A 57,671-nucleotide genomic window follows, 5' to 3' on the forward strand; every position below is an offset into this window, starting at 1 on the left:
ATGTAACAATACGCCAGCTGATGACACATACTTCAGGCTTTACTGCATGGATTCCGTTATATTCACAAGGGAGCAGCAGAGAGGAACGCATGCAAATCGTTTTTAATTATCCATTGGCCAATAAACCTGGCGAAGCGTATACATACAGCGATTTGAATATGATTACGCTCGGTGCACTCATCGAACGCCTTTCAGGACAAAGCCTGGATGAGTTTGTTGAAAAACGCATAACCAACCCCCTCGGTATGAAGGATACGATGTATAATCCGCCTGAATCCTTGAAGCATCGGATTGCAGCCACTGAATATCAGCCTGCGATTGGCAGGGGGCTTGTCTGGGGAGAAGTTCATGATGAGAATGCCTGGTCCCTTGATGGAGTTGCCGGACATGCAGGTGTCTTTTCCACTGCCTCCGACCTCGCCAGGCTTGCCCATATGTATGTGAATGACGGGCGCTATGGCGGCAAGCGGATATTAAAAGAAAAAACGGTGAAAATGCTGATTCAAAATCAGATTCCCCAATTTCCTGGTGATGATCATGGCCTGGGCTGGGAGCTTGGCCAGGGATGGTTCATGGATGCTTTATCAGAGGGAACTTCCCTTGGGCATACAGGGTACACCGGAACATCAATTGTCATAAACCGAAATAACGGCGCGATTGCGATTCTTTTAACAAATCGTGTACATCCTTCAAGAAATACGGTTACAACGAATATTGCAAGGCGTGCATTTGCAAGACAGGTGGCAGATTCAATTCCTGTAGCCATTCCAGGAAAAGGGCCGGCGTGGTTCTCAGGATATGGAGATAAAGTTCAGCATGAGTTAAACGCTAAAGTGGATCTCAAAGAAGAGGCGGTCCTGTCGTTCGATACCTGGTATAGAACTGAAACAAATGCAGATATGGGCGTGGTTGAGGTCTCAAAAGATGGCGTCAATTGGACACAGGCTCAACAGCCATATACAGGAAGCAGCATCGACTGGAAAAAGGATAAGCTGACCATTCCAGCAGGAACAATGCACATTCGATTCCGGTACGTAACGGACAGTACAGTAAATGGCAGAGGCTGGTATGTTGATAATGTAAAACTCCAGCTTTCAGATGGACAAAAAGTGACGCCTGCCCTCTCAGGAAACGGCTGGGAAAAACGAAACTACTAGTATTCGTTTTTTTAGTAAAAAGTAAGCTCATATGAAAAAGCAGTAAGGACGGTGGAAGAAATGGGTAAAGTCAGCAAAGTAATGTGTATTTTCCTTCTCACAATTACACTTGCCGTTTCGCAATTATGGATGGGAGGAACCTTGAAAAACGCATCAGCAGAAAGTACAGCTAAAGATTTAATACTCCTGGAGAATGTACCCCAGGTCAGCACGGAAATCAGTGGAGATGCATTTCAATTTAAAGCGCTTCATGTATTTAAAGAAGGACATTTCATGGGAGTTTCTGAGGGGTTGAAATGGAAGTCCAGCAATAAAACGGTTGCAGCAGTTGATCAGTCAGGGAATATCACTTTAAGAGGGAAGCCCGGAAAAACCTTCATCAGTGTAACAGATGGAGTATATAAGGACCGTATCGCACTTCAAATAAAACCTGACCATAAAAAGGGCAGCAAAGGCAAGCCTGCTTTTATAGTGAAAATCATGAAAGAGCATGGGAAACGGTATGACCTCATCAGCCGGGCAGTGAAAAATATGTCCATTGAAGAGAAGGTAGGCCAGATGCTGATGCCGGATTTCCGCAACTGGAAGGGACAAAATGTCACTAAAATGCTGCCGGAAATAGAAAAGCTGGTTAAAGATTATCATCTTGGCGGGGTCATATTATTCCGTGAAAATGTGGTGACAACTGAACAGACTGCCACATTGGTTTCGGATTATCAGAAAGCTGCCGATAAATTCGGCTTATTGATGACGATTGACCAGGAAGGCGGAATTGTTACACGTCTTCAATCAGGAACTGACATGCCTGGCAATATGGCGTTAGGGGCCGCCCGTTCTGAAGAAATTTCCCGCAAGGTCGGCAAGGCGATCGGGGAGGAGCTTTCATCACTCGGTATTAATATGAACTTTGCACCTGTCATGGATGTAAATAATAATCCCGACAATCCGGTAATTGGCGTTCGTTCATTTGGGGAGGACCCGCAGCTTGTTGCTGACTTGGGTGTTGCTTATACTGAAGGACTGCAATCAGCAGGTGTTGCTGCTACTGCAAAGCATTTTCCCGGACATGGAGATACAGCAGTAGACTCACATCTTGGATTGCCTGAAGTGCCTCATGATAAAGAACGTCTAAAGGAAGTTGAATTGTATCCTTTCCAAAAGGGAATGGAAGCAGGAGTGGATGCCATCATGACTGCGCATGTTACCTTCCCTAAGATTGATGACACGAAAGCAATCTCGAAAAAAACAGGTGAAGAAATCGCCGTACCGGCCACTCTTTCCCATAAAGTGCTGACAGAACTTATGCGTAAAGAAATGGGATATGAAGGTGTCATTACAACAGATGCAATGAATATGAACGCTATCGCTGAACACTTTGGACCAGTTGACGCCGCTATTCGGGCAGTTAAAGCTGGAACAGATATTGTGCTGATGCCTGTTGGACTCGAAGAAGTTGCAGAAGGGCTACTGAATGCAGTGGAGAATGGAGAAATCTCGGAAAAACGCATTGAATCATCAGTTGAGCGGATTTTAACACTGAAAATAAAGCGGGGAATTGTGAAAGAAGAGACACCGCAGCCGATTGATGAAAAAATTGCAAAGGCTCTTGACGTAGTTGGATCAGAAGAACATAAACAAATAGAAAAAGAAGCAGCAGAACGTTCCATTACAATGGTAAAAAATGAAGGAGATGCACTGCCATTACAAGTATCTCCTGAAGATCATATTGTTGTCGTTGGAAATACGTATATTACAGACTTAAAGAACGCAGTGGGCAAGTTTCATGCAAACACAACGGTCATCCAGACCTCAAGCTATGTATTAACGGAAGAGCAGAAGGAACAAATCAGGAATGCCAGTGCAGTTATTGTGGGCTCCTATACGTATAATGTATCAGGACGCTCACCAGACAGCGCACAGATGAAAATGGTTAATTCCATCATTGCTGAATCAGAAGCTCCAGTTATTTCGGTTGGCATCCGTAACCCATATGACATCATGGCCTACCCGGAAGTTGATGCTTACATTGCACAATATGGCTTCAGAACGGCGAGCTTTGATGCAGCAGCAGGTGTTATCTTTGGCCAGATTAATCCTTCAGGCAAACTGCCAGTAACAATTCCGGGTACAGATGGCAACGTACTATATGAATTTGGGTATGGATTGAGCTATTAGGATGAGGCATAAAAAATAGAATGGGTACATGCAGGTTTAGTTCTTGCATGTACCTATCCTTAACCTGGGAGGGGAAAAATAATGAAGAAATGGTTTATGGGTTTTTTGACAATGATTCTCGTACTCTCTTCTTTAACTGTTGTGCTCGCAGATAACGGCAATGGCAAAGGAAAAGGCAAGAAAAAGAAATTCGAGCTTGGTGTTGAAGTTCTTTTAGATGAAAACAAGGACCTCATAGAAGGAAAAAAAGTTGGTTTAATTACAAACCCGACTGGGGTCGACCAGAATTTAAACAGCATTGTGGATATTCTGCACAATGATCCGGACGTGGAGTTAACTGCATTATATGGTCCGGAGCATGGAGTCCGTGGGAGTGCGCAGGCGGGAGAGTATGTTGAGTATTATATCGATGATAAGACAGGGCTTCCTGTTTACAGCTTATACGGAAAAACCAAAAAGCCTACACCTGAAATGCTCGAAAATATTGATGTGCTTCTATTTGATATCCAGGATGTCGGAACACGTTTTTACACGTATATTTACACTATGGCTTACGCGATGGAAGCAGCAAAAGAAAACAATATCCCATTCATCGTGCTGGACAGGCCTAATCCTCAAGGCGGAACAAAGGTTGAAGGTCCGGTCCTTGATATGGAGTATTCCTCTTTTGTGGGGAATTACCCGATTCCGCTTCGCCATGGGATGACTGTAGGTGAACTGGCCGAATTGTTTAATGAAGAATTTGAAATTGGTGCAGATTTAACTGTTATCAAAATGAATGGCTGGAAGCGCAATATGTACTACGATGACACCAGACTTCCGTTTGTTATGCCGTCTCCTAACATGCCAACCCTGGAAACAGCTTTAGTATATCCAGGAGCGGCATTAATTGAAGGGACGAACGTTTCTGAAGGACGCGGGACAACAAAGCCATTTGAATTGATTGGAGCTCCATTTATCAATTCTGATGATTTGGCAGGACATTTGAACAGTCTTGAACTTCCCGGGGTAGCCTTCAGAGCTGCATCATTTACACCAAGCTTCTCCAAGCATGCAGGAAAGCTTTCTCATGGGATCCAGATTCATGTTACACATCGCGATGCATTCAAGCCTGTCGAGACTGGACTTCATATCGTGAAGGCAATCCATGATATGTATCCGGAGGACTTCGAATTCCGTGCAGAGAACAGTGCAGGCATTTCATTCTTTGACAACCTGATGGGCAATGGCTGGGTCCGTGAAGCGATTGAGGAAGGAAAGTCAGTTGAAGAAATTTCCTCCAAATGGCAGAAAGACTTAAAACAATTCAAAAAGACACGTGAAGAATATTTACTCTATTAAACTCGGAGAAAAGAACCTGGCGGCATAATGGGCCAGGTTCTTTTTTTATGATATGGAGGGTCGGCCGAATACCGGTGCCTTGTACTGAATTAAAATGCCTGTTCATATTATGTAATAATCCATGGAGAAAGAGGTGTGTGAAAATGCTGGGGTTTTTACAGAAGATTGGCAAGTCTTTAATGCTGCCGATTGCAGTTATGCCTGCTGCTGCACTTTTGCTGAGGCTGGGACAGGATGACCTTTTAGGGATTCCATTTATATCTGCAGCCGGGAATGCTGTTTTCGGACATTTGGCTCTCTTGTTTGCCATTGGAATTGCCATCGGTTTTTCAAAGGATGGAAGCGGGGCAGCTGCCCTTGCTGGAGCGGTGGGTTATTTTGTACTGACTGAAGGTGCAGCTGCCATAAACGAAACGGTCAATATGGGTGTTTTTGGCGGGATCATTTCCGGTATTATTGCAGGGCTATTATACAATAAATATCATGATATTAAGCTGCCGGAATGGCTTGGTTTCTTTGGGGGAAAACGGTTTGTGCCGATCATCACTTCACTCGTTATGATCGTTATTGCCTTTTTGTTCGGGTATGTGTGGCCGCCGGTACAGGCAGGCATTAACAGTGTCGGCGATTGGATAATCGGTGCAGGTGCAGCGGGTGTCGGGGTCTTCGGATTCCTGAACCGTCTATTAATTCCGGTTGGTCTCCATCATATACTGAACACACTTGTCTGGTTTGAATTTGGCGAGTTTACCAATGCAGCAGGGGATGTTATCAAAGGAGATTTATGGCGCTTTCTTGCTAAGGATTCATCTGCAGGTATCTTTATGACAGGCTTCTTTCCTATCATGATGTTTGGGCTGCCTGGTGCAGCTTTGGCCATGGTTGCCGCTGCAAAGAAGGAAAGAAGGAAAGCAGTGGCAGGGGCGATGGCCGGACTCGCATTTACTTCCTTCCTGACCGGTATTACAGAGCCGATTGAATTTCTGTTTATGTTCTTATCACCGGTTCTATATTTAATTCATGCTGCTTTGACAGGTCTGGCTATGTCCCTTACCTATGTCCTGGATATTCATCATGGTTTCGGGTTCTCGGCAGGCGCCCTCGATTATATACTAAACTTTGGAATAGCTCAGAAGCCGGTTCTGCTGGCCGGGATAGGTCTCCTTTATGCCCTTCTGTATTTTGCAATTTTCTATTTCCTGATCAAGAAACTGGATTTGAAAACACCTGGAAGGGAAGATGAAATTGAAGGAGAATTTGAAGGGAATAATGCCCTAAAGGGAAAATATGCTGAAGCAGCAGTTGCTTACTTGGAAGTATTGGGCGGTAAAGAAAACATTGAAGAAATCGATAATTGTGTTACCCGCCTTCGTTTAAGGGTAAAAGATATGTCTCTTGTTGATGAAGGGCAATTAAAAAAGCTGGGAGCAAAAGGAGTCATCAAACTCAGCAAAACCAGTCTGCAGGTCATTGTGGGGACGGATGTAGAATTTCTTTCAAATGAAATGAAGAAGAAACTATAAAATCAGTAATCTGGCTCTGATGAAGAGTCAGATTTTTTTCTCAAGTTGAGATGGACAAGTGCCAATTTTTGCAATACCGGGATATGTGTGTATGCATGTCCAAGTTTGGAACATACGATGAAAACGTAAGGGTACCCATATTATTTGAATAAAAGGGGGGACGTCGTATGAATGGAACATTAACACCGTTAATTGTGCTAGGATTAGTCATTTTATGGGTTTTGGCAAGACTTATTTCACCGTGTTTAGCTGACAGACTTAGGGATAAAATTTGTTACCTTTTAGGTTGTCAAGCTCCTCAAAATAGTTAAAAAGTTGAGTCCTTTGAAACCCTGGTAATTGTCCAGGGTTTTTCAATGTGTTTTCCATCGTTCTGCATTTTTTTGTATGTTTGTCCATTCCATTTATTGAGCTTCTGCATAATATAGGATAGAAACTATGAAAGGCGGGCTAATTATGGACGAACCTGCTAAAGGTAAAGATGCATTTGAGGATTCGGATCATCTGGAAAAGCTGGCAGCTGGACTTCTGAAAGACGGACAGACTATAGATTTTAATTCATTATTGAGTTTGGCCGGTAAAATTATTAATGATGATTCTTTACTGAATCTGTCAGAAGGTTTAAAAGTGGATGAGGAAGAAGCTGCTGGTGATGAAATCAGCGAAAATGGAGACATCGAATACGTAAATAAACAAATGGCATCTTTAAGAGCTGAGCTGATAACTCTCAAAAAAGAGGTCAGTGAATTAAAAAAACAAAACGAATCCCTGATTGGCATTTATATGAGACTGGTTAAAGCGGCAAATCAAGATTTTCAAAAAGGTGTCGGGCTCATTACAGGATTAAGCAAGCTAATAAAATAAGAGCATTAAAGCATTGCTTTAACCAAGTGATGCTTTTTTGTTTAACATCTTACTTTATTAGTTGAATAAACTCCTAATGGAAAAAAGGTTAGTTAAATAAAATACTGTGAAATAAAAAATTTCGAAATCCGCTAAAAAAGTATTGTGCAAGGCAGGAAAATCATTGATAATCTTTTAAAGATAGAGTGATACTCATCTATACATTTTTCTGATGAGGGGGAGTACATTGAAAATTCGTGTATCCGCTGTGCAGTATCATCTGCATACCATTCGTTCATTTGAAGAGTTTGCAAACCAATGTGAGCATTATATTAAAACTGCCCAGGAGTTTGGGTCTGAGTTTGTTTTATTTCCTGAATTTTTCACGACACAGCTTTTATCCATTGGAAGCGAGCAGGGAACAAGTCTGACCATTAACGAACTGCCTGGTTTTACTGAACAATATAAAAACCTATTTTCCAATTTTGCTAAACAAACAAACATGCATATAATCGGCGGTACACACGTTATTAACAGAGATGGACGCCTTTATAATGTGGCACATTTATTTTATCCGGATGGGCGGATTGAAGAACAGGCAAAACTGCATATCACGCCTACTGAAGTCCATGAGTGGAATATGTCACCTGGAGAAGGCCTTCGTGTATTCGATACAGTTAAAGGCAGAATAGCCATTCTGACGTGCTATGACATTGAGTTTCCGGAAATTGTCCGTATGGCAAAAGCCAAGGGAGCAGATGTTATTTTCTGCCCTTCCTGTACAGACGACCGTCATGGGTTCCACCGTGTCCGCTATACAAGTCATGCCAGAGCAATTGAGAATCAGGTATATGTTGTGGTTACAGGAACAATTGGCTCCCTGCCTACTGTCGATTTTATGCGTGCCAATTTCGGGCAGGCAGCCGTCATTACACCGAATGATATTCCATTTCCGCCTAAGGGGATTATGGTGGAAGGCGAGCTGAATGACGATATGATTGTGACTGCCGATCTTGACCTTAGCCTTTTATATGAAGTCCGTGAGCGCGGTTCGGTTACGACATGGCGGGACCGAAGAACAGATCTGTATGTAGACTGGGAAAAAGAAAATATCGAAGGATAGCATATGGCATATCGAAGCGAATTTTTTGTGTTTGACGGGGATAAGCCGGTGCCGGCTGTAATCAGAAATTATACGAAAGAGGATTTTGATCAGTTAATAGACATTCAGGCGGAATGCTTTCCGCCGCCTTTTCCTTCAGATTTATGGTGGAATCGTGAACAGCTCGCTAACCATGTAGAACTTTTTCCGGAGGGTGCACTTTGTATTGAGGCTGATGGAGTATTGGCAGGGTCCTTAACCGGGCTGATTGTTGATTTTGATCCTTCACATCCAAAGCATACATGGGAAGAAATAACCGACGGCGGTTATATACGCAATCATAAACCTCAAGGCAATACATTATATATTGTCGATATCAGTGTCCGGCCTCGTTACCGTAAACTAGGTCTTGGCAAACTTTTGATGCAGTCTATGTATCAGACTGTCATAAACCTGGGACTTGATCGATTGCTAGGTGGAGGACGGATGCCCGGCTACCATAAATACGCCCATGAAATGTCAGCCGAGGGCTATATCCAGCAACTGATCGACGGAAAAAAGAAGGATCCGGTCATTACATTTTTGCTGAGATGCGGAAGGACACCGCTTTGTGTTGCAGAAAATTATTTAGAAGATGAAGAATCACTTAATTATGGAGCCTTGATGGAATGGAAGAATCCTTTTAAGAATATGCGTTTATAATTCGGCAAGAAGCCCTTTTTTGAAGGGCTTTTTAATTTGAAGTTTAGCGGGCACACTGAAAAGGTAAAGAATATTATAATGATGTTCAAACCGAAATGAGGGATCCGTTAATGGTTGTAAAAAGAATAATTAAAGCTTTTATAGTAAAACAAGGTGCAACTATAGTAAAGAAGTATGTTGTTCCGGCAGTAAAAAGAAAGCTGAAAAGCAGGAGATAAATTGCTGCAGGCATCTTCCATTGGGAGGTGTTTTTTTTGGGACAAAAAAAATATATTACTCCTTGTAAACTAGTGATATAGAAGGGAACAGAATTTGTCTTATTATGTAGAAATAATAGGAAAAATTGCAGATATTAAAAATTCTGAATTTTCTTTAATATAGAAACTGCAGTATTTCGGGACGCTTAAATTCTAAAGTTTTCCGATTACATAGGCAACACAAATAAGGAGGAATAAATTTGACAAAGAAAATCCTGATTAAAACAGCATTAGCAGGGGCGCTTGTACTCTCTGCCGGAGGGACAACTGCATTTGCACATGATGAGTTCAGTGGAGGTATTGAAAAAGGCGATAGTCTGGCCGGTATCGAATTAGCGGTTCCATTGCTTGAAGGAAGCAAGAATACAGGTAATCTTCAAGAAGTGGCTGCTGTTCCCCTGAAAGAAGTTAAAGAGGGGGTACAAAATTCATCGGGTGATGTTTATGCGCATAAAGGCTTTGCTTATGTAGGCACACATACAAAAAATGGCGGAGAAGGCGGTGTCCGCGTATTTGATATGAAAGATCCTTCAAATCCTGTGGAAGTGTCGTCATTTGCTCACCTTCCAGGCACTTGGCAGGAAAAAGTGATTGTGAAAACGGTGAATACAAAGCATTTCAAAGGGGACTTAGCCGCAGTCAGCGTTCAAAAGGTCGACCGCACCAACCCTGATGCAAAGGGAGGATTTGTATTATATGATGTAACAAATCCAAGGGAACCGAAAGAGCTGGGGTTCTGGGAGGATACTTCCGGTGCGAGAGGAACACATGAACTTTACCTGACAGTACAGGGGAATAACGTTTATGTGCTGACAGCAAACTGCTATGCAGATCTTTACTCTCATGGTGAGAAAATGGATGTTAATATTGTTGACGTTTCAAAACCATCGGCACCTGAAACCATCTATGAATTTAATCCGCGCAATTATATTCCTGAAGTAAGTGATGAGAATTATGACGGGTATAATTGGACTGATGAAGAAGGAGTTAAAAGGGCAGCATTTGCACATAGCGTCAAAACAGATGGAACCGGGAAAACAGCTTTCCTCTCCTACTGGGATTTAGGAACAATCATGCTTGATATCAGTGATGCCAAAAATCCGGTATACCTTGGCAGAACTGATTTTGCCAATGATGTTCAAGGAGCTGCCCATTCAATGGATTTAGCAAAAGGCGGGAATGTCCTTATTGAAACAAGGGAGGTATTCGGACCTACTAGAGAGGGCTTTGAGAGTGCCTATGGGTACACCATGATTTATGATATTAAAGATAAAACAAATCCAAAGCTGCTAAGTACGTTTAGAACGGATTTCACTGAGAAGATTCCTGGCGGTGCGACGGTCCACGATCCTAAGGTGCAGGGGAACACATTGTACCTCTCCCATTATGCTGGCGGAGTAAGGACAGTAGACATTACTGATCCATCTAATCCCGAGGAAATTGGTGTCTATATTCCAAGCAAATCTAATATTTGGGGTGTATTCGTAGATCGCAATTATGTACTTGCATCTGATATGGGTTCCGGCCTTAAAGTTCTGCAGAAGAACGGAAGCCATTAATGCCAAAAACAGGAGTTCTCTAAAGAAGGCTCCTGTTTTTTTATTTTGTTAAATAAAGGTTTTGTTAGATGTGAACCTAAGTTTAAACATAAGTTATCAATTCAATTCTAAATTACAGAGTTATTTTCAGCTTTCCCTTTTCGCGGCCAAACTGTATAGCTGAAGCTGATGGCAAAATCGATTGCAAGAACCAATGTCCACATTTTTATTAATCCCCGCAGGTTTTCTGTTTGCTCTGGATTTCCTATGAAGAGGATCATGGCAAATAATAATGCCAGACCAATGATCCATGCGAGGAGATGTCTGTACCACCCATTTCTTTCTCTCCTGGCATGTTCACTGCCGTACTTTGAAGGCTTTACCGGTTTAGTGCCATTTCCAAACTTATAGGCAAATCTTTCATCAGCCCATTGAACCATCTGTTTACCGTATGCGACGGTGATACCGATATAAATTGCCGCGATGCCATGGAAAATGCTGGCTTCGGCCCCTCTGTGCAAATCAATTGCAGTTGCTGCGATTAGAATCAAATCAATCAAAGGTGTGCAAAGCAAAAGCAGACTGCCTAATGTTTTTTTTCTCAAAATATATCTTGCCGTTAAACCTGCAGCAACGAAAACCCAAAACCCAATCTCACAGGCGATTATCAGCCAGCCGATCATAAAATCCACATCCCTTTTTAATACACTTGTGTTATAAAAAGTAATATAACACAAGTGTATTAAAAAAGCAATTGGTGCTATACTATATTTATGCCTAAAAAAGTTGATCATGAAAAACAAAAACATATTTTAGCAAAAGCAGCATGGCGGGTGATTAAAAAGGAGGGTATTGAAGGAGCTTCCGTCCGGAAGATAGCAGAGGAAGCAGGTTTATCACCAGGTTCACTGCGTCACTACTTTTCAAATCAAAGTGAGTTATTGGCTTATTCTATGAACTTAGTTTCAGAAAGGGTGAAAATAAGAATTCAGAATGCACCATTTACAGAAGATCATTTTGAAAATATGATACTGGTGCTTGGCGAGCTGCTTCCTTTAGATGAAGAACGGAGATTGGAAATGGAAGTCTGGATAGCATTTAATATTAAAGCTCTTGTTGACCCGAATCTTGCAGAACTCAGCAGCCGTGTATACGATGAAATGAAGGAAGGCATCCGAAAAGTCATTGAGGGGCTGAAGTTATTGGGTATATCCAGGTCTGATTTGAAAGCTGCAGAAGAGGTGGAACGACTTTATGCCCTGATTGATGGCCTCGCTCTCCATGCTGTGATGAAGCCTGATCTATTTACTGAAAGTAAAATGAAAGGGATTATTAGAACTCATTTGTTATCATTATGTTAAAAATGAATCCTATAAAAACAGCTGAAAATTCAGCTGTTTTTTCTTTTGTCTTTTTTTAAGAATGCAAGGGCATAGCATCCAATATCATTAACTAAACGTTTAACTTTTTCCTGCAAGGGTACTGAAAACCAAAGAAACTGATTCATTGAAAGGATGATAGATTTGCCGCCATCACTCAATATAAAGATAAATGGTATAGAAATGAAGGCAGAACAGGATCAAACCGTTTTGCAGTTATTAAATGACAGCTCGATCGAAATTCCTCAGGTCTGCTTCCATCCCAGCCTGGGAGCAATAGAAACCTGTGATGCCTGCATTGTTTCCGTGAATGGAGAACTTGTGCGGTCATGCTCCACGAAAATTAAAGATGGAGACGTAATCGATACGGTGGAACCTGATGTAAAATTGGCGCAGACCATTGCCATGGATAAAATTCTCTTTAATCATGAGCTGTATTGTACGGTTTGTGATTATAACAATGGGGGATGTGAAGTACATAATACGGTTAAGGCGATGAAAATCAATCATCAAAGCATCCCGTTTGATCATAAGCCATATGAAAAGGATGAATCTCATCCATTTTACAGATATGACCCGGATCAGTGCATTCTTTGCGGCAGATGTGTGGAAGCCTGTCAGGATGTCCAGGTTACTGAAACCCTAACAATTGATTGGGAGAGACAGAGACCAAGAGTTATCTGGGATAATGATGTGCCTATTAACGAGTCCTCCTGTGTTTCCTGTGGACACTGCTCCACTGTTTGTCCGTGCAATGCCATGATGGAAAAGGGGATGGAAGGCGAAGCAGGGTTTCTGACTGGCATAGCCAAAAACACCCTTCGTCCAATGATTGAAATCACTAAAAATGTTGAAACAGGATATGGCTCCATCCTGGCGATTTCCGATATGGAAGCTGCTATGCGGGAAGAGAAAATAAAAAAGACCAAAACCGTCTGCACATATTGCGGGGTCGGCTGCAGCTTTGACGTATGGACAAAAGGCCGCGAAATCTTGAAGGTTGAGCCTCAGGCAGAAGCGCCCGCCAATGGCATTTCTACCTGTGTAAAAGGGAAATTTGGCTGGGATTTTGTAAATAGTGAGGAACGTTTAACCAAACCGCTAATCAGGGAAGGCGATTCATTCCGTGAAGCAGAATGGGACGAAGCTCTGGACCTGATTGCCCGGAAATTTACAGAAATCAAAGAACAGCATGGCCCTGATGCGCTAAGCTTTATTACCTCCTCTAAATGCACCAATGAAGAATCGTATCTCATGCAGAAGCTTGGCAGGGCGGTTATAGGAACGAACAATATTGATAATTGTTCAAGATATTGCCAGACTCCTGCAACGGTAGGCTTATTCCGGACTGTTGGATATGGCGGCGATGCAGGTTCTATAGAAGATATTAAAAACTCCGAATTAGTGCTGATAATCGGCTCCAATACATCGGAATCCCACCCGGTTCTTTCCACCAGGGTGAAACGATCCCAGAAGCTTAACGGCCAGAAAGTTATCGTGGCTGACTTGAGGGAACACGAAATGGCAGAGCGTTCTGATCTGTTTGTGCGCCCTAGAGCCGGTACTGATATGGTATGGCTTTCTGCCATTACGAAATACATCATAGATCAGGGATGGGCAGATGAGAAGTTTCTGCAGGAAAAAGTAAACGGTCTGGAAGAATTTACAGCAAATCTGGAGAAATATACACTTGAATTTGCTGAAGAAACAACCGGTATATCCAGAGATAATCTTATCAAAATGGCAGAAATGATTCATGAAGCCGATAGTGTTTCTGCATTATGGGCTATGGGTGTCACACAGCATCTGGGAGGCAGTGATACAAGTACAGCCATTTCAAATCTCTTGCTTGTAACCGGCAATTACGCCAAGCCTGGTGCAGGTGCATATCCTTTGAGAGGCCATAACAATGTGCAGGGGGCAGGAGATTTTGGAAGCAGTCCTGATAATTTGCCTGGTTACCAAAAGGTATCAGATCCTGATGTGAGGAAGAAGTTCGCAAATGCCTGGGGTGTAAACCTTCCTGAAAAAGCCGGAATGAATAATCACGAGATGGTAGAAGGAGTTCATGAGGGGCAGCTGAAAGCGATGTATCTGAAGGGCGAAGATATGGGGCTTGTGGATTCAAACATCAATTATGTGCAGGCTGCATTTGAGAAGCTTGATTTCTTTGTTGTCCAGGATATCTTCCTATCCCGTACAGCTGAGTTTGCAGATGTTGTTCTCCCGGCAAGCCCAAGCCTGGAAAAGGAAGGAACATTCACGAACACAGAAAGAAGAATCCAGCGTCTATATCAGGCGTTTGAGCCCCTTGGAGATTCAAAGCCGGATTGGCAAATCATCATTGAAATTGCCAACCGCCTTGGCGCAGGCTGGACGTATAAACATCCAAGCGAAGTAATGGCCGAAGCAGCTAAGCTTATGCCTCTATACGCTGGCGTTACCTATGATAGATTGGAAGGATATAATAGTCTGCAATGGCCTGTCGCTGAGGACGGAACTGACACTCCACTCCTCTATACGGATGGCTTCCCATTCCCGGATGGCAAGGCAAGACTCTATCCGGTGGATTGGACTCCTGCTCTTGAATTCCCGGCGGAATATGATATCCATGTCAATAATGGCCGTCTTCTGGAGCATTTCCATGAAGGGAATATGACATATAAGTCAAAAGGAATCAGCTCTAAAACACCGGAAGTGTTCCTAGAGGTATCACCTGAGCTGGCAAAGGAGCGGGGCTTGAAAGACGGCACGCTTGTTCGCCTGACTTCACCCTATGGCAATGTTAAAGTTAAATGCCATATAACGGACAGGGTTAAAGGAAAGGAAGTTTACCTTCCTATGAATGATAGAGGAGAAGCGGCCATAAATTTATTAACAAGCAGCTATGCCGACAAGGATACCGATACACCGGCATATAAGGAAACAAAGGTAAAGCTCGAAATTCTGAGTGAAGAAGGCAGCAATCCGCTTCCTAGAATTAATCACCGCTATGGCAATCCGCAGCCGCAAATAGGTGTAAATGTCCAAAAGAAATGGGAAAGGAAAGATTATATTTTCCCGGGAGAATTGGTGAAAAAGGAGCGGAAGCAGCATGGCTAAAGCGATTAATAACATTAAGCGTTTTAAGTTGACACCTGAGGATAAACGAAAAAAAGACCTGGAAGAAGTGGAGAATGCCCTTATAGAAAATAAGGAACCCATACTTGAGCTTCTGACAGCGGTCGGACATATGCATGACCGGGGAGTCCTCTCATTATTGAATGGCCTGTTTGGACAGGGAGATAAAGTTTTAAATGTCCTTGTTAAAGCCTTAGACAAACCAGAAGCTACAAATACAATAAAAAACCTGCTTCTTATGGTTGGAACCCTCGGTACTATAAATGTCCAGCAGCTTGAACCCTTGCTCTTAAAATTAAATTCAGGTATTGCAAGAGTGGCTGATTATAAAGAAACCGACGAAAAAACAAGCTACTTTGATCTGGTAAGGGCACTGAAAGATCCGGAAGTCAATCGGGCAGTTACCCTTCTGATCACCTTCTTAAAAGGAATGGGCGAAGATACAAGCGCCATGGAAAGGAACACCCAGCTTCCAGAAGATCAGAAATTACACAAAATGGAGAATAACGAAAGTGATGTTCCTCCCAATAAAAGAGAATGACAGTAAGCCAGTGACCGTTATACGGGTCACTGGCTTTTATTATGGAATAAAACACAAATAGGTATATAGACTCAAATTTTTACAATATTATCTTATAAACCAAAAATATAGCAGAATTTTGTGGAAAAATGGAAAATCATGTACTAGAATTGCAATAAGGATAGATAAATAGGTGAACCCAATACATACATCATTTGAGAAGGTATTAGAAAGAGGGTAATTAAGTGGGCATCATAAATGAAGGTAGTTTCATTGAAACAGTCCACATGAAAGGGTTGCAAATCTCCCTGATTGCTTCGGGGGATGGGACAGAAGTTATTTATCATAGGCTGGAGCCAGATGCAAGGTGGGGGCTGGAACCATTAGAAGGCGGTGAAACGCTGGAATATCTTCAAATGCTTTCCGGTGAACTGCTATTAAAAGATTCTAATGGAGAAAAAACGCTAAGATCTGGTGACTCGTTTCAAAGATGTCCTGTAACTGAACATCATATTTTTCAATCAATAGGTCAATCTGAATTTTTATATGTAACATCTAGTCCAGTTTTTCATTACTACAGCAGAGTGACAAATGAATTAAGTGAATTGGTCATATCAATTGAAGAGAAAGATGGATATACAAGCGAACATTGCGATAGAATTACAAAAATGTCAATGCTCATGGCTGAGGCACTTGGTTTAAATTCCCGGCAAATTTTAAAACTTAACCTTGCTGCATTTTTGCATGATATAGGAAAAGTAAAGGTTCCAATAGACATTCTTCAAAAACCGGGTAAATTAACTTCTGATGAGTGGGAGTTAATGAAACAGCATTCGACGTTTGGACGCGAAATATTGCAAGAAACAGGTCTGCCGAGTTTGATAGAAGCAGGCGAAGTGGTAGAGCAGCATCATGAAAGATATGATGGCACTGGATACCCAAAAGGACTTAAAGGGGATGAAATTGCAATAGAGGCTGCCATTATTTCTGTTGTAGATTCATTTGATGCAATGACTACTGATCGAGTTTATCAGAAAGGCAGAAGTATACATGAAGCAATAGATGAACTTAAACAAAATCGGGGTACCATGTACAATCCAGAGATCGTTGATACATTTATTAAGATAAAAGAAAAATTAGTAAAAATTTAAAGGGGGAATAATAATGAAGAAAGCAGCAATTGTTTTATTAAGTTTGATGTTATTACATGTATTCAACGTGAAGACGTCGGAGGCTGCATATTTACCTGAATATGATAAATATGTAGAAGTATCGTATGAAGAAGCAAGGTATATAGCTGATTTAATGGGGTTGCAGGACTATGAATTAGGTGAAGAAACAGCAAGATTGTCATTTGAATTGCAGGAAGGATTAATAGCAAAGATTGAGAAAGTCCTGAGAACGGAAATTGACCATTATTACATCTGGTTAACCGTGGATGGCGAAACGGTTCTGGGTATAGATCCTCCACATCCAATGTTTTAGGGGAAAGCAAGTTAAAGCATAAGCTTTGACTTGCTTTTTTTCCTGTACTAATGGCAAAAAGGTGTGATGAAACAAAAAATAAATAGATCCCAAAATTAATTGGGACACCTCTATTAAACGTTCTTCTCAAAAACTATTCTCTCAGGATGAGAATAAACGTTAAAAGACTGACCGCGAATAAAGCCAACTGCTGTAATATTTAAGTCTTCTGCCAGCTTGATGGCTAAATCAGTAGGTGCTGATTTTGATAGAATGATGCCAACTCCAATTTTTGCGGCCTTAAGGAGAACTTCAGATGAGATTCTGCCGCTGAATGCAATGACTTTATCCCTTACAGGAATCCTGTTCTCAATGCAATACCCAAGGATTTTATCCAGAGCATTATGGCGGCCAATGTCTGTTCTGCTGAGGATCATTTCCTCTGCAGAAAATAATGCCGCATTATGCACTCCGCCTGTTTCATGAAAAGTCGTGCTGCCATCCTGAAGCTGCTGCATAAATGAAATGCACCTGTTGGGAGTCAGGGTCAGCTTTGATGTAGATGTTCTGGCTGTCCTTGCATCGTTATGAAAGTAAAATTGCCTGCTTTTTCCGCAGCATGAACCGATAAATCGTTTAGAGTGAAACTCATGGCTTGCTGTATTAGTTTGAGTATGTAGTTCCACATAAGCAAATCCCTTGTTTTCATCTATTTGAATCCTCTTTATTTCCTCATATCTTCTAATAAATCCTTCAGAAGCCAAAAAGCCAATTGTCAATTCGCGAATGTTCGAAGGGCTGCAGACCATCGTTGCGAACTCTTCTCCGTTGAGGTGAATTGTGAGCGGATGTTCAGAAACAATAGAATCTTCTGCTTCCTGCAGGACATCATTCTCAAATCTGACAATTTTTCTGCTGCTAATATCCATAATACTTCCTCCTAGAACCTTTCGACTAACAAAATATTAGCATATAATTTCAGTAATACAAGAAATTAAGATTGTATGGTTTGACAATTATTGTATTAATTGATTAACTTATTAAAGTGTATACGGACTTGTATAAATGAGATTATACATGAAATATGGGTATATGAGGGCTGGAATATGAACAAATATGAAGCTGAATTCAGTAACTTAGTGCGCTCCTTCCGGAAAAAACATATGGGTAAAGGACCAAGCAAGGTCAGGACTACGTTCTGCAAAAATTGGGCTATATGTGAAATGGAAGGGAATTTATCTCCTGTGGAAAAATTTATAGCGAGTGCAGACGAAGGGAAGCAGATGCTACGGGCTGCAAGAACAGAGATGGTCAAGGAAATGTATAAAAAGAATAGGCCGGCAGAAATGGAAGATTTTTTGCAGGCAAGGTTAATAGACCTTTTTGTGGATATTGATATAGAACGGGATTTTGGAATGTCAGTATTTGTATTTGATCAGGACATTCAAAGCAAGTTTATGGAATAAAAAGACTGAAATCTGGAAGAAATATTCTGGATTCCAGTCTTTTTTAATTTTTTGGTATCCTTCTTACAACTCACAATCGATTCCTTTGTTGTGTAAAATAGGGAATTATGTCACATAAGAATGGCGAAAAAAGGGGTTTAATGTCACGTTTGAAATGTTTTTGTAATATTACTCTAACAAGTCTGTTAAATAATGATGGTATAATCCTCCATGGAAAGACAAATTTACTAGAGACAAAACTGAAAAGGTATACATAGATAAATAGTTTGATATACGGCTGTTTAATAGACCGAGTACATATTAGAAAGCAGGGTAATGACTTTGAAAAAAAGGCTCCTCGTTTTAAATACGACAATTATTCTTGGGCTTGGAAGTGCTTTTTCAATCCCGGGTGTAAATGCTGAATCAATTAATAAGCTCGAAAATCAAAAAAGCCAAATCCAGCAGCAGCGCTCTAACTTACAGGCTACACTGGCTGAAGCTGATAAGGAACTGGTAAGTGTACTTGAAGAAATTGCAGAGTTAAATGCTAAAATTACTAAAGTTGAAAAAGCAATTGAAGATAATAATAAATTAATAGCAGAAACGGAAACTAATATTGCCAGCACAAAAGCCGAAGTAGATCAACTGAAGGAAGAAATGGCGATCATCCAGGAAAGAATTGAAAAGAGAAGTGCTATCCTGAAGCAGCGTGCACAATCTTTCCAGGAAAGCGGCGGAACGGTTGCATACCTGGATGTTCTTCTTGGTGCTTCCAGTTTCAGTGATTTCGTTGACCGTGTCGGAGCAGTAACTACATTTGTTCAGGCAGACAAACAATTACTGGAAGAACAGGAACAGGATAAAAAAGCTTTTGAAGAAAAGAAGGCTTTAGTGGAAGAAGAGCTAGCAGGATTAACAAGCATGATGACTGAGTTAAAGGGCATGCAGGCTACTATGGAAGGGCAGAAACAGCAAAATAGCTCATTAATCCAGCAGTTAAAAGAAAAGGAAAACTCTATTGCTGATAAAAAGGCAAAGCTGCAGAGTGAAGATGTTAAATATGCATCATTGATTGCTCAAATCGAACAAAGCATTGCGGCGCAGTCAGCACCGGCAGATCAATCTGTACCGGCAGCCCAGTCAGTGGCTTCAGCACCATCAGGCTCAGCTGCTGTGAATAAGCAAAAACCTGCTGCCCAAACAACAAAAGGTTCCAGCACGTCTGCTCCCAAGCCAAGCGTTAATGGCGGAAGCGCAATCAGCATTGTTACGACTGCAGGCAATAAATATATCGGTAATTCTGTTTATGTGTTTGGCGGCGGCAGAAATGCTTATGATATCGCAAATGGAAGATTTGATTGCTCAGGCTTTGTACACTGGTCATTCTCCCAGGCAGGAATCAGTGTAGGAGCAAGCACAGATTCTCTTAAATTTGCCGGACGCCAGGTTTCATCAAGCGAGATGAGAGCGGGAGACCTTGTTTTCTTTGATACCTACAAAAGGGACGGACATGTAGGCATTTACCTCGGCGGCGGTAAATTTATCGGTTCCCAAAGCTCTACAGGTGTTGCGATTGCAAATATGTCAAGCGGCTATTGGAAGACTAAGTTTAACGGCCGTGTTGTACGCGTGATAGAATAGTAAAATGACCCTGACTTTCATGTGAAAACGTGGAAGTCAGTTTTTTTTGTTTTGATCCTATCTGAGTCAGAGGTAGAACCAGGTTCGAACCCAAATTATCGGATTTGCTCTTTCTGAGTCTTAAGTTACTTCTAGTTCGGACTCAGTTTACAAGATTTCCTCTATCTGAGTCAGAAGTTGCTCTAAGTTCAGACCCAATCTCCTAGATTACCTCCCCCTTAGTCCGAAGTTGCTCCAGCGCTCAAACACAACTCCACCCATCCAAACAAGAGAATTTTTAATAAATTCAAAATATTTTATTGATTATTACAATTAAGCATGATTAAATAGTAAATAACAAATAACTTATCAGATATGTGATGTCTGCAAAGAAAGGGGGCGTGAGGATGAATGTGAAAAAGATTTCAACACGCAAAATTTCTGAGATTGCTGCTGAGCAAATTGAAGATATGATTGCCAAAGGATCCTTTAAACCTGGAGATAAGCTCCCTTCAGTAAGAGAGCTGTGTGAATTATTTGGTGTAGGACGGTCAGCTGTCAGAGACGCCTTAACCTCTTTGCAGGGCAAAGGGATTGTTCAGGTTAAGCAGGGGGAAGGCACTTATATAACCAGGTTTGATTCTTCTAAGCTGTTTAACAATCCGCATTTGCATCCGGACATAAAAGACATCCAGGAGTTGTTCCAGGCAAGAAAAATGGTGGAAACAGGGCTTGCTGAAATGGCAGCTGCAAATAGGTCGGAAGAGGATTTGGCACTGATGAAGAGACTTATTTCAGATGCAGCTCTCCATGGATGGGAGGAGGACTACCAGTTTCACATGGCCATTGCCCGTGCAGCAGGTAATGATATCCTTATCCAATTTGTACAGTTCATTTCTGAAACATTGAAAAAGTCCATGATTGATTTTCACCATTACCTTGAAACACGGGCTGACATTGCGAGAAAAATTGAGGAGCAGCATTTGGAAATCTATTTGTCTATTAAGAATAAGCAGCCCGATCAGGCACATAAAAACATGGTTGACCATTTAGAATTGGTTGAGAAACTATTGCAGATGAGTATCCTTCAGGAGCAATGATGTTTTTTGGAAATTACCAGAAACATTGTTTGTTATTACGAAACAAGAGGCGGTGGATAGGTTGATTGCAGCAGAATCGATAAGTGCTTTAAAAAATTATTTTAGAGAAGACCAGATTAGTAAAAGTGAAGCTTCAAACCCATTTGGCAATTCCGGAGATATGGTTGTTTTTCCGGAAACAGAAGAGGAAATTGCAGCTGTACTTAAGCATGCAGATTCGAATGGTTTAACCATTACCATAATGGGCGGCGGCACAAAACGGGGGTTCGGTGGCTTAACCGAAAAAACGGATATACTTCTATCGCTTGAAAAATATACAGGGATTGTGGAACACACGCCCGGTGATATGACTTTAACAGTAAAAGCGGGAACTCGCTTTAAAGACCTTCAGGATTATCTGGCACAGCATAATCAAAAAATATCCCTCGATCCTTATTGGCCTGAAAATGCCACAATAGGCGGGATTATTGCTGCAAATGAAAGCGGACCCAAAAGATTGGGCTACGGTTCAGCCCGTGATGCAGTCATTGGTTTAAGGACTGTATACCCGGATGGGAAAGTAATCCGATCTGGTGGAAGAGTCGTAAAAAATGTGGCCGGCTATGATATGAATAAACTATTTATAGGGGCAATGGGCACACTTGGTGTCATTTCTGAAATCACCTTAAAGCTTCGTCCTATACCTAAATGCGAAAGCCTGGTTCTTGTTTCTTTTCCAAAAGGGAATCAGGAGGGTACTAAAGCTTTTGCAGTGAAGGTTTTGGATTCTATGATTGAACCCGTCTCGCTTGAACTGCTGAATCCTGTACTTTCTGATAAGCTTGCCGGAATAAACGCCTACACTATAGCGATGAGTTTTGAAGATGTGGAAAGCTCTGTCCGCTATCAGGAAGAATTCGTGAGAAATATGCTGCCTGATGATGCGGAATTGTTTATAAATCCAAAGGAAAAAGCGGAATTGTTTTGGCACCGTTTTTACAGGCACATCCCCAATGGATTAGATGGGGAATTGCCAATCCAAACCGAAGCCACCCTTAAAATTGGAACTGTAAATCTTGAAGCGGTAAGCGTGTTAAAGGAAACAGAACTACTCCAGGACCGATTTAATGTAAAAATCGAGTCGCATGGAGGACTTGGCCACGGATTGAGTCAAGTAACGATCAGAGGTGCAGAGTCTGATGTCGCCAATGCAGTCACACTGGTAAGGCAGATTGCTGAAAAAGCCGGCGGCTATGCAATTGTCAAACATCTGCCATTCGAGCTCCGGAAAAAAGTGGAGGTATGGGGCAATAAACCTTCTTATTTCTTTTTGCTGCAGGGCATTAAAACAAAGGTGGATCCAAATAAAACCTTAAATCCAAACAGATTTATAGGAGGGATTTAAATGAGTGTGCGGGAACTCGATTTAAAGCAAGAACCGCCATGTACGTCAGGATTAGGAAACTATTTATGGAGCGATCCGCCCGATGAGAAGAAATGGGCTGACTGTGTCCATTGCGGCATGTGTCTGGAATCTTGCCCGACATATGAACAGACGGGCCAGGAACAGCATTCCCCGAGGGGGCGTGTTCACTTAATCAAATCAGTGGCAGAAGGGAAGCTTCAAGTAAATGAGCAATTCATGGACCCTGTGTTTCAATGTCTGGATTGCCGCGCCTGTACAACTGCATGCCCGGCTGATGTGGATGTGGGAGGTTTGATTGAGGAAGCACGGGGGCAGATTCGTCAGGCAATGCCATTGACAGGTGTAAAAGGAGCCATCAGCAAGTTTTTTCTTCATGATCTATTCCCGCACCAGAATCGCTTAAATACGCTCGGCAGCCTTCTGAGATTTTATCAAAAAAGCGGAATGCAAAAAGCCGTCCGCAAAACTAAATTAATCAATGTCATGCCGCAGCACCTCGTAGATATGGAATCCATCATGCCTGAAGTGAAAGAGCCTGTTAAAAAGAAATATAAAGACGTAAAAGTAATTAAAGCAACAGGGGAGACAAAGCAGGAAGTTGCCATGCTGACCGGCTGTGTAATGGATGTCATGTTCAGCGATATTAATGAATCCACTATCAATGTACTGACCAGGAATGGAAATGATGTTGTCATTCCCCAAAATCAGACGTGCTGCGGTGCCCTGCATGTTCACGCGGGAGACCGTGATATGGGCAGGAAGCTGGCAAAACAGAATATGGAGGCATTCAAGGACTTTGATAAAGTGATTGTTAATGCTGCCGGCTGCGGGTGCATGATGAAGGAATACGCAGAATTATTTAAGGAAGATCCGGAAATGCATGCAAAGGCGGAAGAGTTTTCGGAAAAGGTAGAGGATATCTCAAAATTTCTTCATGAAACAGGCTATGAAAAGCCAAAGGCTGAGATGAACACCAGAATTACGTATCATGATGCCTGCCATTTAGCCCATGGACAGGGGATTCGTCAGCAGCCGCGGGATATTCTCCTTGATATTCCAGGTGTAGACATGGTTCATATGCCTAATTCAGACCGCTGCTGCGGAAGTGCAGGAATCTACAATATTACCAATCCGGAAATGGCCAATGCAGTCCTTGAGAGCAAAATGGAGAATGTTCCCGATGATGTGGAAATGATCTCTATGGGGAATCCCGGCTGTATGCTGCAGATGGCAATGGGAGTTCAAAAATACGGCAGAAACCAGAAAATCGTCCATACTGTCCAGCTTCTGGACTGGGCTTATAAGAAGGAAGACAGTATGAGGGAGGGAGAAGAGTGAAAGCAAAAGACCGGGTTAAATCAAAGGACAAACACATCTTAAATTTGGCTGATATCGTTGGCGGTGCCCGTTCCATTCTTTACCTGAAAGAAGATCTTGTTGCCTATGACTGTGACGGATTTACGATTCATAAACATTTGCCGAAGGCAGTCGTTTTTCCTAAAAACACACAAGAAGTGGCGGAGATTGTAAAATATTGCTCGGAAAACGAGCTTCCCTTCCTGGCAAGGGGAGCAGGAACAGGGCTCAGCGGCGGAGCCATACCTCTTAATGGAGAAATCATTATCAGTATGGTCAGGATGAAAAAGCTTATCAGCGTAGATCTGGAAAATCGCCGTGCCGTTGTAGAACCTGGTTTTGTCAATCTGAAACTCACTAATTCCATATCTGATAAAGGATATTATTACGCGCCAGATCCATCCAGCCAATATTGCTGTACAATTGGGGGCAATGTCGCAGAAAATGCCGGCGGTGCTCATTGTCTGAAATACGGAGTTACGACAAACCATATTCTTGGACTTGAAGTGGTCATGCCTAATGGCGAAATAGTGGAAATTGGTAAAGACGGTATTCCGGATGCTCCGGGATATGATTTGCTTGGTCTGATTACAGGCTCTGAAGGAACCCTTGGCATAGTGACAAAAATAACAGTCAGGGTTCTGAAAAATCCTGAAGGAAAACAGACTGTTCTTGCTTACTTTGACCGGGTTGATGATGGAAGCCAGGCTGTATCAGACATAATTTCTGCAGGTATCGTGCCGGCAGCCCTTGAAATGATGGATAAAACTGCTATTGAAGGGGTGGAAGCTGCTGCTTTTCCGGTAGGCCATCCAAAAGATATCGAAGCAGTTCTCCTGATTGAAGTGGATGGGATTGCTGCGGGAATTCAGGAACAGATTGACCAGATCCTGGAGGTATGCCGAAAGAGGAATGTTCGTGAAGTACGGGCGGCCGGAAGTGAAGAGGAAAGAGCCAGATGGTGGGCGAACCGGAAGACGGGCTTTGGTGCCATGGGAGCCATTTCTCCTGATTATCTGGTTCAGGATGGGGTTATTCCCCGAAGCAGGCTGCCTGAGGTTTTAAGCAAAATCAATCAGATCAGCAGTGAATCGGGTTTAAGGATTGCGAATATTTTTCATGCAGGAGACGGAAATCTTCATCCCCTTGTACTTTTTGATGCACGGATACCAGGTGAATCAGAGAAAGCGCTTGAAGCTGGAAGCCAATGTCTGAAGGTATGCGCGGATGTTGGAGGGACCATTACTGGAGAACATGGCGTCGGTATTGAGAAGCGGGAAGAAATGCGCTTTGTTTTCACAGAAGAGGAAATCGCTGCCCAGACAGAGATCCGGGAAGTCTTTAATCCTCATAATCTTTTAAATGCAGGAAAGCTGTTCCCATCGCCGGGCAGATGTGCTGAAGTTAAGAAAGAGATGAAGGCCCAGGCAATTTCATAAAAAATGGCCAGCCTTTTCTGGTGAAAGGCTGGCATTGAAATCAGAGAAGCATAAAATTGTGTGAAAATTATTGAAAATACTTTTGAAAACATGCTATTATTTTTTTAAGAGAAAGTTAGAAACGCTGTTTTGTAATAAGAAACAGCGGAAATTAAAAGCAGCAATCAGAGGAGGAAATGAATAATGGAGAACTATGTGAAAACAGGAAGCCTGCAGGTTGCAAGGGAGCTCTATGAATTTATTAATTCCGAGGCTTTGCCGGGAAGCGGCGTGGATCAGGAGCAATTCTGGTCAGGTTTGGAAGCGCTTATAAATGATCTGACCCCTAAAAATAAAGCATTGCTTGCAAAGCGTGATGAAATTCAGCATAAGCTGAACACTTGGCACAGGGAAAACCAGAATTTTGATTTTAATAGCTATAAGTCATTTTTGGAAGAGATCGGCTATCTTGAGCCAATAGCCGAAGATTTTAAAATTACTACAGAAAATGTCGATGAAGAAGTAGCTGTGAAGGCCGGACCGCAATTGGTCGTTCCAGTTAATAACGGGAGATATGCGATCAATGCTGCAAATGCCCGGTGGGGAAGCTTGTACGATGCACTATACGGCACAGATGCAATCAGTGAAGAAAACGGGGCAAATAGGGACGGCGGATATAATCCTGTAAGGGGAGAAAAGGTTATTGCGTTTGCCAGGGAATTCCTTGACCAAACCGTTCCTCTCTCAAGCGGTTCGCATAAAGACGCTGTACAGTACAAGGTTGATGAAGGGAAACTGGCAGTTGTGCTGAGCAATGGGGAAACTGCAAAACTAAAAGAAGAGGTAAAGTTTGCCGGATACCAGGGAGAGCCGGATCAGCCTTCTGCAGTACTCTTAAAGAATAATGGCCTTTATTTTGAGATTCAGTTTGACAGAAGCCACCCAATTGGAAAAACGGATGATGCCGGAGTGAAGGATGTCTTACTTGAAGCTGCAATTACCACAATTATGGACTGTGAGGATTCAGTAACAGCAGTTGATGCTGAAGACAAGGTCCTTGTATACCGCAACTGGCTCGGTTTAATGAAAGGTGACCTTTCCGCAGCCTTCACAAAGGGCTCTAAATCAATGACACGCACATTGAATCCTGACCGTTCATATGTGTCTGCTGAAGGGAAGGAGTTTTCATTACCTGGACGCTCATTGATGTTTGTCAGGAATGTAGGACATTTAATGTCCATTAACGCTATTTTGGATGCAGACGGTAATGAAGTGCAGGAAGGGATCCTCGATACGGTAGTTACTTCCTTGATTGGGAAGCATACATTGCTTGGAAATGGACCATACCAAAACACATCTGAGGGATCCATTTATATTGTTAAGCCAAAAATGCACGGTTCCAAAGAGGTTGCTTTTGCAAACGAGTTATTCGACCGGACGGAAGATCTGCTTGGACTGGAGCGGAACACATTGAAAATAGGTGTAATGGATGAGGAGCGCCGTACTTCCTTGAATCTTGCAGCCTGCATCCGTGAAGTAAAGGAGCGCATTGTTTTCATAAACACCGGATTCCTTGATCGTACCGGGGATGAGATGCACACTTCCATGGAAGCTGGCCCGATGATCCGAAAGAATGATATGAAAGCCACAGCCTGGCTAAAAGGCTATGAAAAATCCAATGTCAATACAGGCCTTGAAACAGGCTTCCAGGGACGTGCGCAAATTGGAAAAGGCATGTGGGCTATGCCTGATATGATGGCAGATATGATGGAGCAAAAGATCGGCCATTTGAACGCCGGCGCTAATACTGCCTGGGTACCGTCTCCAACTGCAGCCACCCTTCATGCCTTGCATTACCATCAGGTAGAAGTTCAGAAGGTGCAAAACAAGCTGCTGGAGGAAGTTACAGACCTTCGTGACGAAATTCTGCAGATACCTGTTGCAGAAAATCCGCAATGGACTCAAGAGGAGATCCAGGAAGAACTGGAAAACAACGCACAGGGTATCCTCGGATATGTGGTACGCTGGGTTGAGCAGGGCATCGGCTGTTCCAAAGTACCTGATATCAATAATATTGGTTTAATGGAGGACCGTGCGACATTAAGGATTTCGAGCCAGCATGTTGCCAATTGGCTTCACCATGGCATCTGCACGAAGGAACAAGTGCTTGAGACACTTAAGAAAATGGCTAAGGTAGTTGATGAACAAAACAGTGGAGATACCGCATACCGCCTAATGGCAGCTGATTTCGATCAATCGGTTGCATTCCAGGCAGCATGTGACCTTGTTTTCGAAGGCTATGATCAGCCAAACGGCTATACAGAACCAATTCTGCACCGCCGCCGTCTTGAAGCGAAGTCAAAATACGCTGTTAAACAGTAATAATTTCAGAACAGGGCATGCAGGTGCCCTGTTTTTCTAAGACTGTTCTCACAAGGTTTGTTACTTTATGTATATTATTCGCTGAGTTGATTGCAGCGGAAGATGAGACTCCGCAGACGCGCAGCGTCGAGGAGGCTCACTGCCAGCCACGCGGAAAGCGAGCACCCTTGAGCGGAAATCAACGGACAACATTGTTGGCGAAAAAAAACATTTTATTCAAAAGAGCATTTTCTAATTCAGACTTAAAGTACTTGAGGGGAGTGGAAGAATAATGAAATTTACAAGATTTGAAGTTAATGGAGAAGTACAAGCAGGAGTATTAGAAGAGGGTATTTATAAAGAAATTAAAGGGGATATTTTCGGAGACTGGGAGTATACAGGACAGAGCTTTTCCCAAAATGAAGCAAAACAGCTTGCGCCCCTGGTTCCTAATCAGATCATTGGAATTGGAGCCAACTATGTGTCCGAAAAATCGGATTTGCCTGAGACACTCCCTGAAATTCCTGTATTCTTCTTCAAGCCTGTATCTTCTGTTATTGGACCAGATGAGGATATTATCATACCTGAAGGCATTGAAGAGGTGAAATTCGAATCAGAACTGGCTGTCGTCATTGGCAGAGAAGCAAAAAATGTAGCAGAGTCAGATGTACTTGATTATGTTTTCGGCTACACAGTGGGGAATGATGTGACTGCTCCGCAATTTTTCCATAATGATGGACATTGGACAATTGGCAAATCCTTTGACAGTTTTACTCCGCTGGGTCCCGTAATCGAAACTGAACTGGATCCGTTTGAGGTAAAGGTTGAAGCAAAATTAAACGGCACAGAAAAACAGAACAGCAGCACAGATCTAATGATTATTCCAATTCGTAAAATGATTTCCTACCTGTCAAATGTCATGACACTAAAGCCGGGTGACGTAATCCTTACAGGAAGTCCTGTTGGAGCTGAGATGGTCAGATCAGGTGATGTTATCGAATGTAAAATCAAAGAGATAGGAACACTGCGCAATACATTTGCAGTGGCACGTGAAAGCGCAAAAACGGTATAATTCAAGTAGATTGAATTATGGTATTTGCACCTGAGGTGAGTATTGTGGAAAGAGAAAATATGGTCAAGTCCGTCAGCAGGGCGTTGGATATAATTACATTGATCAGCCTGAAAAAAACCGGTCTTGGTGTAACGGAAATTGCCAATCAGATCGACATCAACAAAAGCTCTGTTTATCGTATTCTATCTACCCTGGTTGAGTATGGATATATAGAGCAGGACACCGAAACCGGCAAGTACAAATTAGGGTATAAATTCCTCGAGATCAGTTCAAAGCTGCTTGAATCAATCGATTTGCGTGCAGAAGCAAGGCCTTTTCTGCAGGAGCTTGAAAATGAAACAAATGAAGTCATTCATTTAGTCGTTTACGATCAGGGAGAGGTTGTGTACATCGAGAAGCTTGAGGGCAACGAGACATTAAGAATGCATTCAAAAGTCGGGAAGCGCGCTCCGATGCATTGCACATCTGTCGGCAAGGCCATTCTGGCACACCTGCCTTCAAGCATTGTGTCCGATATTCTTGAAAGAAAAGGGATGCCGGTCCATACAGATAAAACCATAACGGATAAAGACGATTTCATGAAAGAATTGGGTCAGGTAAGGCAAAAAGGATATGCTCTTGATCTGGAAGAAAATGAATACGGAATTACGTGTGTTGCCGTTCCTATTTTTGACCACCTTGGCAAGGTTATTGCTGCAGTCAGTATTTCAGGCCCGACCATGAGGATGACAGATGATCGGCTTGATGCATTAAAATCCATAATGGTAAGGACAGGACAAGGCATTTCCGCACGTCTTGGTCATGTAAGCCGAATCAATTAGTAATTAGCTCGATATATCTCGATAAAAAGATATATTGAGCTAATTTTTTTGTATATACATACAAATATTTTTGTGTAAATACATAGATTAAATTTTCCAAATATTATTGAAATTATAAAAAATGTTTGTATAATGTAAATAAGCCTAATGCCATGTTGTATAACAAAACCATTATAGTTATATAACATGTTTTGCTATCCGCAACAAAGTGCAATCATTGTTCGCTATTACAAAACAAAGGGGGAAACGTAATTTGAGTACTGGAATGTTAGCTTTACTATCTTTATTGCCAATTATTGCAGTTGCAGTATTTCTTGTCGGATTGAGATGGCCGGCAAGTAAGGCGATGCCAATCTCATACCTTGTAGCAGTAGTTCTTGCTCTATTGGTATGGAAAGTTTCAGGGGCCAAAGTTGCCGCTGCATCCATCAATGGCCTGGTTGTCGCCGGAACACTTCTTTATATTATTTTCGGCGCTATTCTGCTTCTAAATACCCTTCAGGAAAGCGGCGGTTTAAAAACCATTCGTCAGGGATTCACAGATATATCGCCTGACCGCCGAATACAAGTAATTATCATCGCCTGGCTGTTTGGTTCTTTCATTGAAGGCGCATCCGGGTTTGGTACTCCAGCCGCAGTAGCTGTTCCGCTTTTAGTTGGCCTTGGTTTTCCGGCTATGGCCGCAGTTATTGCCGGAATGGTCATTCAAAGTACACCGGTGTCATTTGGTGCTGTAGGCACACCGATGCTTGTCGGCGTTCAGACCGGTTTATCTGGCAATGCCAGCCTTACCGATAACCTGCTTGGATTAGTAACTCAAATCGCCGGACAAGTAGCTATTCTCCACATGATTGCGGGAACATTAATTCCTTTATTTGTAGTAGCTTTAATGACAAGATTTTTCGGCAAAAATAAATCATTTACGGAAGGGATAAAAATCTGGAAGTTTGCACTTTTTGCAGCTTTTGCCATGACAATCCCTTACGTTATTGTAGCAAATGTCCTTGGACCTGAATTCCCATCTATGATCGGGGGATTAGCTGGTTTAGCAATTGTTGTTTTTGCAGCTAAAAAAGGCTTTCTTATGCCGCCAAAGGATCAGGTTTGGGATTTCGAAGAGAAATCCAAGTGGAATCCTGAATGGACTGGAAAGCTGGAAATTAAAGCTGTTGCTCACAAGAGCGGAAGCATGAGCATGATGCGTGCATGGACGCCATATGTTTTAGTCGGCCTGTTTTTAGTAATGTCGAGACTGAAATCGCTTCCATTTTTAGAGTGGCTTCAGGCGTGGACGGTCAAATTTGAAAACATTTTTGATTCCGGCATCACTTCAAGCTTCCAGCCGCTGTATTTGCCGGGAACGATTTTTATTCTTGTATCTGTTATCACATATTTCATCCATGGAATGAATGCAAGTTCATACAAAAAAGCCTGGGCAGATTCAGGAAAGACCACTGTAGCTGCTTCAACAGCCTTAATTTTCACGGTTCCGATGGTACAGGTATTTATCAACACCGGCGGGGGAGAAGCAGGCTATAATCAGATGCCGATCGAGCTCGCGAACGGTGCTGCGGCGCTTGCGGGAGAATTCTGGCCGTTTTTTGCCACCTTCATTGGGGGCATCGGTGCCTTTATTGCCGGAAGTAATACCGTCAGTAATATGATGTTTGCATTATTCCAATATGACGTCGGCTCACAGATCGGGGTGGATGCAACCTGGATTGTAGCCCTTCAGGCAGTCGGAGGAGCAGCTGGGAACATGATTTGTGTGCATAACGTCGTTGCTGCATCAGCTGTTGTGGGACTTGTCGGAAAAGAAGGCGCTGTCATCCGCAAAACGTTATTCCCATTCTTCTACTACGCCCTGCTGGCAGGATCTGTAGGTTACTCGATTGTCTGGTATTCGCAAAAAGGGATTTTCAATATCGGTTCCTTCATTGCAGTTGCCATAGCAGTCGCAGCTGTTTATATAATTGCAACAAATAACAGGCGTTCCAACATGATTTTGCCTCCGCCACCGGTGAATGTGAAATCTGCTAAATAAGAACACTTTGGACTGGTTTAGCCCTTTGGCTGAACCAGTTTTTTTCTTTTTATAAAAAGTTTAATTTCCCCCTTCTCTTTTCCAATTACTTGTAATATAATCTAACTGTGTTAACTGTACTAGGAATCATAGTACACTGCATACAGATGGGAGGGCAAGCATGTTTGAATTGGATGTAAGGAGCCGAAAACCTATATATGAACAGCTGGTTGAGCGGCTTAAAGAGCTGATCATCACAGAGGTCTTAACAGCAGATGAACAGCTGCCTTCCGTTCGCATGCTGGCCCAGCAGCTGACGATCAATCCTAATACCATTCAGAAGGCATATAGGGAGCTTGAGTCCCAGGGCTATATTTATTCCATAAAAGGGAAGGGCAGTTTTGTCAGTGCAGCGACACCCAATCTGAACAGCGAAAAAATAGAAAAAGTGAAAAATGAAATTTCAAAGCTTTTATCAGAAGCTTTGTACCTTGGAATCACAAAAAATGAATTATACAAGCTCATTCAGGAAATAGAAGCAGCTATAGGAGGAGGGATAGACGATGATCAAAATCCGTAACGTGCGGAAATCCTTCGAGGAGATGGATGCTGTCGAAGATGTCTGCATCGAAGTGAATAAAGGGTCCATATACGGCTTGCTTGGATCCAATGGAGCCGGTAAGACAACACTTTTAAAGCTGTTGGCAGGCATTTATGCAGAGGATGAAGGAAGCATTGCCATTGACGGCCAGCCGGTGTTCGAAAACCCGCAAATGAAAAATAAGATCTTTTTTATTCAGGATCATCCCTATTTTCTGCCTCAATATACCGTTAAGCAGATGGCGCAATTCTATAAAAATATTTACAGCATGTGGGATGAAGAACGCTTTGAAGATCTGGCTGCCATTTTTGAAATGGATATACATAAAAAGATTCATAGATTCTCCAAAGGTATTCAGCGGCAGGCTGCTTTTATCCTTGCTTTGTCTGCCAGGCCGGAAGTGTTAATTTTGGATGAGCCTATGGACGGGCTTGATCCCGTAATGAGGAAGAAAGTGAAAAGCCTGCTGATTGATGAGGTTGCTGAAAGAGAAATGACCATTCTTATTTCCTCTCATAATCTTCGCGAAGTTGAAGATCTATGTGATTTTGTTGGCATTATGCATAATGGACGGATGATTCTGGAAAAAGATCTTGATGACCTTAAAACAGATACTCATAAAATTCAGGTTGCCTTTAAAGGATCTGTACCAGCCATTTTCGACCCGCTGAAAATCCTTTATAAAGAAAAAAGAGGCAGCATCATGATCTGCATTGTAAAAGGAGATGCGAAGGAAATATCGTCATATGTAGAACAATTTAAACCAGTGATATTCGATATGCTTCCCCTGACATTAGAGGAGATTTTCATTTATGAAATGGGGGACATTGGATATGCAGTCCAAAACATTCTTGATTAAAAAGGAAATTATAAAAACGATCTTCAGAAGTATCGGCTGGATTTCCATTTTATATTTTCTCGGTCTGTTCTTTGCCATTCCTCTTGATATCATAATGAATTCTTCAGAGGAACAGCGGAAATTCCTGGACATTGACAATCTGTTTCAATACAGCTTCCAGCTGCAAATTATATTTAATATATCAGTACCGGTGGCCTTGTCTGTATTCTTATTCAGATATACACAGGTAAAACAATATAGCGATTTAATACACAGTCTGCCGGTTAAAAGGGAGTCCATTTTCCATCAATATGCTTTAACAGGAATCCTGTTCTTAATTTTGCCGGTTATACTCATTGCTTTAATTGTCCTGGTTCTTTACCAGCCTATGAATTTGCAGGATTTTTATTCAATGGGGGAGATCCTCAATTGGGTGGGCATCACTCTTTTATTTAATATTGTGATTTACCTTGCAGGTGTCTCTGTCGGAATGCTGACGGGATTATCTGCGGTACAGGGTGCCTTAACTTATATCTTTCTCCTGCTCCCTGTTGGACTGATCATTTTAGTTTCTATTAATTTGCCTTTCTATTTATTCGGCTTTCCTGGCCAATATTACATGGAAAGCAAATTAGAAAAGTTCTCTCCCTTGATTGCATTTACGCAAATGAATATGCGCACACCGTCAAATGTGGAGACTGCCGTTTATCTGATACTTATTGTGACTCTGTATTTTCTTGGCTTGCAGATCTATAAAAGGAGAAAAATGGAGGCCGTTTCCCACGCGCTTGTTTTTCCGTTAACAAAGCCCATTTTTAAATTTGGTGTAACTTTTTGCGCGATGCTCCTCGGGGGAGGTTATTTCGGTGAGATGCAGGGCGGAACGAGCTGGATAATAGCGGGATATGTGTTTGGAGCGTTGATTGGATATACAGCGGCCGAAATGGTTCTTCAGAAATCATGGCGAGTGACTATTCATGTAAAAGGATTGATGGTCTATACAGTCATAATGGCGGCTTTATTCCTCTTATTCCAATTTGACTTGACTCAGTATGAAAAAAGCATACCAAGGGGAAATGAAATTGAGCGGGTTCATTTCAGCGAGAGTTTTCACTTTTATAATGAGATTGATCATGAGCAACCGCTATATTTAAAAGAATACGAGAATATTGATTTGGTCAGAAGGTTTCATGAAAAGCTGGTAAAAGATGAAAACAGACAGGCGCAGATTTCTGGCCGCGGTTCCGTTTTTATTGTGTATGAACTTAAGAATGGCGAAAAGGTGGTCCGCAATTACAGCATTAACAAAAGGGAATATAAGCCATTTCTTAAGCTGATATATGAATCGGATGAATATAAAATGGCAACAAATGAAATCTATCAGGTATCAGCAGATGATACTACGAAAATCACGATTACCCCATCCGGGCCAGTTTCAAAGCGGGCTGTCATTACAGATAAAGAAGAACTAAAAGAAGCTGTTGAGCTATTGACTGAGGAAGTGGATGCTGCTTCTTATGAGGAGCTTCGGGGAATTGACGAGCCATATGCGCATATTGAAATTTATTATAATGGCAGCAAAAAAGCTTATATGACCTGGAATCCTTCTTATACAAGATTTGAGAAATGGCTGGAAGAAAAGTCATTGCTGAATGATGCAAAAGTGAATAGCAATGATATTTCTTATGCACTGGCTGTTAGAGAAAAGGATATCGATATTAACTATGCGGAAGGGTACTCTTATGAGGAAATATTTGATGAGATGAATGACAGTAAAACCTCCATCAAAATTACGGATAAGAAACAAATAGAAAGCGGTTTGAGGAATTCAAACGGAAACATTGAAGGAGACTACATTATTGCCTTCTATTTTGATGAACAAAGATCAATTGATATTAAGAGCTTTACTGAAAAAACAGTGCCGGATTTTATAAAAGAACGGCTCCAATAAATTCGGGAGAAGTTTACAGGAGAGGGGGATTACAGTGAAAAAACCTTCAATGGATATGAGGGAAATCTGCAGACTCTACAATAAGCGGCTTTATCATATTGCTTACAGCATAACCCGGGATCATTATCTGGCACAGGATGTGGTACAGGAAACACTGATCAAGGCGTATAAAAAAATGGACAGCATAGATGATCAGGATAAGCTGGGATCATGGTTATCTTCAATAGCGACCAGAACCGCAATAGATTTTGTGCGAAAAGAAAGAAGGACTAATGAGAGGATACAGGATTCCGTTGATTTTGAAAACTGCATGCAAAGCAGATACAGCGATACCGGGCAGGAAGCAGAGATCAATATGCTTCAAGAGCAGATATACGCTTATGTGGATTCCCTCTCCTATGAACAGAAAAGGGTTTTCCTGCTTAAAACAAAGCATGGACTGAAAGAAAGAGAAATAGCGGACATTCTCCATCTCAACCCAAACACTGTCAAAACAAAACTATATCGGGTCAGACAGCATCTGAGAGAAATTCTTGCTGATCGCAATTTGGCATAGAAAAACAGCTTCTGAAAAGGAGCTGTTTTTTTTGTGCAATAACAAGAATTGATAATTAATCAGCCATTCAGCAGGAAAATCACCATTGCAAATGGAAATGACTTCATAGAAAACCTGATTAATAAGAGGAGGTTCATTATGGAAGTGAAAGAATGCAGAGCCATAATCACTGGCGGGGCTTCAGGGCTTGGTGAGGCGACAGTGAGAAAAATAGCCGGATGCGGAGGGAAGGTCCTTATTGCAGATTTAGCGGAAGATCGGGCAGCTCACCTTAACAGTGAACTGGGTGAAAATGTTCTTTTTATGAAAACGGATGTGACAAAAGAAGAAGACGTACAGAGGGCAGTGGCATTTGCTTCTGAACAATTTGGCAGCATTAATACTGCAGTTAACTGCGCCGGCATCGGAATTGCCGCAAAGCTGCTGGGCCGAAAGGGCGTCCATTCTCTGGACATGTTCCAAAAGGTCATTATGATTAATCTGATCGGGACTTTTAATGTCATTCGTCTGGCGGCTGAACAAATGGCAAAGAATGACCCGAATGATCAAGGAGAAAGAGGTGTGATTATTAATACGGCTTCAGTCGCAGCCTTTGAAGGACAAATTGGCCAGGCAGCCTATAGTGCATCCAAAGGAGGAGTGGTTGGAATGACCCTGCCGATCGCCAGGGAGCTTTCGGGATATGGGATTCGTGTAATGACGATTGCCCCTGGATTGTTTAACACTCCCATGTTTGAATCACTGCCTCAGGAGGCGAGGGATTCATTGGGGAAAATGGTGCCCTTTCCTTCAAGGCTTGGATATCCTGAGGAGTATGCCAGGCTGGCTGAAAGTATATTAGTGAATCCGATGCTGAATGGAGAGACGATCAGGCTGGATGGCGGCATCCGAATGCAGCCGAAGTAACTCAGTGAACCTTGAAAGAAAGTTTTTTAAAAAATGAATTTTAAATGTTCTAAAAATATAGTTAATTATTGTACAATATAATTGTAAGCCTTTACAAAGGCGATAGATAATACTTTGTGTTATGCCAAAAAAATATTAGTTTCGGAGGTTCATAGTATGGCTGCGACATACCTGCAGGAAGAGCATGAAATTTTTAGAGAATCTCTGCGAAAGTTCTTAGAGAAAGAAGCCTATCCGAACTATGACAAATGGGAAGAGGACAGGATCATTCCCCGTGAGTTTTGGCGCAAGTTGGGGGAACAGGGTTTTTTATGCCCTGATATCGAAGAAAAGTATGGCGGAAGCAATGTTGATTGGGGCTTCTCAGTCATAATTAATGAAGAACTTGAACGGGTTGGGTCCGGCATGGTGGGAATTGGGCTCCACAATGATATCGTCGTCCCATACATTACTGCTTATGGAACCGATGAACAAAAGGAAAAGTGGCTTCCAAAGTGTGCGGCGGGTGAATTCATTACGGCAATAGCCATGACTGAACCTGGCGCCGGCTCTGATTTAGCAGGCATCAGAACGACAGCAAGACTTGAAGGGGACCATTACATAGTGAATGGCGAAAAGACCTTTATTACCAATGGAATACATTCAGATTTAATCATCATAGCCTGTAAAACAGATCCCCATGCAGTCCCCCGGCATAAAGGCGTAAGCCTGCTTGCGGTCGAGAGGGGAACAGAGGGGTTTTCAAGAGGGAGGAAATTAAACAAGGTCGGTCTTCATTGTCAGGATACGGCAGAGTTAATTTTTGAAGATTGCAGAGTTCCGAGAGAAAACCTGATCGGCGAAGAAGGAAAAGGTTTTCTATATTTAATGGAAAAGCTGCAGCAGGAAAGGCTTGTCGTGGCAATTGCTGCCCAGGTGGCTGCAGAGGAAATGCTTAATTTAACAATAAATTATGTAAAGAATCGCGAGGCATTCGGAAAACCGGTCAGCCAGTTTCAGAACACTCAATTTAAAATAGCCGAAATGGCAACAGATATTGAAATGGGAAGGGTGTTCCTTGACCAACTGATCACAGAGCATATGGCAGGAATAAATGTAGTTACAAAGGTCTCCATGGCGAAATGGAAGCTGACGGAAAATGCCCGTAAAATTGCAGTTGAATGCATGCAGCTTCATGGCGGCTATGGCTATATGGAAGAATACGAGATTGCAAGGAGGTTCAGAGATATACCAGTCGCCAGTATATATGCAGGCACAAATGAAATCATGAAAACGATTATTGCGAAAAACATGGGTTTATAGGGAGGAGTATATATGCGTGAAGCTGTCATTGTCGAAGGGGTCAGAACACCAGTAGGAAGAAAAAACGGCTTATTAAAGGACATCAGGGCAGATGATTTGGCTGCAGAAGCGTTAAAGGCACTTGTGAAACGTGCAGGCCTGAAGCCGGAAATGATTGATGATGTCATTCTTGGCTGTGTCTCGCAAATAGGCGAGCAAACAGGGGATATTGCAAGGGTAGCTGCATTAATCGCAGGGTTTCCGATTGAAGTGCCGGGTACAACCATTGACCGCCAATGCGGATCCAGCCAGCAGGCTGTTCACTTTGCAGCTCAGGCTATTTTAGCAGGGGATATGGATATTGTGATCGCAGGAGGGGTCGAAAGCATGTCCCGTGTTCCTATCGGCTCCAGCTATCAGGGGGTCGGTTTCAGTGAAAAACTGACAGACAGACATGAAATCATCCACCAGGGCTTATCAGCTGAACGCATTGCTGAAAAATATGGATTTACAAGAGAAGAGCTGGACCGCTATTCATTTGAGAGTCATCAGAAGGCTTTAAATGCCCAGGCTGAAGGCCGGTTTGAGAGAGAGATTTCACCATTGGATGTGACAATGTCTGATGGACAGCTTTTGACGGTAACAGAAGACGCTGGACCGAGAAAGGAAACCTCTCTGGAAGTATTGGCAAGCTTAAAAACTGTTTTTAAAGAGAATGGTATGATTCATGCAGGAAATTCCAGCCAAATTAGCGATGGAGCGGCAGCCCTATTAATTATGTCGCGTGAAAAGGCAGAGGAGCTTGGTATGAAACCAAGGTTCAAAATCCTTGCACGTACGGCAGTAGGATCAGATCCTACTTTAATGCTGACTGGACCAATAGCTGCAACAGAAAATGCGTTAAAAAAAGCAGGACTGGCTATTGAGGACATCGATGTGTTCGAAGTGAACGAAGCATTCGCTCCTGTACCGCTTGCCTGGCTGAAAGAAACAGGTGCGGATCCGGCAAAGCTTAATCCAAATGGGGGTGCCATTGCACTCGGCCATCCTTTAGGCGGAAGCGGTGCACGGCTGATGGTCACCATGATGCATGAACTCGAAAGAACAGGAGGGCGCTATGGACTGCAGACGATGTGTGAAGGTCTTGGGATGGCGAATGCGACTATTATTGAACGATTAGATTGAAAAAATGGGGAGGAATGAAAATGACTACTACGATAGGAAGAATTTTTGATCTTACTGCCGGGAAATTTCCGGATAAAGAAGCTCTGTATGATGTCAGAAAAAATCTGCGTTTTACCTATAAGGAATGGAGTCTTGAGATCAATAAATTGGCCAATGCCTTAATAAATGCAGGCGTCAGGAAGGGTGACAGGGTTTCAACCTGCCTCTTTAACACAGAGGAACTTGCTACAGCATTCTTTGCCTGTGCAAAAATCGGCGCCGTGTTTAATCCGATCAACTTTAGGCTGATGTCAGAAGAAATTGCTTATATTCTCCAGGATGCAGAGCCAAAAGTAGTGTTATTTGAACAAATGCTGGAATCCGGCATTACCCCCATCGCTAAGCGTTTTCCGCATACAGAGTTCTGGTACATTGATGACAATGCACCTCCATTCGCTTCATCCTACCGGGAAAAGGTGGATGCAGCATCGAAGGATGAAATAGATATTGAAATACATGAAAATGATTTGTACGCAATCATGTACACAAGCGGCACCACGGGAAGGCCAAAGGGTGTAGTCCACAGACACAGGGATATGGCTGAACAAAGTCTGATTGTTATAGGAGCGACAAAGGTTGAAAGCAGTGACAATGGACTCGTGACTGCACCTATGTTCCACTGCGCAGAGCTTCACTGTGCCTTTTTGCCAAGGGTGCATGTGGGTGCTGCCAATACCATCCTGCATCACTTTGATGCAAAGGAAGTATTGCGGTTAATATCTGAAGAGAAAATTACAAAGTTTTTTGCGGCCCCGACCATGTGGAATATGCTGCTGCAGGAAAACTTAGACCATTATAATTTGGAAAGCCTGAAGCTGGGACTGTATGGAGCGGCACCGATGGCTCCTGCTCTTGTGTATGCATGCCGAGAAAAATTAGGCATCTCCCTGGTGCAGGCATATGGAATGACCGAGATGGGTCCGGCGATTACGTTTTTATCAGAAGATGATCAAATCCGGAAAGCAGGATCTGCAGGACAGGCCTGTTTAAACCATGAGATCAGGATTGTAAGGCCGAATGAGAATGGTCCATCAGATCCTGATGATGTGATGCCTCCGGGAGAAACGGGTGAGATCATCGTAAAAGGTCCATGCATGATGAGTGGTTATTTTAATCGGGACGAGGCAACCGAACATACCATGCATGGAGGCTGGTACCACTCTGGTGACATCGGATATTTGGATGACGAAGGCTTTTTGTACGTCAAAGACAGAGTCGACGATATGATCATTAGCGGCGGAGAAAACATTTATCCCCGTGAAGTGGAGGATCTTTTATATACCCATAATGGCGTACTGGATGTGGCAGTGATCGGCCAGCCAGATGACCGCTGGGGTGAAACCGTTACAGCTTTCGTTGTCAAAAAAGATCCGGCACTGTCTGAAGAAGAACTCGATGAATTGTGCAGGAATAGTGATGAACTCGCCAATTATAAGCGCCCTAGAAAATATGTATTCTGTGAAGCTCTTCCAAGAAATGCGAGCGGCAAGATTCAAAAGTTCATGCTCCGAAAACAGCTGGAGGATCTGTTCGCTGAAGGGAAAATCTAGCCGGAAGAAGGGAATGCAAGATGTTAAAAGGCATAAGAGTGATTGATTTTTCCAACTATCTCCCTGGACCGTTTGCTTCCCAGAGGCTTGCAGAGCTAGGTGCAGAAGTAATAAAAGTGGAAGCGGAATCCGGTGACCCCGGCAGGCATCTCGATATCAAAATAGAGGGGACAGGTGCAGTGTTTGCCGCCAACAACCGCGGCAAAAAAAGCATTACACTTAACCTGAAGAGTGAAGAAGGAAGAAATGCTGCCCTCATGCTGATTTCAGAAAGTGATGCGGTGCTTGAAAGTTTTCGGCCTGGTGTAATGAAAAAGCTTGGCCTGGATTATGAGAATGTGAAAAAGCATAAACCAAATATCGTTTATTGCTCTCTTACAGGCTACGGTGAGAATGAAGACTATCAATATTTAGGAAGTCATGATTTAAATTATATGGCGGTAAGCGGGGTCCTTGCCCAGTTGAAGGACCGCAGCGGCCGTCCTGTTCACCCGTCCAACACAATAGCGGACTTTATGGGAGGAATGGCAGCCAGTGAAAGGATACTGGCTGCCCTGCTTTCCAGCAAAATCTCCGGCCAAGGCGGGCATCATTGCATTTCGATTGCGGAAGTGATGGCTTCCACCATGGGGAACCATTTGCTGATTGAGAGTAAAACAGGGTATCCTAAAGGACTTTCGTTATTAAACGGTGAAGTCGTTGCCTATTCTATTTATGAAACAAAGGATAGCCGGTTTGCTGCACTTGCTGCTCTGGAGCCGAAGTTCTGGATAAACTTCTGTAAGAGTGCAGGAAGGGAGGATTGGATTGATTATCATCTTTCCACTGCCTCTGGCGATAATCCTGTCTTTTTGGAGATAACCGAATTCTTTAAAAGCAGGACATTAAAAGAGTGGACTGAATTTGGCCAAAGAGCAGATTGCTGTCTGACTCCTGTATTGGAGGCCGGCGAATTGCAAGACTTTCCGCTATTTAACGGAATATTAAATACTGCCCAAAATTACCCTTTGGTAAAAATGCATGGCGGAATAGAATCAGCAATGGGGGATCCTCCAAAATTAGGAGAACATAATGAGGAAGTTCTAAGCAGTATTGCAAAGAGAAATATTAAAATATGACCGGTATGAATAAAGAGTCCCTAATCTTGAGATGATTAGGGATTCTTCATTTATTATGCCTCAAAAATGGTGATACTGGCGAAATCCAGGCGAGTCACTCTTCCTTGAGGGAAAGGCGAAGGGCCGGATAGTACAAGACGGATCTTATCTCCCTTCTCCAGCTCCTCCAGCAATAAAGTGGATGTTGCATAGTCAACGTCAAAATTATTGTTATTAAAAGAGGTTTGGGAGTTGATCAGAGTTCCGCCATTCCGCTGAAGCTCAAATTTCAACGGCAGATTCGCCTGGCCTGCAGCAGCAAATACTTGTACGCTGAACTGAAGAAAATAAAAGCCTCTTTCCTTAACTGTAATCGTATTGTTCTCCGGATCAAAGTGAAAATCAGATTTCCCCTTAGCGTGTTTAGATTGACTGTGGATGGAATGGATGTGTTCTGGTCATAAAATTGGGGAATGAAGTCATTGGTGACATAAATCTTACCCGAAGCTTTTGAATAATCTTCTTTACCCGAGCACCAGTGGTCCTGGGAATAAAAAGATAACAAATGAATCACCTCCTACTATAATTAATGATGAGTTTTAAAATTGGTATAGGACAAGTACCTAACACAATGGATTTTTGCCTTGGAATTTTCGAAAGGGAAGGATGCAGCTGAGATTAAATGGTATAATGAAAGGGAATATATATTAAAATAATCTTTTCAATTTTTGGAGTGTGATGGTCACTAGTGCGTTTTATTAAAACAATCCCCAATATGGTCACTTTGGGTAATTTATATTGCGGCTTTCTTTCAATCGGCATGGCTGCCAATGGAGAATTTAAAAATGCAGCCGTATTAATATTAATTGGCATGATGCTTGATAGCATGGACGGCAGGCTGGCCAGAATGCTGAAAGCGGATAGTACACTGGGAAAAGAACTTGATTCTCTGGCAGATATTGTTACATTTGGGGTAGCCCCTTCATTTTTGGTCTTTTATACATACTTTTTTCAATTTGGAATCCTTGGATTAGCTGTTTCAGGCCTTTTTCCTTTATTTGGGGCATATCGGCTGGCCCGATTCAATATCAGTCCGCCAAAATCCTCTTTAAACTATTTTATTGGAGTTCCGATAACAGCAGCAGGCGGGATCATGGCCATACTGACCCTTTTTGGTGATCGTATTCCCAATATCATTACAACGGTTGTATTCACTGCACTTTGCTTTCTTATGGTAAGCAGAATCCGGATTCCCAGTTTTAAAGAAGTTCCCCTTCCAAAATATGGAACAATTGTTACCGTTTTTCTGGGAAGTGTTCTATACGTTATTTACAAGGGTTCATATGGGCCGTTTCCCGATTTGATTTATATTGCAATTCCTCTTTACATTGCTTATCTGACATACCGATTCATAAAAGGCAAAAATAAAAAAGAAATTGATTAAACAAAAAAAAGGCCGCGCTGGCCTTTTTTTATTTGTAAAATACTTTGTCGATATTATATTTTGCCTGAAGGGCATTGATGATATAAGTCTCATAAATTTCGCGCTCCATGCTGTCTTCCACGTAAATGACCGCAATTTTATGGACATCATCACGATGATTTTTTATTGGAGAAACATTGTCTTCAAAATGCTTTTTAACCCGCTGTCTTAATTTGCGGGCTTTTCCTACAAAGAGCAGATCTTCTTTCGCATCAAAAAACAGAATCATGCCGCCTTTGTCTCTTGGTATCTTATGGTAATCTGTGAACCCATAGACACTGCTAAGGTCACTTTCTACTGCCTGTCCCGTTTGCCTGCTTCTTGTAATAACGAGATTAGGCTCTGGTATTTCAATTTTTATCAATATCATCACTTCCTATTCTAAAGATTAAGAGTAACATATACCTGCAAAGTAATCCACATTCATAGAGGGAAATTGATTTATTTCTTTCGTCTTCGAAATATATTCCTTACTGCACGCGGGGTGAACAATACTGCCGGATGTGCCTGCAGATGGAGCACTTTCATAAAGCAGTCATATGTATAGGGATCAAAGGAACAGGCATTGACCACTTTTTTGACATACCATTGAAGAAGGGGCAGTCCCAAAGGTTTAGCTCCAGCTGTATGGGAGAATCTGAAATCCTCAGTTAAAGCAATTAACCAGGGGATATCCACTATTTTGCTGATTTTTCTATGGAAATTATACGGATCCGCATCCGCTTCTCCTGCACTTATGAGGATATCCTGCAATGCCTTTGCTTCCTTTGCAGCAATGCTCATTCCCTGCGCAAATACCGGATCCATCCGGCAAAAAGCATCACCCATGACAAGCAGTCCTTTAGGAAAGGTCTTCATTTTTTCGAAGTGATATCGCCTCATGGAAGGAAAGCGGTACACTTTTATATCTGAAGCAGGTTCTCCATTTGTTATGCACTCATAAATATGCGGCTTTTCCAGGTTTTTCGCTGCCTCGAGAAATTCATGGTGATCCGCTGGCGGATTATTGGCACCATATCCAAAGAGGGTAATCATCCATTCATTATTCTCGGTTGGAGAAATGGCTCCTCCAAAGGATTGAAGCGGAGGATTCGGATAAACCAATAAACTTTTCCATTCAGGATCTGACTGAATTCTTCTGTAAATACGGTTAGCATAGAATAAGTTGATAGATACCTCTGTTTTCTTTGGCTGGGCCACCCCGACTTTGTATAGGCAATGAAATGCAAGGCTGCTGGCACCTGATGCATCAACAGTTAAATCGGCAGGATATATAGCATTACCTTTTGCGGTTTCCGCTTCAATACCCGTAATTCTTGAACCATTTAAGGTAAAATCTTTAGCTTTAGTGTTATATAAAGTATGGATATTTTGAATCTGATCTATTCTTTTACGAAGATGGTATTCAAGAAATGGACGGCTTTGCTGAATAATAGAGCAGCCTGAGTCATATCTGACTTTCCAGCTTCCGTGATGGTGCCAGGCTATGTCATTAGAAAAATCTGCAGGAACTGAACCACCTTTTATCATTTCAGCTCTCAGACCCGGGAAAAGTTCCTCAAGTATTTTCTCTCCGCTCTTCAGAAGAACATGACCCTGAGCAGCCTGTGGTACCCCTTTTCGCGGGCTGCCCTTCGGCTGTTCACCATCTTTTTCGATAATCATAACCTTTTCGAAGGAGTCTGAAAGGACTCTCGCCGCCAGCATGCCGGCAATGCTCCCTCCGATCACAATGGCCGTTTTTCTTCTACTGTATTTTTTTTGATTTCCAAGCATTCAAAAATCCTCCATATGCTTCATTACTTTTATAATAGTACCTCATGACTAATAAAGATATCGTTAATAGCAAATAGCAAGTCATAAATTGGTTTGTTTGCAAAGCTGTAAAAAAGTATCGTCACATTTGTGAAATTGTTCACAAGTTAATTGCCGGACAACATGTTTTGTTAGACAATGACGATGTAGTTGATATTCCTAAAAAACAATTGAGGTGACGGACATGTGTGAACAATGCAGCAGTGAAAACATGATGAAAGCAGCAGTTGTGCATAAATTTAAGGAAAGCCTGGAAATTGAAAATGTGAGAGTACCATCCGTTGGAAAAAATGATGTATTAGTAAAAATAAAAGCCTGCGGTGTATGCCATACAGATTTACACGCTGCACATGGTGATTGGCCTGTTAAACCGGCACTTCCCCTTATTCCGGGGCATGAAGGGGTCGGCGAAGTTGTAGAAGTGGGAGAAGGCATTACACATTTGAAGGCTGGAGATCGTGTCGGAGTGCCTTGGTTATATTCAGCCTGCGGACATTGTGAATACTGCTTAACCGGGCGTGAAACACTTTGCCATAATCAGCTGAACGCGGGATATTCCATTAATGGCGGATACGCAGAATATTGTCTTGCTGATGCCCGTTATGTGGTGAAGGTTCCGGATTCTCTTGACTACGTTGAGGCAGCGCCAATTTTTTGTGCGGGTGTAACGACATATAAAGCGCTGAAGGTAGGGGAAGCAAAGCCGGGAGAGTGGGTCGCTGTTTATGGTATTGGAGGTCTTGGACATGTGGCAGTCCAATATGCAAAAGCAATGGGACTGAAGGTGGTGGCAGTCGATACATTTAACGAAAAGCTGGAGCTGGCAAAAGATTTAGGTGCGGATTTAACTGTTAATCCGAAAGTCGAGGATTCAGCTGTCTTCATACAGCGTGAAATAGGCGGGGTGCAAGCATCCATATGCACGGCAGTGTCTAAACACGCTTTCAGTGAAGCTTATCGTGCTGTCAAACGCGGAGGAAAGTGTGTAGCTGTAGGATTGCCGCCGGAAGTTATGGAAGTTCCGATCTTTGATACAGTTCTAAACGGTGTCAGCATTGTAGGTTCTATTGTTGGAACAAGAAAGGATTTGCAGGAAGCCCTTCAATTTGCAGCAGACGGCAAAGTAAAAACAATAGTGGAAACGGCATCCCTTGAAGAAATCAATAGAGTCTTTGATGATCTTGAAAAAGGGAAAATAAATGGCCGTATTGTTATAAAATTTGAAGATTAATAGAATTGGCTTTAAAGCTGGGCACATTTGTGTCCGGCTTTTATTTATGAATTCGACCCAACTAATATATCACCATTTTCATAGTGAAAAAAACTTGCACATAAGGAATTTGTCATATCAATATTTCCATTCACATAAAAATGAAAAATAGCTCAGGAGAGAAAAATATTTTAAATATTAAAAGGAGAAAACAATTGTGTAAAGAATATTTAAACTATTCGTAATTTTATGAAAAATATTTCACCAATCGAAATAAAGGGGGTTGAAAGATTGGGAATTTTGGAGATTAAGGATGCTACTTTAAGGTTTGGAGGCGTAACAGCTCTTGACCAGGTTTCCTATGAAGTGCAGGAGGGGGAGATTTTTTCGCTGATTGGTCCAAATGGTGCAGGTAAGACAAGTATGCTGAATTGCATAAGCGGGCTGTACAAACCTTCATCCGGATCGATTTATTTTAAGGGGGAAGATATTACCCGGTATAAACCTCACAAAAGAGCCAGTATGGGCATTGCCCGTGCTTTTCAGAATATCGAGCTTTTCCCGCATTTATCTGTTTTGGACAATCTGATGCTTGGGAGGCATGTGAGAATGAAAACCGGGCTGCTTGCAGGAGGGCTGTATTGGGGGAAGGCGCAGAGAGAGGAAATCGAACATCGGAAAAAAGTTGAGCAGGTGATCGACTTTCTTGAAATCGAGGATATCCGCAATACCCCCGTGGGAACTCTTTCATATGGACTGCAGAAAAGGGTCGAAACCGGCAGGGCTCTGGCACTGGAACCTGAAATTCTCCTTCTGGATGAGCCGATGGCAGGCATGAACAGTGAGGAAAAAGAAGACATGGCCAGATACATTATTGACATCCACGAAGAAATGAACACAACCATTATATTAATTGAACACGATATGGGGGTTGTAATGGACTTATCCGATCACATTGCAGTTCTTGATTTCGGGAAGCTGATTGGCTATGGGACACCGGAAGAGATTCAGAATAATCCTAAAGTCATAGAAGCCTACCTGGGAGAAGAGAATGCCGTATAAAAGATAGACCGGCTAAAGTGATTTTTAGATATTTAGGAGGGGGGAGCGATTCTATGAGCAAGACCTTTCCGCAGCTGCTGATTGAAAGGGCTTACAGGAATGGGACGCAAGTGGCTTTAAGAGAAAAAGAATTTGGAATATGGAATGAAATTACGTATGAAACGTTCTTAGACAAAGTAAAGAATTTCAGCCTGGGTTTGGCATCACTGGGTCTGAAAAGAGAAGATAAGCTTGCTATTATTGGCGATAACAGGCCCGAATGGGTAATCAGTGAGCTTGCTGCACAAAGCTTAGGCGGCATTTCAGTAGGCATTTATCAGGAATCCCTGTCTGCTGAACTAAGTTACATTATCGATAATTGTGACGCAACCATAATCGTTGCTGAGGACCAGGAGCAAGTGGATAAACTGCTGGAAATTAAAGAATCCATTCCAAAAGTCAGAACGATTATTTATTATGATTCACGCGGCATGAGAGGTTACCGGGAGGATTTTCTGCTGGAATTTAACGAGGTTCTGGAAATGGGACGAAGTTTTCACTCAGGGCAGCCTGCCTTATTTTCAGAGGAAGTTGATAAGGGGTCTGCAGATGACGTGGCGATTTTGTCTTATACTTCTGGAACGACAGGCAATCCAAAAGGAACGATGCTTACTTACCGAAATCTGATCGAAATGGCTAAAAATCTGTCAGACATTGATCCGCTGACAGATAAGGATGAATATGTTTCATTCCTTCCTCTTGCCTGGATCGGGGAACAGATGATGACTCTTGCCATGGGCTTATACAATGGGATGACGATTAATTTCCCGGAAGAGCCGGCAACCGTTTTGGAGGACCTCCGCGAAATTGGACCACAGGTTATGTTTTCGCCGCCCAGAATCTATGAAGATATGGTATCGCGATTTCAGGTTAGAATTCAGGACAGCGGCTGGCTGAAAAGAAAGATTTATAACTGGTGCAAGCCGATCGGCGAGAAGGTAGCAAAGGCCCATTTTGAAAATAAACCAGTCAGTACGGGTACGAAGGCTCTTTATAAAATGGCCGATTACCTGATGTTCAGTGCCATCCGCGATCACTTTGGACTCTTGAAGATTAAGCGTGCCTATACAGGCGGTGCACCTTTGGGACCTGATGTATTTGAATTTTTTCATAGCATAGGAGTTAATGTGAAAAGCATTTACGGGCAGACAGAGGTAGCCGGCATATCCATTGTGCACAGGGACGGCGATATTAAGCTTGATAGTGTTGGAATTCCAATACCGGGTACAGAAGTGAAGATTTCTGAAGAAGGGGAAATCCTGATTAAAAGCTCAAGTGTCTGCAAGGGGTATTACAAAAATGAGAAAAGCACAACGGAAACCATTCAGGATGGATGGCTGCATACCGGGGATGCAGGGAGGCTGGATGAAGGAGGGCATTTGTATATCATTGACCGGATTAAGGATGTCATTCGCCTTGATACGGGTGAAATGTTCTCTCCGCAGTTTATCGAAAACAAGCTGAAATTCAGTTCGTTCATACAGGAAGCGGTAGCAATTGGGAAGGATCGCCCGTATGTGGTTGCCATGATCAATATTGATATGAAAAATGTAGGGCGCTGGGCGGAGAAAAACCAAATCAGCTATACCACTTATACCGATTTATCTTCCAAGCCGCAAGTGCTGGAGCTGATCGAAAAACAGGTGCAGGAAATCAATCAGACGCTGCCTGAAAAAGCACGCGTGAAGAAATTCGTCCTTCTTTATAAAGAGCTTGATGCAGATGATGAAGAGCTTACAAGAACCAAGAAAGTCCGCAGGCAGTTTGTTGCTAAAAAATATCAGGCCTTAATCGATGGTCTTTATACAGAGGACAAAAAAATTCGTGTCAATGGAACGATCAAGTATCGTGATGGCATGGAACAAACCATCCAGACAACGCTTCAGGTGATCTTTATGGATGAAGGAGAGGGGGCAGCTTAATGACATTTTTCTTGCAAATGCTCGTAACAGGCATCGTGGTAGGCAGCGTTTATGCTCTTGTTGCATTGGGCTTTGTGCTTATCTATAAATCCAGTGATGCCATCAACTTTGCACAGGGCGAGTTCCTTTTAATTGGAACGTATGTCTGTTTAACGCTTATTACAGCCTACAACATTCCGTTTGTGGCAGCCCTGTTAATCGCTCTCATGTTCAGTGCTGTTTTAGGATTTGTTATTGAACGGATCGTTCTGAGGCCGTTTATTGGAGAGCCCGTCATATCCATGATTATGGCGACCATCGGATTATCGAGCGTTCTTGCCGGGATTGTCCATATTATTTGGGGCCATGAAACACGTGTATTTCCCAAGATTTTCTCTGAACAGCCTGTTAACCTTGGTGAGATCGTCATTGCGCCGGTCTATCTATGGTCACTTGTAATCGTTGTGGTGATGCTTGTCATTTTTACCCTCTTTTTCAAATATTCCAAGCTTGGAATTGCGATGAGAGCAACCGCAGATGATCAGCAGGCGGCAATGTCAATGGGAATCAGCGTAAAAATGATTTTCGCTGTGGCCTGGGCGATTGCAGCCATTGTTTCGGCAGTTGGGGGAATCCTTCTCGGAAACATCAACGGTGTGAATGCATCCCTTTCAGCGATCGGCTTAAAGGTGCTTCCGGTTGCCATTCTTGGAGGACTCGACAGTATTCCCGGTGCGATCATCGGCGGGCTGATCATCGGCATTCTTGAGAGCCTGACCGGCGGATATCTGGATCCATTGGTTGGCGGGGGTCTGAAAGAGGTTATGCCGTTTGTCATCCTCGTATTTATCCTGATGTTCAAGCCGTATGGTTTGTTCGGAAAAAAAGAAATCGAGAGGGTGTAACCGATGAGAAATCCTTTTGTAATGGATTGTGGAGAATTCCATGTGAATTATAAACAAGATATGGCGATCTGGAAGATCACCAGGGTAAGGATGCGCATGTTCATTCTTCTGGCAGCATTTGCAGTCTTCCCGATGTTTGCATCCGATTATATCATTGGACTGGCTACACTTTGCGGAATTGCCGCTATTGGTGCGATCGGTCTGAACATCCTGACGGGCTTTACAGGCCAGATTTCAATCGGGGTAGGGGCCTTTTTGGGGGTAGGCGGGTATACATCGGCTATTCTGACAGCAAAGCTGGGATTAAGCTTCTGGATTGCCATGCCGACAGCCGGTATTGTGACGGCGATAGTCGGCGGACTATTCGGACTGCCATCCTTAAGGCTAAAAGGATTATATTTGGCGATAGCCACTCTTGCAGCACAGGTAATCATTTTATTTGTTATTTCCCGCTGGGATGCGCTGACTGGCGGAACAGCCGGAATGGTCTTATCCAGGCCTGAACTTGGCAGTTTTGTCTTTTACAGTGAACGGAGTTATTACTACCTTATGTTTGTGGTGCTGATTATTACAGCAATCTTCACCCTGAACCTCTTCCGTTCGAGGGTCGGCAGGGCATTCATAGCAGTCCGTGACCGTGATGTGGCAGCAGAGGTTATGGGGATCGATTTGTTTAAATATAAAGTATTGGCATTTATAGTAAGTTCCTTCTTTGTTGGCATTGCCGGTGCTTTACTGGGCCATTATACAATGGTTGTCAGTCCTGAGCTTTACAGCATTACAGTGTCCATCGAATACTTAGCAATCATACTGGTCGGTGGTCTTGGAAGCGTATTCGGGTCGATTTACGGAGCTGTATTTATTACATTGCTTCCAGTTGTACTAAGATCAGGGGTTGAAATGATGAGCGGGGTATTCCCTGACTTATCAGCTGTCTTAATCGGGATGAAAGAGGTAGTATTCGGCCTTGTGATTATCTTATTCCTGATCTATGAACCGCAGGGCCTCGCGAAAATATGGAAAAACATCAAAGACTATTTTAAGCTCTGGCCATTTTCCTATTAATTCCCGGGTAATAATATCTGAAAATTTTGAAAGTAAATCTTTCAAATTTTTATAAAAAAGAGGAAAAATGAGGGGGAACATTATGAAGAAGGTTTGGAAGGGTTTATTGGCAGCAACATTAATGACTGGAATGCTGGCAGGCTGTTCTGGAGGCAGCGAGGAAGCTTCAGGTGACAAGAAAGGCGGCACTGTTAAAGTTGGCGGTATCTTTGACCTTACGGGAGGTACCGGTGATGTTGGAACACCATATGCAGAGGGTGAAAAAGCATTTTTTGAATCCATTGCTGGCGAGGAGATTAACGGCTATAAGCTCGAATTAATTGGTGATGACTATGCTTATAAAATCCCGGAAGCCCAAAAGCTTTATCAGAAATTAAAATCAAAAGATAAAGTATCAGCCATTTTGGGATGGGGAACAGGGGACACTGAAGCCCTTCGCCAGCAGGTGGCAGCCGACAAGCTTCCATTCATCTCGGCTTCATACTCAGAGAACCTGAAAAATATTGACGAAAGCCCATATAACTTCCTGGCTGCGGCTTCTTACTCCGACCAGGCAAGATCCGTACTGAAATGGATAAAAGACAATCACACCGGCGGCACACCGACTGTAGCATTAATTTACAATGATACGGCCTTTGGCAAATCGCCAATTGAAGATGCCAAAAAATTTGCCAAGGAAAATGGCATTGAAATTGTAGATGAACAAATTGTTGACCTGAAAACACTTGATGCAACATCCCAATTGCTGAACATGGAAAAGAAAGACCCTGATTATGCGATTATCAACCAAACTTGGGGTGCAACAGCAACTATATTAAAAGATGCTAAAAAGCTTGGTTTGGATACACAATTCATTGGATTAAACTGGGCTACCGGAGAAGGCTTGCTTCCTATTGCAGGTGATGCGGCTGAAGGATTTATCGGAGTCGTCACTCATGCCTTCCCATATGAAGATCTGCCTGGAATGGAAGAAATCAAGAAGTTCGTAGAAAGCAAGGGTGAAAAGCTGGAAGACAAGAACCAGAAGTTTATCCAGGGATGGGTGTCCGCCAAAATCATGGTTGAAGGCATGAAGCTTGCTGAAGACCCGACTTCAGGCGAAGGCATCCGTGCCGGCCTGGAGAAGATTTCAAATCTTGATCTCGGCGGTTTAGCCGCTCCGGTTACTTTTTCACCTGACAATCATGCTGGTACAAACCAAGTTCGATTGGCAGAAGTGAAGAACGGCCAGTTTGAAGTGTTCACTGATTATATCGGCTACTAACAAGATGGGGGGCGAGGTTTTATACCCGCCTCCTGTTCACTTTTAAAGGCTTGGCACTTATGTATTAGCAAATAAACTCGAAACTTGGCAAATAAACATGAAAATTGCAAACAAACGATTGAATCCGCAGACAAATTTTTGTTTGTAGAAATAAACAGAGAAGACCACGAATGATTCAGAACATGACCTAGGAACAAAAAAATAGAGATAGCCGGGAGGACAGATGCATGCTGACAATAAATAATGTCGAAGTGATGTACGACAAGGTCATCCTTGTATTAAAAGGGATGTCAATGGTGGTGCCAAAAGGGAAAATTGTCGCTTTGCTCGGCAGCAATGGCGCCGGGAAAACGACGACTCTTAAGGCTATATCCGGCCTGCTGAAAAGCGAAAACGGTGAAGTGACGGATGGATTTATCGAGCTTTATGGCGAGCGCATTGATGTAAGCGATGCTGAAACCATCGTAAAGAAAGGCATTTTTCAGTGCATGGAAGGAAGGCGCGTGTTCAAGCATCTTTCTGTGGAAGATAACCTGATCGCAGGTGCACATACCAGGAAAGACCGGAAGAATATTAAAGGCGATATCCAAAAAGTCTATCATTACTTTCCAAAGCTTGAAATGCTGAAGCACAGGCAGGCCGGATATCTGTCAGGCGGAGAGCAGCAGATGCTTGCCATTGGAAGAGGAATCATGGCAAAGCCAAAGGTGCTGCTTCTCGATGAACCTTCATTAGGACTTGCCCCTCTATTAGTAAAAGAGATCTTCGGGATTATTAAAAAAATCAATGAAGAAGAGGGAACCACTATACTGGTAGTGGAGCAAAATGCCAATGTTGCCTTATCGATTGCCGATTATGGATACATCATGGAAAACGGCCGAATTGTGATGGATGGTACGGTGGACCGGCTTCTTTCCAATCAGGATGTGCGTGAATTTTATCTTGGAATGGGAGATAAGGGCCGGAAAAGCTATAAAGATATTAAATCTTATAAAAGAAGAAAGAGGTGGCTGTAATGGAAGAACTGAAGGAAGTAATTCACCATGCATATAATAATGCCAGCGGATTTAAAAGGCGCCTTGAGGATGCCTGTATTTCCCCAGATGACATACAAACTTTAAAAGACCTTGAGAAAATACCTGTGCTTAAAAAAGATAGATTGCCGGAATTGCAATCTGCAGATCAGCCTTTTGGAGGCTTTGCAGCTGTAAAGCCTAATGAGATGGAACGAATTTTTATGTCGCCAGGTCCGATTTACGATCCGCAAACGACAGGGAAAGATTTCTGGCGATTCTCAGAAGCTCTCAAGAAGGCAGGCTTTGGGGAAGGGGATATCGTACAAAATACATTTTCCTATCATCTCTCACCGGCAGGCTTTATGTTTGACTCCGCACTTCGTGAATTAGGAGCAACTGTCATCCCTGCCGGAACCGGGAATCGGGAGCTTCAGATCCAGATTATGAAGGATGTCAGGGTAACCGGCTACGTGGGAACCCCGAGCTTCTTTAGCCTTTTGCTTGATGCCCTTGAAGAAAAGGGATGGGAGGCGGGAAAAGATGTTGTCGTAAATAAAGCTTTCTTTACTGCAGAAATGCTGACGGAACAAATGCGGAAAAGGTGTGAAGACAATGGGATTTCCGTATATGAAGGATATGGGACTGCAGATTGCGGGTGTCTTGCTTATGAGGACAAATCGGGGCCTGGTTTAAGAATTACAGATTCTGCTGTTGTTCAAATCTGTGACCCGCAGACTGGATCGGAAGTTACAGATGGAGAAGGAGAAGTGGTGGTCACTTTATTTGATAAAAGCTACCCGCTTATCCGCTTTGGCACAGGCGACCTTTCACGCTGGGTTAAAGGGTATGAGGGAAAAAGGATTGCAGGAGTGCTGGGGCGTGTCAGTGATGGGATAAAGGTAAAAGGAATGTTTGTAAGAGAAAAACAGCTGGCGCAGGTATTAAATGAAGCAGGGTATCCGGTATTCCAGGCTGTGGTAACAAATGAGCAGGGGCATGACCAGATTAAGATTTTCATAGAATCGGAAGAAGGATTAAACCCTGAGCTTTCTTCAAAAATCCAGAATGTGATAAGGGTTAAGCCGACACTTGAATTAATAGCGTCAGGCTCTATTAAAAAGGATGAAAAGAAGCTGGTGGATAAGCGGAACTACGAATTAAAGAGGGTGTAGTCAAAGGGGCTGATGGAATCGGCCTTCTTTTTTATGAGGATGTGAAATAGTTAACTTTGATTAATGCGGAAAAAGGAGTTATTCAGCGCAAGCCAAAAATCCCTGGACAATCATCCGCAATCTGTTCACAAATGGCGCCGTTAATGAAATTAACGGCCGCCATCAGGATTCTCACACTCCACCACTAGAAACAATCCTTTATAATAGGGAGTCACGTTCGTTATCTTCATGCCTGAATCCTGTATAGCCTGAAGTGTGTCACGGTTCAGATGGCAGCCGTCGCATATCCGTTTCCAAAGAGGATTGAGGGCTTCCTGGGCAAATGCGAGAGCGTGCTGCTCCATTTTCACATGTTCAAAGAATAGTATTTTTGCCTGTGGCTTGCAGACTCGTTTGATCTCTGTGAGTGCTTGTTCAGGATTTGGGATAGTGCAGAACACCAGGGTGGCAACTGCCGAATCAAAGGTATTGTCCGCAAATTCAAGTTCTTCAGCAGACTGCTGGTGAATGTGAATAGGAACTGAAGCCGCATTTTTCCGGGAAAGTGATTTTTCAATCATCGCCTGATTCGGTTCAATGGCATCGACCCGGTCAGCCTTTTTATATAAGGGGAAGTTAATGCCTGTACCGGCTCCGATCTCGAGCACGCGGCCGGAAGCCATGGAAAGAATCTTACTTCTGATTCGCCGGAATTTTCTTTTTTCGAGAGGCTGCATGGCCAGATCATATAGGGAAGGGAATAAGCTGCTCAATTATTTCACTCATTTCTTAATAGCTGTTTATTCTATTTTACCCTTTTCCCAAAACGAAACAAGCCGGCACCTCGATTGGAGGAGCCAGCTTTCAATCAGGGCATGCTGTCGAACATTTCGTTCAGCTTCTCATATGTGTCCGGATATTTTGCCTCATATTGAAGATAGGCTGGGATAGGGTAGCGCACACCGCCTTTGTGGGTTTGCTTTAATCCATCTGCAAATTCATCTGCCATGGAAAAAGGAATGGTGAAGGCCATTTCGTGATCATGCGTCTGACCGAAGACCCGGTCCCCATAGCATGGGAGGATTACCTGCGGCTTACCGGTTTGTATGGTCTTAATTACAATATCGGCGCAATCTGCCCGGGCAGTAAAAGTGGAAGTAATTTCGCCGCCCGTATGATAGAGTGCGCCAGCCACCATTCTCATGACTTGTGCTGAATTCCCATAAACAGTGATAACATCCGGTTCGAATGCTGCTCTCCCCAGAGGAGCCATCAGCACTGTCCCGGCTTCCTCTTTTGTAAACTTGGCTACGGCCGCTTCGGTTAAGGCGCCAAGATCACAGGTTTTTGTGTACATTCCATCTGTTAAATTTCCTTCTGAGTAATAGTCCAATTCCTCCTCAAACCCGAAAGCAATTTTGGCAATTGGACATGACAAATCTTCTTTGCCCATGGCAATCGCCCAGCCATATCTTCTTGACATCGTTACCCCTTGGCAGATGCTGAAAGTTTTGTTAAAGTCTCTTGCCGGACGCTTGACCCTGTCAGGCATAGAATCTTCCTTTTTCATAACTCTAATGGCAAGCGGAAAGGTGTCAGGACGCACATATGTATGAATAGCCGTTTCCAGATCAGATAGCTTTTGAGCGTGAATGGCTCCCTGCATTAAAATCCCTCCTTAAGATACAATAAGTATTCTGTAGATTATATGGATTAACCTGCATAGTTAGGCTTTATTTTTGCATATATCAGTTGACATGAAACCAAATGGTTTTATATGATACAAATGAAACCAAAAGGTTTTATTTTATATACAAAGGAGAGCTTATAAATGGAAACACTTCAGGATATTAAACAAACTGTAATTCTTAATGCGCCTATTGAAAAGGTCTGGAAGAAAGTTTCTACATCAGAAGGAATCGAAGCGTGGTTTATGCCAAATGATTTTAAGGCTGAACTTGGCTATGACTTTCATATTCAGTCCCCATTTGGCCCGTCTCCATGTAAGGTGACAGAACTGGATGAGCCAAACCGGCTTTCTTTTAAATGGGATACGGATGGATGGTTTGTATCTTTCATTTTAAAAGATTTGGACGGCAAAACGGAATTTACGCTTATACATGGCGGATGGAAACAGCCTGATGAATTGGTTGGGAAAGCTGGACAAGAGAGTGCGGTTATCCGTGAAAGAATGTCTCAGGGATGGACTGGAATTCTTTCGAAGCTTAGCAAGGCTGTTGAGGAATAATGGGTGCTTCTGCCAGGAAACATGATGTGTTTCAGGCAATCGCGGACCCTACGAGGAGAGAGGTTTTAAGGCTGCTGGCTGAAAAAGAACGCCCGATCTCAGAGATAAGCGCGCATTTCCCTATAAGCCGTACCGCCATATCAAAACATCTCCATATTCTCTCAGAAGCCCAATTAGTAAAAGGGGAAAAGGCGGGGAGAGAAAGAATTTACCATCTCCAGCCTGAGCCGCTGACTGAATTGAAGCAATGGCTGTCCTTTTATGAGCAATTCTGGAACAATAAGCTGCAAAAACTGAAATATTTAGTTGAAGAAGATGAATGATTTTCTCGAAAAAGAGCGTCCGCAGCTCTTTTTTCTTTTAAACCAAAATGAGGTCTTTATTATAAGAGATATAATATAATAATATTTGTGTTAACTATTTTGTGAAGGAGTCATCAGGATGTATCAGACATTTACTTTACAGGAGAAGATCAGGCAAATAACAATCATGTTAATTCCCATATTAATCACGCAGTTTGGCATGTTTGCAATGGTCTTTTTTAATACAATTATGTCAGGGAGATATAATGCTTCCGATCTTGCTGGCGTAGCGATTGGCTCCTCCATTTGGAATCCTGTGTTTACCGGGCTTAGCGGAATATTAATGGCTGTATCCCCAATTGCGGCTCAAGCGATTGGAGAAAAAAAGAACAAAGAAGTTTCATCTATTGTAAAAAATGGCATCTTATTGGGTTTTATCATTGCCTTTGCAGTCATTCTAT

General features: G+C 42.6%; 53 protein-coding genes (2 of these 53 running past the window's edge). 45 read left to right on the forward strand and 8 right to left on the reverse strand.

Features of this window, described 5'->3' with window-relative positions; translation table 11 throughout:
• The 9 genes from BK139_RS12475 to BK139_RS12510 form a co-directional block, all read left to right on the forward strand.
• A protein-coding gene (locus tag BK139_RS12475) for a serine hydrolase domain-containing protein (RefSeq protein WP_139325624.1) crosses the window boundary here: on the forward strand, nt 1-1,157 show its 3' portion. 583 nt of this gene lie to the left of the window's left edge; the window shows 1,157 of its 1,740 coding nt (coding positions 584-1,740); its start codon lies beyond the left edge, outside the window; it ends in the stop codon at nt 1,155-1,157.
• A gap of 60 nt (nt 1,158-1,217) precedes the next feature.
• Entirely contained in the window at nt 1,218-3,332 is a 2,115-nt protein-coding gene (locus tag BK139_RS12480; protein ID WP_076259149.1) for a glycoside hydrolase family 3 protein, read from the forward strand.
• A gap of 81 nt (nt 3,333-3,413) precedes the next feature.
• Entirely contained in the window at nt 3,414-4,673 is a 1,260-nt protein-coding gene (locus tag BK139_RS12485; protein ID WP_076259152.1) for an exo-beta-N-acetylmuramidase NamZ family protein, read from the forward strand.
• 143 nt (nt 4,674-4,816) lie between these two features.
• The gene (gene nagE / locus BK139_RS12490) at nt 4,817-6,196 is read left to right on the forward strand and encodes an N-acetylglucosamine-specific PTS transporter subunit IIBC (protein ID WP_076259154.1); all 1,380 of its coding nucleotides are present in this window, start codon (nt 4,817-4,819) and stop codon (nt 6,194-6,196) included.
• A 167-nt stretch (nt 6,197-6,363) separates the two neighbouring features.
• Nucleotides 6,364-6,507, forward strand: coding sequence for a hypothetical protein (locus BK139_RS23980; protein ID WP_175609111.1), 144 nt, complete (start codon nt 6,364-6,366; stop codon nt 6,505-6,507).
• A 145-nt stretch (nt 6,508-6,652) separates the two neighbouring features.
• Nucleotides 6,653-7,060: a hypothetical protein gene (locus tag BK139_RS12495; RefSeq protein WP_286148686.1), complete on the forward strand. Its 408-nt coding sequence runs from the start codon at nt 6,653-6,655 to the stop codon at nt 7,058-7,060.
• Between the two features lie 226 nt (nt 7,061-7,286).
• A complete protein-coding gene (locus BK139_RS12500) occupies nt 7,287-8,162 on the forward strand; it encodes a carbon-nitrogen hydrolase family protein (RefSeq protein WP_076259159.1) in 876 nt (291 codons plus the stop codon).
• A 3-nt stretch (nt 8,163-8,165) separates the two neighbouring features.
• Complete coding sequence (locus BK139_RS12505) at nt 8,166-8,843, forward strand: GNAT family N-acetyltransferase (RefSeq protein WP_076259163.1); 678 nt, start codon at nt 8,166-8,168, stop codon at nt 8,841-8,843.
• Between the two features lie 457 nt (nt 8,844-9,300).
• On the forward strand, nt 9,301-10,659 hold the full coding sequence (locus tag BK139_RS12510; protein ID WP_076259165.1) for an LVIVD repeat-containing protein: 1,359 nt from the start codon (nt 9,301-9,303) through the stop codon (nt 10,657-10,659).
• Between the two features lie 107 nt (nt 10,660-10,766).
• On the opposite strand, the gene BK139_RS12515 is transcribed toward BK139_RS12510, so the two are convergent.
• Nucleotides 10,767-11,321 (reverse strand): hypothetical protein, encoded by a 555-nt coding sequence (locus BK139_RS12515; RefSeq protein ID WP_076259167.1) that lies wholly within the window; start codon nt 11,319-11,321, stop codon nt 10,767-10,769.
• Nucleotides 11,322-11,411: 90 nt separating this feature from the next.
• Here BK139_RS12515 and BK139_RS12520 point away from each other — a divergent pair, with 90 nt between their 5' ends.
• The 5 genes from BK139_RS12520 (at nt 11,412) to BK139_RS12540 (ending at nt 17,142) form a co-directional block, all read left to right on the forward strand.
• On the forward strand, nt 11,412-11,999 hold the full coding sequence (locus BK139_RS12520; protein ID WP_076259169.1) for a TetR/AcrR family transcriptional regulator: 588 nt from the start codon (nt 11,412-11,414) through the stop codon (nt 11,997-11,999).
• A gap of 153 nt (nt 12,000-12,152) precedes the next feature.
• On the forward strand, nt 12,153-15,119 hold the full coding sequence (gene fdhF / locus BK139_RS12525; RefSeq protein ID WP_076259171.1) for a formate dehydrogenase subunit alpha: 2,967 nt from the start codon (nt 12,153-12,155) through the stop codon (nt 15,117-15,119).
• Complete coding sequence (locus tag BK139_RS12530; RefSeq protein WP_076259174.1) at nt 15,112-15,678, forward strand: helical membrane plugin domain-containing protein; 567 nt, start codon at nt 15,112-15,114, stop codon at nt 15,676-15,678. Before fdhF ends, BK139_RS12530 begins: the two co-directional genes overlap by 8 nt.
• A 224-nt stretch (nt 15,679-15,902) precedes the next feature.
• A complete protein-coding gene (locus tag BK139_RS12535) occupies nt 15,903-16,808 on the forward strand; it encodes an HD-GYP domain-containing protein (protein ID WP_076259176.1) in 906 nt (301 codons plus the stop codon).
• Between the two features lie 13 nt (nt 16,809-16,821).
• Complete coding sequence (locus BK139_RS12540) at nt 16,822-17,142, forward strand: 8-amino-7-oxononanoate synthase (protein WP_076259178.1); 321 nt, start codon at nt 16,822-16,824, stop codon at nt 17,140-17,142.
• A 113-nt stretch (nt 17,143-17,255) separates the two neighbouring features.
• Here the strand turns inward: BK139_RS12540 and fdhD are convergent, their stop codons facing one another.
• Nucleotides 17,256-18,050 carry a formate dehydrogenase accessory sulfurtransferase FdhD gene (gene fdhD, locus BK139_RS12545; RefSeq protein WP_076259181.1) on the reverse strand — a complete coding sequence of 265 codons (795 nt, stop codon included), beginning with the start codon at nt 18,048-18,050 and terminating at the stop codon, nt 17,256-17,258.
• A gap of 177 nt (nt 18,051-18,227) precedes the next feature.
• Between fdhD and BK139_RS12550 the strand changes: the two genes are divergently transcribed.
• The 19 genes from BK139_RS12550 to BK139_RS12640 all read left to right on the forward strand — a co-directional run bounded on the left by BK139_RS12550 (nt 18,228) and on the right by BK139_RS12640 (nt 41,770).
• Nucleotides 18,228-18,587 carry a Na-translocating system protein MpsC family protein gene (locus BK139_RS12550; RefSeq protein ID WP_035329572.1) on the forward strand — a complete coding sequence of 120 codons (360 nt, stop codon included), beginning with the start codon at nt 18,228-18,230 and terminating at the stop codon, nt 18,585-18,587.
• Nucleotides 18,588-18,902: 315 nt separating this feature from the next.
• A complete protein-coding gene (locus tag BK139_RS12555; RefSeq protein ID WP_083675353.1) occupies nt 18,903-20,210 on the forward strand; it encodes a coiled-coil domain-containing protein in 1,308 nt (435 codons plus the stop codon).
• A 386-nt stretch (nt 20,211-20,596) separates the two neighbouring features.
• Complete coding sequence (locus tag BK139_RS12560; protein ID WP_076259186.1) at nt 20,597-21,289, forward strand: FadR/GntR family transcriptional regulator; 693 nt, start codon at nt 20,597-20,599, stop codon at nt 21,287-21,289.
• Between the two features lie 61 nt (nt 21,290-21,350).
• Nucleotides 21,351-22,673 carry an FAD-binding oxidoreductase gene (locus BK139_RS12565; protein WP_076259188.1) on the forward strand — a complete coding sequence of 441 codons (1,323 nt, stop codon included), beginning with the start codon at nt 21,351-21,353 and terminating at the stop codon, nt 22,671-22,673.
• Nucleotides 22,674-24,032, forward strand: coding sequence for a (Fe-S)-binding protein (locus BK139_RS12570; protein ID WP_076259191.1), 1,359 nt, complete (start codon nt 22,674-22,676; stop codon nt 24,030-24,032).
• Nucleotides 24,029-25,489 carry an FAD-linked oxidase C-terminal domain-containing protein gene (locus BK139_RS12575; RefSeq protein ID WP_076259194.1) on the forward strand — a complete coding sequence of 487 codons (1,461 nt, stop codon included), beginning with the start codon at nt 24,029-24,031 and terminating at the stop codon, nt 25,487-25,489. Before BK139_RS12570 ends, BK139_RS12575 begins: the two co-directional genes overlap by 4 nt.
• 183 nt (nt 25,490-25,672) lie before the next feature.
• The gene (locus BK139_RS12580) at nt 25,673-27,850 is read left to right on the forward strand and encodes a malate synthase G (protein ID WP_076259196.1); all 2,178 of its coding nucleotides are present in this window, start codon (nt 25,673-25,675) and stop codon (nt 27,848-27,850) included.
• 271 nt (nt 27,851-28,121) lie between these two features.
• Entirely contained in the window at nt 28,122-28,901 is a 780-nt protein-coding gene (locus BK139_RS12585; protein ID WP_076259198.1) for a fumarylacetoacetate hydrolase family protein, read from the forward strand.
• 44 nt (nt 28,902-28,945) lie between these two features.
• The gene (locus tag BK139_RS12590; protein WP_076259328.1) at nt 28,946-29,722 is read left to right on the forward strand and encodes an IclR family transcriptional regulator; all 777 of its coding nucleotides are present in this window, start codon (nt 28,946-28,948) and stop codon (nt 29,720-29,722) included.
• A gap of 253 nt (nt 29,723-29,975) precedes the next feature.
• On the forward strand, nt 29,976-31,766 hold the full coding sequence (locus BK139_RS12595; protein WP_076259201.1) for an L-lactate permease: 1,791 nt from the start codon (nt 29,976-29,978) through the stop codon (nt 31,764-31,766).
• A gap of 160 nt (nt 31,767-31,926) precedes the next feature.
• Nucleotides 31,927-32,325 (forward strand): GntR family transcriptional regulator, encoded by a 399-nt coding sequence (locus BK139_RS12600; protein WP_076259204.1) that lies wholly within the window; start codon nt 31,927-31,929, stop codon nt 32,323-32,325.
• Nucleotides 32,309-33,205, forward strand: a complete 897-nt coding sequence (locus BK139_RS12605; RefSeq protein ID WP_076259206.1) for an ABC transporter ATP-binding protein — start codon at nt 32,309-32,311, stop codon at nt 33,203-33,205. Before BK139_RS12600 ends, BK139_RS12605 begins: the two co-directional genes overlap by 17 nt.
• Nucleotides 33,159-35,135, forward strand: a complete 1,977-nt coding sequence (locus BK139_RS12610; protein WP_083675354.1) for a DUF6449 domain-containing protein — start codon at nt 33,159-33,161, stop codon at nt 35,133-35,135. The genes BK139_RS12605 and BK139_RS12610 overlap by 47 nt, the downstream gene beginning before the upstream one ends.
• 34 nt (nt 35,136-35,169) lie before the next feature.
• Nucleotides 35,170-35,691 carry an RNA polymerase sigma factor gene (locus tag BK139_RS12615; protein WP_286148700.1) on the forward strand — a complete coding sequence of 174 codons (522 nt, stop codon included), beginning with the start codon at nt 35,170-35,172 and terminating at the stop codon, nt 35,689-35,691.
• A gap of 138 nt (nt 35,692-35,829) precedes the next feature.
• The gene (locus BK139_RS12620) at nt 35,830-36,597 is read left to right on the forward strand and encodes a 3-hydroxyacyl-CoA dehydrogenase (RefSeq protein WP_076259209.1); all 768 of its coding nucleotides are present in this window, start codon (nt 35,830-35,832) and stop codon (nt 36,595-36,597) included.
• A gap of 156 nt (nt 36,598-36,753) precedes the next feature.
• Nucleotides 36,754-37,899 (forward strand): acyl-CoA dehydrogenase family protein, encoded by a 1,146-nt coding sequence (locus tag BK139_RS12625; RefSeq protein WP_076259211.1) that lies wholly within the window; start codon nt 36,754-36,756, stop codon nt 37,897-37,899.
• Between the two features lie 12 nt (nt 37,900-37,911).
• Nucleotides 37,912-39,063 (forward strand): thiolase family protein, encoded by a 1,152-nt coding sequence (locus BK139_RS12630; protein ID WP_076259214.1) that lies wholly within the window; start codon nt 37,912-37,914, stop codon nt 39,061-39,063.
• A gap of 20 nt (nt 39,064-39,083) precedes the next feature.
• The gene (locus BK139_RS12635) at nt 39,084-40,652 is read left to right on the forward strand and encodes a fatty acid--CoA ligase (RefSeq protein ID WP_076259217.1); all 1,569 of its coding nucleotides are present in this window, start codon (nt 39,084-39,086) and stop codon (nt 40,650-40,652) included.
• 20 nt (nt 40,653-40,672) lie between these two features.
• Entirely contained in the window at nt 40,673-41,770 is a 1,098-nt protein-coding gene (locus tag BK139_RS12640) for a CaiB/BaiF CoA transferase family protein (protein WP_076259220.1), read from the forward strand.
• 53 nt (nt 41,771-41,823) lie between these two features.
• Here BK139_RS12640 and BK139_RS23595 read toward each other — a convergent pair whose 3' ends face one another.
• Both BK139_RS23595 and BK139_RS23600 read right to left on the reverse strand, forming a co-directional pair.
• Nucleotides 41,824-42,042, reverse strand: coding sequence for a hypothetical protein (locus BK139_RS23595; protein WP_083675355.1), 219 nt, complete (start codon nt 42,040-42,042; stop codon nt 41,824-41,826).
• Nucleotides 42,039-42,314, reverse strand: a complete 276-nt coding sequence (locus tag BK139_RS23600) for a hypothetical protein (protein WP_083675356.1) — start codon at nt 42,312-42,314, stop codon at nt 42,039-42,041. Before BK139_RS23600 ends, BK139_RS23595 begins: the two co-directional genes overlap by 4 nt.
• A 183-nt stretch (nt 42,315-42,497) precedes the next feature.
• Between BK139_RS23600 and pssA the strand changes: the two genes are divergently transcribed.
• Nucleotides 42,498-43,193: a CDP-diacylglycerol--serine O-phosphatidyltransferase gene (gene pssA, locus BK139_RS12650; protein WP_076259223.1), complete on the forward strand. Its 696-nt coding sequence runs from the start codon at nt 42,498-42,500 to the stop codon at nt 43,191-43,193.
• A gap of 28 nt (nt 43,194-43,221) precedes the next feature.
• Here the strand turns inward: pssA and BK139_RS12655 are convergent, their stop codons facing one another.
• Entirely contained in the window at nt 43,222-43,596 is a 375-nt protein-coding gene (locus tag BK139_RS12655) for a nucleotide excision repair endonuclease (protein WP_076259226.1), read from the reverse strand.
• 77 nt (nt 43,597-43,673) lie between these two features.
• The gene (locus tag BK139_RS12660; RefSeq protein ID WP_076259229.1) at nt 43,674-45,008 is read right to left on the reverse strand and encodes an FAD-dependent oxidoreductase; all 1,335 of its coding nucleotides are present in this window, start codon (nt 45,006-45,008) and stop codon (nt 43,674-43,676) included.
• 253 nt (nt 45,009-45,261) lie between these two features.
• Between BK139_RS12660 and adhP the strand changes: the two genes are divergently transcribed.
• From adhP to BK139_RS12700, 8 genes are all read left to right on the forward strand, one after another.
• Nucleotides 45,262-46,278: an alcohol dehydrogenase AdhP gene (gene adhP, locus BK139_RS12665; protein WP_076259336.1), complete on the forward strand. Its 1,017-nt coding sequence runs from the start codon at nt 45,262-45,264 to the stop codon at nt 46,276-46,278.
• A gap of 270 nt (nt 46,279-46,548) precedes the next feature.
• Nucleotides 46,549-47,319 (forward strand): ABC transporter ATP-binding protein, encoded by a 771-nt coding sequence (locus BK139_RS12670; protein WP_076259232.1) that lies wholly within the window; start codon nt 46,549-46,551, stop codon nt 47,317-47,319.
• Between the two features lie 53 nt (nt 47,320-47,372).
• Nucleotides 47,373-49,280 carry an AMP-binding protein gene (locus BK139_RS12675; RefSeq protein ID WP_076259235.1) on the forward strand — a complete coding sequence of 636 codons (1,908 nt, stop codon included), beginning with the start codon at nt 47,373-47,375 and terminating at the stop codon, nt 49,278-49,280.
• Nucleotides 49,280-50,164, forward strand: a complete 885-nt coding sequence (locus BK139_RS12680) for a branched-chain amino acid ABC transporter permease (protein WP_076259238.1) — start codon at nt 49,280-49,282, stop codon at nt 50,162-50,164. Before BK139_RS12675 ends, BK139_RS12680 begins: the two co-directional genes overlap by 1 nt.
• A gap of 3 nt (nt 50,165-50,167) precedes the next feature.
• Nucleotides 50,168-51,229, forward strand: a complete 1,062-nt coding sequence (locus tag BK139_RS12685) for a branched-chain amino acid ABC transporter permease (protein ID WP_076259241.1) — start codon at nt 50,168-50,170, stop codon at nt 51,227-51,229.
• 82 nt (nt 51,230-51,311) lie between these two features.
• Entirely contained in the window at nt 51,312-52,493 is a 1,182-nt protein-coding gene (locus tag BK139_RS12690) for an ABC transporter substrate-binding protein (RefSeq protein WP_076259244.1), read from the forward strand.
• A 227-nt stretch (nt 52,494-52,720) separates the two neighbouring features.
• A complete protein-coding gene (locus BK139_RS12695; RefSeq protein ID WP_035329545.1) occupies nt 52,721-53,509 on the forward strand; it encodes an ABC transporter ATP-binding protein in 789 nt (262 codons plus the stop codon).
• On the forward strand, nt 53,509-54,681 hold the full coding sequence (locus BK139_RS12700; protein ID WP_076259246.1) for a phenylacetate--CoA ligase family protein: 1,173 nt from the start codon (nt 53,509-53,511) through the stop codon (nt 54,679-54,681). Before BK139_RS12695 ends, BK139_RS12700 begins: the two co-directional genes overlap by 1 nt.
• A 149-nt stretch (nt 54,682-54,830) precedes the next feature.
• Here BK139_RS12700 and BK139_RS12705 read toward each other — a convergent pair whose 3' ends face one another.
• Together BK139_RS12705 and BK139_RS12710 are read right to left on the reverse strand one after the other, a co-directional pair.
• Nucleotides 54,831-55,433, reverse strand: a complete 603-nt coding sequence (locus tag BK139_RS12705) for a class I SAM-dependent methyltransferase (protein ID WP_083675357.1) — start codon at nt 55,431-55,433, stop codon at nt 54,831-54,833.
• A gap of 95 nt (nt 55,434-55,528) precedes the next feature.
• The gene (locus BK139_RS12710; RefSeq protein ID WP_076259249.1) at nt 55,529-56,326 is read right to left on the reverse strand and encodes a DUF169 domain-containing protein; all 798 of its coding nucleotides are present in this window, start codon (nt 56,324-56,326) and stop codon (nt 55,529-55,531) included.
• A gap of 165 nt (nt 56,327-56,491) precedes the next feature.
• Between BK139_RS12710 and BK139_RS12715 the strand changes: the two genes are divergently transcribed.
• The 3 genes from BK139_RS12715 to BK139_RS12725 form a co-directional block, all read left to right on the forward strand.
• Nucleotides 56,492-56,908, forward strand: coding sequence for an SRPBCC family protein (locus tag BK139_RS12715; protein WP_076259251.1), 417 nt, complete (start codon nt 56,492-56,494; stop codon nt 56,906-56,908).
• On the forward strand, nt 56,908-57,231 hold the full coding sequence (locus tag BK139_RS12720) for an ArsR/SmtB family transcription factor (RefSeq protein ID WP_076259254.1): 324 nt from the start codon (nt 56,908-56,910) through the stop codon (nt 57,229-57,231). The genes BK139_RS12715 and BK139_RS12720 overlap by 1 nt, the downstream gene beginning before the upstream one ends.
• Nucleotides 57,232-57,349: 118 nt before the next feature.
• On the forward strand, nt 57,350-57,671 hold the start of the coding sequence (locus tag BK139_RS12725) for an MATE family efflux transporter (RefSeq protein WP_076259256.1). 1,049 nt of this gene lie beyond the right edge of the window; 322 of the gene's 1,371 nt are visible here — the first part of the coding sequence; its start codon is at nt 57,350-57,352; its stop codon lies off the right edge, out of view.

This window comes from Paenibacillus sp. FSL R5-0490 (genome assembly GCF_001956215.1).
Lineage (GTDB): Bacteria > Bacillota > Bacilli > Bacillales > Cytobacillaceae > Cytobacillus.

Excerpts from the sequence above, each read along its gene's own strand:
- BK139_RS12720 (WP_076259254.1), top strand. The coding sequence starts at position 56,908 with ATGGGTGCTTCTGCCAGGAAACATGATGTGTTTCAGGCAATCGCGGAC.
- BK139_RS12690 (WP_076259244.1), top strand. The coding sequence starts at position 51,312 with ATGAAGAAGGTTTGGAAGGGTTTATTGGCAGCAACATTAATGACTGGA.
- BK139_RS12700 (WP_076259246.1), top strand. The coding sequence starts at position 53,509 with ATGGAAGAACTGAAGGAAGTAATTCACCATGCATATAATAATGCCAGC.
- BK139_RS12640 (WP_076259220.1), top strand. The coding sequence starts at position 40,673 with ATGTTAAAAGGCATAAGAGTGATTGATTTTTCCAACTATCTCCCTGGA.
- BK139_RS12555 (WP_083675353.1), top strand. The coding sequence starts at position 18,903 with ATGACTTTGAAAAAAAGGCTCCTCGTTTTAAATACGACAATTATTCTT.
- BK139_RS12635 (WP_076259217.1), top strand. The coding sequence starts at position 39,084 with ATGACTACTACGATAGGAAGAATTTTTGATCTTACTGCCGGGAAATTT.
- BK139_RS12620 (WP_076259209.1), top strand. The coding sequence starts at position 35,830 with ATGGAAGTGAAAGAATGCAGAGCCATAATCACTGGCGGGGCTTCAGGG.
- BK139_RS12550 (WP_035329572.1), top strand. The coding sequence starts at position 18,228 with ATGAACAAATATGAAGCTGAATTCAGTAACTTAGTGCGCTCCTTCCGG.
- BK139_RS12480 (WP_076259149.1), top strand. The coding sequence starts at position 1,218 with ATGGGTAAAGTCAGCAAAGTAATGTGTATTTTCCTTCTCACAATTACA.
- adhP (WP_076259336.1), top strand. The coding sequence starts at position 45,262 with ATGAAAGCAGCAGTTGTGCATAAATTTAAGGAAAGCCTGGAAATTGAA.
- BK139_RS12625 (WP_076259211.1), top strand. The coding sequence starts at position 36,754 with ATGGCTGCGACATACCTGCAGGAAGAGCATGAAATTTTTAGAGAATCT.
- BK139_RS12600 (WP_076259204.1), top strand. The coding sequence starts at position 31,927 with ATGTTTGAATTGGATGTAAGGAGCCGAAAACCTATATATGAACAGCTG.
- BK139_RS12570 (WP_076259191.1), top strand. The coding sequence starts at position 22,674 with ATGAGTGTGCGGGAACTCGATTTAAAGCAAGAACCGCCATGTACGTCA.
- BK139_RS12715 (WP_076259251.1), top strand. The coding sequence starts at position 56,492 with ATGGAAACACTTCAGGATATTAAACAAACTGTAATTCTTAATGCGCCT.
- BK139_RS12585 (WP_076259198.1), top strand. The coding sequence starts at position 28,122 with ATGAAATTTACAAGATTTGAAGTTAATGGAGAAGTACAAGCAGGAGTA.
- BK139_RS12685 (WP_076259241.1), top strand. The coding sequence starts at position 50,168 with ATGAGAAATCCTTTTGTAATGGATTGTGGAGAATTCCATGTGAATTAT.
- BK139_RS23980 (WP_175609111.1), top strand. The coding sequence starts at position 6,364 with ATGAATGGAACATTAACACCGTTAATTGTGCTAGGATTAGTCATTTTA.
- fdhF (WP_076259171.1), top strand. The coding sequence starts at position 12,153 with ATGATAGATTTGCCGCCATCACTCAATATAAAGATAAATGGTATAGAA.
- nagE (WP_076259154.1), top strand. The coding sequence starts at position 4,817 with ATGCTGGGGTTTTTACAGAAGATTGGCAAGTCTTTAATGCTGCCGATT.
- BK139_RS12540 (WP_076259178.1), top strand. The coding sequence starts at position 16,822 with ATGAAGAAAGCAGCAATTGTTTTATTAAGTTTGATGTTATTACATGTA.
- BK139_RS12695 (WP_035329545.1), top strand. The coding sequence starts at position 52,721 with ATGCTGACAATAAATAATGTCGAAGTGATGTACGACAAGGTCATCCTT.
- BK139_RS12485 (WP_076259152.1), top strand. The coding sequence starts at position 3,414 with ATGAAGAAATGGTTTATGGGTTTTTTGACAATGATTCTCGTACTCTCT.
- BK139_RS12675 (WP_076259235.1), top strand. The coding sequence starts at position 47,373 with ATGAGCAAGACCTTTCCGCAGCTGCTGATTGAAAGGGCTTACAGGAAT.
- BK139_RS12710 (WP_076259249.1), bottom strand. The coding sequence starts at position 56,326 with ATGCAGGGAGCCATTCACGCTCAAAAGCTATCTGATCTGGAAACGGCT.
- BK139_RS12605 (WP_076259206.1), top strand. The coding sequence starts at position 32,309 with ATGATCAAAATCCGTAACGTGCGGAAATCCTTCGAGGAGATGGATGCT.
- BK139_RS12515 (WP_076259167.1), bottom strand. The coding sequence starts at position 11,321 with ATGATCGGCTGGCTGATAATCGCCTGTGAGATTGGGTTTTGGGTTTTC.
- BK139_RS12630 (WP_076259214.1), top strand. The coding sequence starts at position 37,912 with ATGCGTGAAGCTGTCATTGTCGAAGGGGTCAGAACACCAGTAGGAAGA.
- BK139_RS12520 (WP_076259169.1), top strand. The coding sequence starts at position 11,412 with ATGCCTAAAAAAGTTGATCATGAAAAACAAAAACATATTTTAGCAAAA.
- BK139_RS12660 (WP_076259229.1), bottom strand. The coding sequence starts at position 45,008 with ATGCTTGGAAATCAAAAAAAATACAGTAGAAGAAAAACGGCCATTGTG.
- BK139_RS12610 (WP_083675354.1), top strand. The coding sequence starts at position 33,159 with ATGAAATGGGGGACATTGGATATGCAGTCCAAAACATTCTTGATTAAA.
- BK139_RS12580 (WP_076259196.1), top strand. The coding sequence starts at position 25,673 with ATGGAGAACTATGTGAAAACAGGAAGCCTGCAGGTTGCAAGGGAGCTC.
- BK139_RS12505 (WP_076259163.1), top strand. The coding sequence starts at position 8,166 with ATGGCATATCGAAGCGAATTTTTTGTGTTTGACGGGGATAAGCCGGTG.
- BK139_RS12495 (WP_286148686.1), top strand. The coding sequence starts at position 6,653 with ATGGACGAACCTGCTAAAGGTAAAGATGCATTTGAGGATTCGGATCAT.
- fdhD (WP_076259181.1), bottom strand. The coding sequence starts at position 18,050 with ATGGATATTAGCAGCAGAAAAATTGTCAGATTTGAGAATGATGTCCTG.
- BK139_RS12680 (WP_076259238.1), top strand. The coding sequence starts at position 49,280 with ATGACATTTTTCTTGCAAATGCTCGTAACAGGCATCGTGGTAGGCAGC.
- BK139_RS12530 (WP_076259174.1), top strand. The coding sequence starts at position 15,112 with ATGGCTAAAGCGATTAATAACATTAAGCGTTTTAAGTTGACACCTGAG.
- BK139_RS12560 (WP_076259186.1), top strand. The coding sequence starts at position 20,597 with ATGAATGTGAAAAAGATTTCAACACGCAAAATTTCTGAGATTGCTGCT.